The following is a 57,671-nucleotide window of genomic DNA, read 5'->3' on the forward strand; positions in this document are numbered from 1 at the left end:
CAGCTTCGATCATCTGGTCGTGACGCTGTTCGGTATTTTATCGCTGGCGATGGGCCTCGGTACGCTGATCTTCTCGGACGGCAGGCTTGCCAAGACGATTTCCGATCCGTACGAATCGCTTTATTATTACTGGAATATTTTATTTACCATTCCGAATGTTAAGGAAGAGAGCCTTAAATTTCTGCTGCTGAAGTCGGAAACGTATCTGTTCGATAAATATATCGGCAACAAGAAGGGAATCACGGAGAAGTTTACAGATCTGTTTGTGCTGTATTATTCGAAATATTTCAGCCAGGTAATCGGCAGAGAACGAATCAATGCCATTGATTTCATGCCGTTTCTGATGGATGATCTCCGCGATGAGTCCGGGAAAAGACACAACAAAATGATCATTTCCCATATTTTATGCGAGGAAGCGATGGGCTGGAGTCTGGCGGGCAGACAGGATGAAGCGGAATCCTTGTACGCGTTTGTCCAGGAGCATGGGGTTACGGAGCCGATCACCCGGCTTAAAGTCGAAACCGTCCTCAAACGATCCGTGGAGCTTGGCCGTGAGTATGCGGAACAGCGCAAAGCGCTTGTGCAGAACAACGTGTTTGATTATTACGAAGAAAAATGGTTGAAGGAACGCGGACTTCCCGGATTTAAGTAAGACCGGATAAAGCGAGTGACAGAGGCTGCCCGCAAGGGCAGTCTTTTTGTAGTTGCGGAGGGGCTGCCCCTCCCTTTTTTCGACATGTTTTTTATTGGGCAGAGTGGGTAAAAATAAAAAGAGTCTTTTTTTTAACCTGAATGAGGATAGGGGGAAATCAATGATGGCACTGACACCCGAGCAGCGAATCACCCTCCATGGCTTTAATAACCTTACAAAGTCATTGAGTTTTAATATGTACGATATTTGTTACACCCGTACCCGGGAAGAGCGGCAGGCGTATCTCGAATATATCGACGAGCAGTACAATGCGGAGAGGCTGACGAAAATTTTAAATACCGTGTCCGATATCATCGGCGCCCACGTCCTGAATATCGCCAAGCAGGATTACGAGCCGCAGGGCTCCAGCGTTACGATGCTCGTATCGGAAGGACCGGTCGATACCGCACCCACGGAATCGTTCGAGGAATCCCCGGGGCCCCTGCCGGAAGCCGTTGTGGCTCATCTCGATAAAAGCCACATCACGGTCCATACGTATCCGGAATATCACCCTGACGAAGGTATTTCCACGTTCCGTGCGGATATCGACGTCTCCACTTGCGGCGAAATTTCTCCGCTAAAGGCGCTGAACTATATGATCCATTCGTTCGACACGGATATCTTTACGATGGATTACCGGGTCCGCGGCTTTACGCGGGACATTAACGGCCATAAATTGTTTATCGATCACGAAATCAGCTCCATCCAGAACTATATTCCGCAGTCCATCAAGGATAAGTATCATATGATCGACGTGAACGTATACCAGGAAAATATTTTCCACACGAAATGTAAACTGCGTGAATTCGATCTTAACAACTATTTGTTCGGCTACACGAAGGACAAGCTGACTGCCGAGGAGCAGGAGGAAATAACGGAAAGCCTGACGCTGGAGATGGACGAAATCTTCTACGGCAAAAATATTTATTCCGCGACGCTTGAGGATGAAGAAGGGGCGAGTAAGTCTGACGCATGAGCCGAGAAAAGCGGGACACGGGGCAGCGGACGGGATGAAAAAGCAGGACAGGGGAAAACAGACGGGATGAGAAAAGCAGGACACGAGGGGATGAAAAGCAGACACGGGACACCGGACGTTCCGTGTCTTTGCTGTTAGGTTGTTGCCCGCGCGCAGAGCTCGCGGTTTTTGCTGCGCATGAAGGCGGTCAACCGCAGACGGGTGTTCTTCTCGCTGTGTCGGCCGGCATACAGCCAGGGTCATGCCGGAAGCGTCAGCCCGCCGGCCGCTGAACACCGTCCGCGAAACGCCACAAAGGCCGTCCGTTGCCGGACGGCCTTTTGCTGAGAAGCGGGAGAAGATTACTTATCCCGCGCGGGAGGCGTACACACGCCGTCGGCACAGGCTCCGTCAGCCGCGCCGCCTTCGTCGCCCAAAATCGTGAGAGGCTTGGATTCGCCGTACGCTTTCTCCAGAGCCTGCACGAAAACTTCAACGGGCTGGGCGCCCGAAATGCCGTATTTGCGGTCGATCACGAAGAACGGAACGCCGGTTATGCCCAGCTCGGCGCCTTCCTGCTCGTCGGCGCGCACTTCGTTTGCATACAGGTCGCCGGCCAGCATTTGCTCGGACGCGGCCTTGTCGAGCCCCACTTCCTCGGCAAGAGAAGCCAGTACGGCATGATCACCGAGATGAAGGGAATCCGTGAAGTAGGCTTTCAGCAGTCGTTCGGTCATCTCATGCATTTTGCCGTGGGCGTTCGCGAAATGAGCCAGACGGTGCGCGTCGAACGTGTTCGTCAGGACGATTGTGTCCATGTGGTAGGTGAGCCCGACGGATTCCGCCTGCGCGACCACATTGGCATTCATCGTTTTGGCCTGCTCGACGCTCATCCCGTATTTCTTGGAAAGCATCACATGGACGCCGTGGCTGATGTCCCGGGGAGAGTTAGGGTCCAACTCGAAACTGCGGTACACCACTTCAAGCTCGCTCTTGCGGGAAAATTGTTCAAGCGCCTGCTCGAACCGGCGTTTGCCGATATAACAGAACGGACACGCAAAATCAGACCAGATTTCAATTTTCATAGTAGGAAAACCTCCAACTTTTTATCTCGGACCGTTTGCACGAAGCAAACAGGGAGTTGTTTTTGTATATCTTGTAATCATTATAGTTACAGATTGTCCGGAAAGCAAGAGGGGTGAAAACAGGGATGAAAAGCAGCAAAGCCAAGCAAGCTATAAAAAATCCGCGAAGGGAAAAATAAGGTTCACTTTTTGCTAAATCCCAGAGAAACAGGCGGAATAGACCGAAAAAGAGGGACGGCTGCAAAAACAAGCGGGAAGAGGCCCCTTGACAACGATAACTGTTACCAATAGAATAACAGTCGTGACCGGAACTGACCATTCCTTGGCTTTCCGATTAACCTTCGGATGAATATATGTCCAAAAGAAATAGAGAACGCTAACCCTATAAAATTTGTTTGGATATAGAGGAGGAAAAACCAGATGAACAGCAAATTCACCCCTTTATTCGAGAGTTTCTCTCTCTCCAGCGGTGTGGAGCTGGATAATCGTATCGTGCTGGCTCCGATGACAAATTTTTCGTCCCACGAGGACGGAACCGTCTCGGATGCGGAGGTCGCCTACTATGAGCGCAGATCCAATGGAGCGGGTCTCGTCATTACGGCTTGCACGTACGTAACGCCTAACGGCAAAGGGTTTCCCGGAGAGTTCGCCGGAGACCGCGATGAGATGATCCCGAGCCTGGCCCGTCTCGCTTCGGCAATCAAGGGGCAGGGCGCCAAAGCCATCCTGCAAATTTTCCACGGCGGCCGGAGCTGTCCGCCGGAGCTGGTGCCGAACGGCGAGATCGTAAGCGCAAGCGCCGTGGCGGCAGAGAAGGAAGGCAGCGTCGTGCCCAGAGCGCTGACGGATGCCGAGATCGAAGGCATTATCCGCGACTTCGGGGAAGCGACCCGCCGCGCCATCGAAGCGGGCTACGACGGCGTGGAAATTCACGGAGCGAACGGCTATCTCATTCAGCAGTTCTTCTCCCCTCATTCCAACCGCCGCGACGACCGCTGGGGCGGAGACGTGAACAAGCGGATGACTTTCCCGCTTGCCGTCGTGGATGAAGTGAAGCGTGTCGCGGCGGAGCATGCGAAACAGCCGTTCGCCGTAGGCTACCGCTTCTCGCCGGAGGAATCCGAGACCCCCGGAATCTCCATGGACGATTCCATTCAGCTCGTAAATACGCTGGCCGACAAGGATTTGGATTATATCCACGTGTCCCTGATGGATTTCTGGTCGGCTCCGAGAACGCTGGACGATAACCGTCCGCGGATCGAGATCATCCTCGAAACCGTCGGCGGCAGAACGCCCGTGATGGGCGTAGGCTCTATCCATACGGCGGACGACGCTTTGAAGGCTTTGGAGTCCGGCGTGCCTCTGGTCGCTCTGGGCCGCGAGCTGATCGTGGAACCGGACTGGGTCGGCAAAGTCGCGGACGGACGCGAGTCGGAGATCAAGACGACGCTGACCAAAGACGATCAGGAGCGTCTGGTCATTCCCGATCCTTTGTGGAACGCGATTATAAACACACCGGGCTGGTTCCCTGTGGTATAAGCGACAGGGCCGGCTGAGATGTGGCTGGCGCGAGCGGTAAACATAGACATAAAAAAGAAGAAGCCATGCTATACGCGGGCTTCTTTTTTTTATGCTTTTAACGGCGGTAAAACAATAAAGTGAACGACCGCCGGGTTCCGGCGATTCCGTAAACGAAGAAAAGCAGCCGGAATTCCGGCTGCTTATAAAAGGAACCCATCCGTTGGCGTACGCATATTCCCGGGTTCTTCCTGTGCCCGCGGTTGCAGCTCAAGGCTGCCGGAGTCACACACTTAACGAGGGCAAGGCGAACATGCTAAGACCCTTGCAGTAGACCGCATTTACACATCGCTAAACAGCACTAAACAGCACTAAACAGCACTAAACAGCACTAGACAACAGCCGCAGCGCTAACGCCAGGAACCCGCTACCCGCTACCCGCGAAGCATCTTCAGATCGAACTCGGGCACCAGCCCTTCCTGCGCGGCCCGACCGAGCAGCGCTTCGATCGCTCCATAGCCGTCTTCGCCGAGATCCGCCGTGAACGAATTCACGTACAAGTCGATATGCGCCTTGGCGACCTCGGGAGACATTTCCTGCGCGTGCTGGAGCACATAAGCCTGAGACGCTTCCGGATGGGCCCAAGCGTACTCCACGGAAGAGCGGACCCATCCCGCCAACGCCTCCAGATCCATCGAACGCTTCGCGATGATGGCGCCGAGCGGAATCGGGAGTCCCGTGTCGGACTCCCACCAGCTGCCGAGATCGGCCAGCAGGCTGAGACCGTAGGACGGGTAAGTGAAGCGCGCCTCGTGAATGACGAGGCCCGCGTCGATCTTCCCGTCCCGCACGGCCGGCATGATCTCGTGGAAAGGCATCACGACGATCTCGCCGACGCCGCCCGGAACCTGCTGGGCGGCCCACAGCCGGAACAGCAGGTACGCGGTCGAGCGTTCGCTCGGGACGGCCACGCGCTTGCCGGAGAGGGACGCCGGATCGGCGGAGTCCCGGGACAGCACGAGCGGTCCGCAGCCTCTGCCGAGAGCGCCGCCGCAAGGGAGCAGGGCGTAGTCCGAGAGGACCCAGGGCAGGGCCGCGTAAGAGATTTTCATCACTTCCGGTCCGCCGGGCCTGGCGGCCAGACTGTTGGTAATATCGATGTCGGCATACAGGACATCGAGCTCGGGTGCGCCCGGGACGAGCCCGTGCACCCAGGCGTGAAAGACGAACGTGTCGTTCGGACACGGGGAAAACGCGATTTTCATAACAGCACCTCCGGTAAGACTGAACTGGCTTTCTCCAGCATGGCGAGCGCTTCGGGAATTCGCCATGCCGCTTTGTTGCGCGGCCCCACCGCGTTGGAGACCGAACGGAGCTCCAGGCACGGGATGCCGCGGGCGAGGGCGGCGCTTGCCGCGCCGAAGCCCTCCATGCCCTCGGCGGCGGCGCCTGGAACCCGCCCGGCAAGCTCCAGGGCATGCTCCGCCGTGCCGGTCACGGTGGAGACCGTAAGCACAGGGCCTGTGCTTACGGGCAGCCCGGCGGCCGCCAGAGCCTCGGCGACGCGGCCGGCAAGCGCCGCGTCGACGGGCACGCGGGCCGAGCCGAAGCCGAGCTCGTCCAGGCTGAGGAAACCCCCGGGCGTCTCGGCGCCCAGATCGGCCGCGAGAATCTCGCTTGCCACGACGAGCGAGCCGACCGCGGCCCGGCCCTCGAAGCCGCCGGCGATTCCGGCGGCTACGACGAGGTCGTACTCGGCGGCGGCGAGCGCCGTCGTGGTGGAGATAGCCGCGGCCACGGGCCCGACGCCCGCGAGCTCCACGCGGAAGCCGGGCGCTCCGGCCAGACCGCGGAGTACGGCGTCCCGCTCGGCTTCGACCGGGGTCATAATCAGGACACGCCTCATGGGAGGCGTTCCGACGGCTGGGGGCCGGGAAGAGGGAGAATAAAAATCAGGGCTCATTTGCAAGATCTCCTTTAAATGCTGATCCGTATAAGCTATATTATAAACCAATGCTTCGCGGTATAAAAACTTTAGCGCTAAACAAATTTTCTTCATGACCCAATTTATCCACATTCACGCACGGATCGGGAAGGACTGGAATGTGCTTTTTCCGAACTAATAGCTATTTGAATCCAATTCGTGCCTTTCTTGTCCCATGGCAGCCGCATTTGCCGCACATCATCCCCGAGCTTACTCTTCAACGCATAAAGGAGACACACATCTTGAATGAATTTATCATCGGCGCTGTTGTATGCATCCTTCTTCTGACCGTCCAAATCATTCTTATCCTTTACAAAAGAAATCTGGAAAAACGGAAACATCATGAAGAGCTTGTCAAAAAGTACGGCCTGCTATTGAAAATTATGCATACCGTGGATGTCGGCACCTGGTCGTACGATTACTCGTCCCAGCGCGTTCCTTTCACATCGGAAGCTCTGTTCAAAATTACCGGCTATCGGGCTGAATATTTCGCTACCCAGCAAGCATGGGAAAGAATTATCCATCCGGACGATTTTCAGCGGTACAGGGTAGCGTGCGATAACGTCAAACAGGGGATTTCCGATTTCAGCGAATACCGGATCGTTCACGCCTGCGGCGATATCCGGTGGGTACAGGTGCGGATGATTCCGACACTGGATGAAACGGGCGGCCGGATTGTCCGTCTGGACGGTGTGGTGCTGGATATTACGGCCCGCAAATCGGCGGAGGAAGCTCTGCTGAGAAGCGAGCAGCGCTACCGTTCTCTATTCGAACATCATTCGGATGTGATCGTGGAGCTGGATCTGCATGGGAAGGTTCTGGATATCAATTCGGCCGCTCTGGAAATTACGGGGAACGGGCACAATATCGCGAACCCGCTGTCGCTTATCGAATTGTTCGACGTGGACAGCCTGAAGCGGATGTCGATGTATTTCGAGCAGGTGGTGCAGGGGACGACCCAGACGTTTGAAATGATCTCTCACCATAAAGAAGGCCGCATGTACCACTGGGATATAAAAATGGTGCCCGTGTATGTAAACGGCGCGGTTACGGGAGTTTTTGTCCTGTGCCGGGACATCACTTCGAATAAACGGACGGAGCAGTCGTTAAAAGAGAGCGAGGCCATGTACCGTCTGATCGCGGAAAACATGACGGATCTTGTGGCCGTAGTTGGTACGGACGGAAAGTTCCGCTACACGTCTCCTTCTTATAAAGCCAGGCTCGGTTTGGACGAGGCTGCCGCGGCGGATTTGTCGCTGTTCGATATCATGCATCCCGAAGACGAGAAACTTGTCCGGCTTAAGCTGGAAGAAATACCGGAATCGGCTTGCGTATGGACGACGCGCTGCCGGCTTATTCACGCGAACGGCTCAGAGCTGCATTTCGACTGTGTGGCGAGCCCTATCCAGAGAGCCGGCGGGAAAGTGGAGAGCATCATCATCGTATCCCGGAACATCACGGAGAGAGTGCTCATCGAGCGGGAGCTGCTGGAGAGCGAAGAACGTTACAGGCATCTGATCGAGCTGCTTCCCCAGCCCTTGACGATGATCCGCGACGAGCGGTTTATCTACGCGAACCCCGCGGGGCTGGAGCTGTTCGGCGTGGCGCTGCCCCGCGATCTCATCGGCCGGAGCATCTACGAGTTCATGCATCCGGATTATGTCGAGCAGGCCTGCAGCCGTGCGCTTGCGATGGCGCACAAGAAGTATGCTCCGCCGCTGGAATACAAAATGGTCCGTTCCGACGGGAGCGTCATCGACGTGGAAGTGACGGGCATCTACGACGGGCTGTCTCTTTCCTCCCTTCATGTGCATACGGATATTACGGTGCGCAAGCAGATGGAGCAGGCGCTCCGGGACAGCGAAGAACGCTACCGCAGCCTTGTGGAGCTGTCCCCGGTTTCGATCGCGCTCTATAAAGACGGGCAGGTCATCTATGTGAATCCGGCTGCGGTCCGGGTACTGGGTGCGGGATGCCCGGAGGAGATTATAGGCACGACGCCGCAGGACTGGCTTCAGCCGGGTACGCTCTTCGAAGAAGAACATGCCATCCCGGAAAGCGGGGCCAGTGCCCCTATCGATCTGGCCATTACCCGGCGCGACGGCAACGTGGTGGATATGCTCGCGACCTCCATCTACGACGCCCGGTCGAAAGCATTCCTCGTTTTCTTCGAGGATATTACGGCGCGCAAGCAGGCCGAAACGGCCCTGGAGGAAAGCGAGCGGCTCAGCCGCAATCTGGTGGAGCTGTCGCCGATTCCGACGATTCTGACCCGAGACCACAAATTCGAATACGTGAATCCGGCGGGGCTGGATCTGTTCGGAGCGGGAACGAGCTGCAGCCTCATCGGCCGCTCGATTTACGATACCGTCCACCCGGATTACAGAGACAAGGTGCGGGCCCGCTTGCATATGGTTTACGAGAGCAAGGAGGCCACCCGCATCACGGAGAACAAAATGATCCGTCTGGACGGACGGATCATCGACGCCGAGGTGGTTTCCATTCCCATCCCGTATATCGGCAGAGATGTCGCCATGACGGTCATGCGGGATATAAGCGAACAGAAGAAGGCGGAAGTGGACCGGGAGTATGCGGAACAGATTGTCCGCGAGAGTAAGGACCGTTATTATATGCTGCAGACGAGCCTGGACCGCTTCTCAAGCGATTTATTCGGGCTTATGAACGTGCAGGAGCTGGACCGGAGGCTCATTCAGGAAGTGCGGGAAATGATCCGCACGGAGAAGATCAGTCTCGTTGAGGTGGACAAGCAGAACAAGATTACGGTCAAAAACGGCAGCCCGGACATTCCACAGCACGTCTGGGAGGAGTTAGTCGAGGGCTGTTCCGACCCGCTGCCCGTCTGCGAAATTATCGACACGCCGGACGGCCATTTGATCCGCATCGGTGAAATAAAAGGAAAAAGTTATCTGCTCTGCATCGGGGAAAAACCTCCTTCACTCGTGTTTCAATCCAAAAGGGTATGGATCAAAACGATTGCCCGCTACGCGAGTGTCCTGTACGACAATTTCAGAGTCATCGAAGATCTGACGCAGGAGCTTCGCGAGTTGGCGACCCGCCAAAAGACGCCTTCCTGGCTGATCCGGCTTTTGTTCAATTTGTCCGAGAATGAAAGCAAGCGTCTTTCCCAGGATCTGCACGACGGGGCTTTGCAGGAGCAGATCATCTGGTACCGCAAGCTGGACGAGATCTCGTCGGACGACGAGGTTCCGCCGGGCCTGCGCGAGAAGCTGGCTCAGATTACGCAGGGGCTGCTCGACGTTATTTACCAGATCCGCATCACGTGCAACGAACTGAGGCCGCCGATGCTCAAGGAAGAGGGGCTCGTGGCTTCTCTGGAGGCCCTGTTCGAATTTACTCAGCTGCGGAGCGACTATTCGATTGCTTTTGACTACACGGGTTTTCACGGTTCCCTGCACGACGACGATTTGTTGATCGGGTTGTATCGAATTGTACAGGAGCTTCTGGCCAACGCGACGAAACATTCTAACGCAGTGAAAGTTCAATTCAAGTTGTCGGCTCACTCCGACCGGATTCATTTGAGTTATGAGGATAACGGAGTCGGTATGGATGTTAGTGGAATGGTGGAGTCCTTTAACAGTATGGGAGTTTACGGCATTAAAGAAAGAGTTCGCAGTATGGATGGCGACGTTGAGTTTTACTCCTCCCCGAACAATGGGCTCGCCGTTTTCATTAACGTACCGGTGAAACAGAATCAGAAATTCGAAATCAGAAATTGGAGTGTTAGGGATAACGATGATTGAGATCTTATTGGTCGACGACCACCCTTCCGTCATGGAGGGGACGAAAATGCTGCTGGAGCAGGATACCAATATGAAAGTCTCCTTGGCTCATACGGCCAAAGAAGCGATGGAGCTGGCGGTTGCCCAGCATTTTGATGTGATGCTGATCGATCTGCACATGCCTACGATGAACGGGATCGATCTGGCCAAACAAATTCTCAACCTTATTCCGGACGCCGTCATCCTGATCTACACCGGCTTTGAATTCAACAATCATTTTAATCTGATGATTGAAGCCGGGATCGCCGGATTTGTCCTCAAAACGGCAAATAAGGAACAGCTCGTAACGGCTGTGCGCTGCGCTCTCAGGGGCGAAGCCGTGCTGCCTTTGTCTCTCGTGAAACAGCTCAGGCGGGCGACGGGCAGCCAGTTTGCGGAGTCGGCAAGCGGCAATCCGGAAACGCAGGCGGTCAACTCCAAGGAATACGAGATCTTGAAAGAGATCGCGAGAGGAAGAAGCAACAAGGAAATCGCCGCATCCGTCCTGATGAGCCAGCGCTCGCTGGAGTACTGCTTGACGAACCTGTTTCACAAGCTTAACGTGAAATCACGGATCGAAGCGGCCATGAAAGCGAAACAGCTGGGTCTGCTGTCCGATGATGATTTTCCGAAAATGGCCTGATAAAAAATTTATCAAGTTCGACATAAACCCAACCGTACACAGCCGTGTTACGGTTTTTTTGTCTATTTATTACCATTAATCCGACAGGGATTTACAAGTTTCCGCAATATTTTTGCGGGTTCCCGCAAAGTTTTTTCGGTTACCACCGCTCTTTTGCGGTTTATGATTGAAATATCTTCTAGGTCTTTTAACCTATGCCGGATTGCTCCGATTTTTAACGCTCCCGAAAAGGAGAATGCGAATTTGCGGGTAAATGCCTGCCTCTAACCGCGGGCGTTTCACAGCGAAGGTCCCGAGCTGAGATCATTTTATACACATAAAGGATGGTTGATTGAAGTGCAGAATCCAAACGGAGTTAAAGATTTGCTGAACAGCACCATCGCATCGATGAGCCAGGTTTTTCCCATCCCCATCGACACGAAGCCGCCCAGTATGCTGCAAAATGCGGTCATCCAGGGCGAGATCGGGGTGTTGATCGGGATTGTTGGCGATGTCGAAGGGAGACTGGTGATCGAAGGAGATATGCAAACGTTCGGTAAACTGGGACAATCCATGTTTGGCATGCCTCTTGAAGGTGAAATGCTCCATAGTTTTGTAGGTGAAATGGCGAATATGATTGCCGGAAATACATCGGCCATCATTTATCAGAAAGGGCACAAAATCGATATTACCCCGCCCACGGTCATGGTAGGTCAAATGCAGCTTTACGGATTCGAGAAGGGGATTTCAATAGCGGTTTCCCTCCAGGAAGTCGGAACCATCCAGATGATCCTTCTTCTGCAGAAAACCGAAGCCGCTTAAGGAAACATACACAACTAATCGAAAATAAAAGGTGGGGGAACATATGGAAAAAACGAGAGTTATACGAGCGCTGTGGGACAATTCCAGAAGAAGAACCGATTACAATCCAGAACGAAATGAGGGAGAATTAACGAGCGAAGAAATTGATGACATTCTGCACGATCTGGAGGCCGAGCTCCGAGTCATTGAAGGGCGCAAAGGCAGGAGGTACGGACAATGAAATGGTACCGCAATCTGAAAACCTCCGCAAAGCTGGTTTCGGCATTCGTGTTCATCGCGATTCTGCTTGTATTTACGGGTTTTTTCGGACTCGTTAATATGAGCAAACTTAACAACAGCCTGAGCAGCATGTATGAGGATAACCTGGTTCCGCTCCGGGTCGTTTCGGACGCTTCCTTTTATTATCAAGTGATAAGAACGGACCTCCGGGATATGAACGATTTGGCGGAAACTCCGGCTCAGAAAGACGAGTACAAGAAAAAAATCGACGAGAACGTGAAGAAAATCGGTGAAAAAATAGGAGCCTACGAGAAAACAGACATTACCCAGAGAGAAAAAGATTTGATTCAGGCTTTTCATCCCGTGTGGGAGAGCTACCAGAAGCAGCTGGAGGATGCCGTCAAAATCAGTTACGGCGATGACCGGGAAGCATTTAAAGCCCTGCTCGCGAACGGAAGCTTCAAAACCAAAGGCGATGAAGTCATGAAGTTTTTCGACGATATGTTCGAAATTAATGTGAAGCTGGCCGAAGAACGCAACGCCGAAGGCGCCGCTTTGTACAAAAGTTCCAGCAACGTGACCTTCGGGGTGATGATCGCGGCTTTCCTGATCTCCATCGGATTGGGGTATGCTATCGCGCGGATCATTTCCCGGCCGCTTAACCAGGTGGTCGGTCTGGTCGGTAAAGTATCCGCAGGCGATTTGACCGAAGTCACGGACATCGACACCCGCGACGAAATCGGGCAGTTGGCCAAATCCGTGAACGAAATGATTTACAGCCTGCGAAGCACCGTGGGCGGTATACTGACATCGGCTGAGAGCGTGTCCGCGGCAGCCGAGCAGATTTCGGCGAGCACGCAGGAAATCGCCAGCGGAAGTGTCAGTCAAGCGGGCGCCGCGCAAACCATCCATGAGCTGTTCAAGGAGCTGTCCACCGCGATTACATCGGTCGCGGCCAGCGCCGAACAAGCCTCGGAGGTATCTTCGGATGCGCTGAATATCGCCCAGCAGGGCGGCAAGATCGTGAACTCGTCCATCGAGAGCATGAACCAGGTCAATGAGCAGGTGTCCAGACTCGAAGAGGATTCCAACAAAATCGGAGAGATTATCGAAGTGATCGACGATATCGCCGAGCAGACCAATCTGCTTGCCCTGAATGCGGCCATCGAGGCGGCGCGCGCGGGGGACCAGGGACGCGGGTTCGCGGTCGTCGCGGATGAAGTCCGCAAGCTCGCCGAACGGAGCGGGGAAGCGACGAAGCAGATTACCGCGATTATCAAGGGCATGCAGGAGAATACGCGCCAGAGCGTCAAGGCGGTCGGCGACGGTGTGGTCCTGTCCCGCCAGACGGGCGAATCGTTCCATAACATTATCGGCATGGTGAACGAGTCGGCTAATAAGGTGATGGAGATTGCCGCGGCAAGCGAGCAGCAGGCGGCACAGTCCTCCGAGGTTATGTCGTCGATCGAGAGCATCTCCGCCGTAACCGAGCAGTCGGCGGCAAGCAGCGAAGAGACGGCCTCGACGGCCCAGTCGCTCGCCGGATTGGCGGAAGAGCTTAACCGGACGGTAGCGGTGTTTAAAATCAGCAAATCCGCCTAGCGAGGCAGGGACCCCAGTCAGCCTGATTGGGGTTATTCTTTCAACGGCGGGAGCCGGATTCCGTATGAACGGCAGGGAGGACCTTTTTATGCAGGGAAATGGGCAGGAGCAATATGTGGCGTTCGGAATCGACCGGGAGCAGTACGCCATCCGGATTTACGATATTCACGAGATTATTAAAATGCAGGCTGTTACGGCCATCCCTAATGTAAAGCCCTATGTCAAAGGGGTGATCAATCTGAGGGGGCGGATCGTCCCGGTCATCTCCCTTCGGACCTTGTTCGGAATGGAAGAAGCGGAGCCGACGAAGGCGTCCCGCATTGTTGTGGTTCATCATCTGGAGGATACCGTCGGGATTATGGTGGATTATGTGAGCAAAGTGACGACCTTCACGGACATTCAGCCTCCTCCGGAGCGGGTGGGCGGCGTGCAGGGCGGATTTTTTACGGGAATCGGTCTTGCGGACAGCGGCCTGGCCGGGATATTGAAACTGGACGAAGTTCTGCTTCACGAATAGGAGTTGACTGGTATGTTGTCCGAGTACAGGGAAATCTTTCTGGAGGAGCTGGAAGAACAGCTTCAGGTCATGGACGGGGAGATTCTGAAGCTGGAGCAGTCCGGTGAGTCCGGGACCGTCATTCAAAGCCTGTTCCGGGCCGCTCATACGATCAAAGGATCATCGGCGGCGATGGGCTTCGAGGAGATGAAGCAGTTAACCCACGAGATGGAACATTTGCTGGACCGGGTTAGAAGCGGGCAGCTTGCCGTGTCCGGTGCTTTGATCGATCTTCTGTTTACCGCGCTGGATATTCTCAAGCAGCTTAAGCGCGACATCGTGGGCGGGGAGCCGTCTTCCGCAGATATTTCGGACTGTGTCCGGGCGCTGAGGAGCTTCGGCGGTGAAGATCCGGGCCTGGACGGAGATAGGCCGGATGCGGGGGAAATGCCCGCTCATCGCGGTAAACCGTCTCTTTCGCTCGATTTGGGGTTAAGGGTGCAGGAGCGGATGGAACTCGGCCAAAAGCTGTTCTGGGTGGACATCCGGATTGCTTCCGAATGCCTGATCCGCGGAGCCCGGGCGTACGTTATCCATTCGGCGCTGAATGAGCACGGCGACGTGCTTCTGGCCGATCCGGAACCGGAAGGTCTGGACGAGGAGGGCCCCGGGGACCTGCTTTTCCTATATGCGGGAAATCAGTCCCGGGAGGAACTGCAGGCGTTCGCGGACGGCCTCATGGAGGTCGAGCGGGCCGTGGTGGAGCCGCTTGGGCAAGAGGAAGCCGCGGTAAGCGGAGCCGGGGCCGTGCGGGATGCGGCGGACAGCGTCGCGGGCGCCGGAGAAAGCGCGGCGGCCGCAGTGAACTCGGCGGATGCAGCAGACGCCGGGGGCCGAGCAGGCGGCGTCATGGCCGCAGAGGAATCCGCAGGCCCGGCGGGCAGCGCCGCGAACGCCGGCGGCGGTGTGCCGGCGGAGCCTGCTGGCACCGCACCGGGCACTGCGCGCAGCGCAGCGGCTCCGGCGGGCGCAGCAGGCGGCCCAGCAGCCGCTGCAGCCGCGCAGCCGCACGCCACGGCACCGGCCTCCCGGCCGTCGGCCGAGGATGCTTCCGCTCCGGCGAAGGCCAAGTCTCCGACGATCCGTGTGAGCGTCGAGCGGCTGGAGCACCTGATGAACCTGGTCGGAGAACTCGTGATCGACCAGACCCGCATTCATCAGGTGGAGCGGACGCAGCGGCGGCGTTTCGCCGACGAGACCGTCGACGAGCTGGGCGACATTGCCGATCATCTGTCGCGGATAATCGGCGATCTGCAGGAAAGCGTCATGAAGACGCGAATGCTGCCGATCGAACAGCTCTTCAACCGCTTCCCCCGCATGATCCGGGACCTTTCCCGCATGCTGGGCAAGGAGATCGAGCTCGTCCTCGAAGGAAAGGATACCGAGCTGGACCGGACGCTCATCGAGGAGATCGCCGACCCGCTTATCCATCTGATCCGCAATGCGGTGGATCACGGGATCGAGAAGCCGGAGGTTCGCACGCTTTCCGGCAAAAGCGCGGGAGGCGTCCTCACCATCCGGGCCGCCCACGAAGACAACCAGGTCGTCATCTACGTGCAGGACGACGGAGCGGGGATCGATCCCGTCCGGATGATCCGTTACGCGCTGGAGAAGGGGATCATCACCCGGGAAGAAGCCGGACAGCTGAGCGATCGGGAAGCCGTGGAGCTTATTTTCCGCCCGGGTTTTTCAACCGCAAGCACAGTAAGCGACGTGTCCGGCAGGGGTGTCGGAATGGATATCGTCCGCAGCCACATTGAGAAGCTGAACGGGCTGATCGACATCGAAACCCGCCTCGGACAAGGAACCTGCTTCAAAATCAAGCTTCCCCTGACACTGGCCATTATCGTGGGCCTTCAGGTCAAACTCGGCGGGCGGACCTTCATCGTCCCGATGAGCAACATCGCGGAGATCGTCCGCGTGAACCCGGATGAGATTCGCAGCATCCAGGGACAGTCGGTCATCGTGCTGCGAAATCAGGTCATTCCGGTTGCCCGGCTTCACGATTACCTCCAGATCCCGTACACGGCGTATACGGGCAGCCACATTCCGCTCGTTATCGTGGGATCGGCCGAGAAACGCCTCGCTCTGGTGGTCGACGAACTGATCGGCAACCAGGAGATCGTCATCAAGTCGCTGGGGCCTTTTATCGGAAAAGTCGACGGCATCGCCGGGGCGACCATTCTGGGCGACGGAAACGTGGCCCTTATCCTGGAGATCGCCTCCATCATCGGCAGGATAGGCGGCCAAAGTTTGTTGCCCTGATTAAACGGCTGATTATTGGAGTCGATGCAGCATGCCCCATACGTGATATCAATAAAACGGCGTACATAATTCTTACCTAACGTTGAAAAGTGAGGTATGGGCTTTTTACGAACTAAGTGGTCTTTGGGTACAAGCTCATCCACTCCCGCAATGATTATGTACGATATTATCGTATGTTAATGCGGTGAATAAGTGAAGAATTTTGCTAAAAAACTGCCGACAGTCTGGGACCGCTTTATGTTAAGCGGTTTTTTTTGTTTAGCAACATGAGAGCCATGTTCCCAGATCATAAAGGGTGTCGGTTCACTCCCATCAAATAACAACAACAAACGCAGAATATGTATTGTCGGGAATCCAACTTCCCGTTTGTCGACATAAATCTGTGAGAGGATAGTCCTATGTCCAAATATACCAGTATAAAGTACAATTAATCCAGATGTTCCAATAATAAGCAATTATTCTTTTTCGCGTACCAAATCCGCGTTTTATTGGAGGAACATCATTCCAAAAAATAGAAAAGAGGTTTGAAACAAATGAAGCTGTGCAAAGTCGTATCAGGAGTGGCGTTATCCTCTGCAATGGTGTTGACTCTTTCTTCCGGCGCATTTGCTCAACCATCGAGTCAGGTGACGAAGGAACCGTCCGATGTTTCTGTAACATTGGACGGACAGACAACTCACTTTTCCAGTTCAGAGATTAAAAGACTGGCGGAATTAAACAATGTCGATCCTAATGAATTAAGGAAAGCGATTGAAAGCGGACCGGATGACGAGGGAAGATTTTCTCCATTTTCAAAGCTTGCTCCCCTCAAAAATAAAGGAATTGCGAAAGAACAGTTAGATAAGTCCAATACGCAAAAGCTATCCTCTACGGGAGAACCTATCATTAGGTCTAAAGCTGAAAAGTCTGCGATAAGCCCTCTGGGTACTGTTACCAAATCAAACCAAGACTCCACGGCATATAATTGGACTGGGAATAAAACAGCGAATGGTAATTGGCCGGTGTTAGGGATTAGTGCCGTCCATAGGAAAAAAGATATCGGCGGCAGCGGCAACAGTCCCGTTATTCCCTTTGGTACAACTTTAGCTACAGACAAAGACATTTGGCTGCCTGACGGTGTCGGCTACAAAAGCTCATTTGATGTAGATGATACAGGCTCTGGTCCGAATAAAACAGATTATTGGATAGATATCTACTATTCTAAGGATACCAAATCAGCAATTAATTATGGCGTCATCAAACTTTCTTATACTTATTCGACGTAAAACTAACTTTACAACCTAGGTGATGAAACTTGTTAAAGAAGAGATACGTCGGCATAGGCTTTGTTATATTGATTGCGAGTGCGGTCTTTCTATTGTACGTTCTCAAGATCGGCCCATTCGGCGGTTCTGCCCACAAATCAGTGGAACAGGCTGCGACAATAACGAGCGAGAAGACCGACGAAAAAAATAGCTTAACCGCGATGGAAGCGCTGCGCCTTGGATATGAGGAGGCAAAGAAGCATACAGAAGAAGAACCTTTGCTTATTAGCTTGACAAGCACGGATAATACTACTGTGCCCCAGGAAAAAAACGATGGTGCGGACGGAAAAAGGAACGCGTGGAATCTTCAATTTGGCAGCAAGAAGGGTAATATTAGTATTACCATGTCGATCAATAATGGAAAAGCCAATGCTAATGTGAGAAAGGACGACAACAATTTACTTCAGAAAGGGCAGTATGCTATTTCCGATATTAAAATTGATTCTCCCGAGGCACTTAAAAAAGCTATTGAAGTACTGGGCATACGACCAGGGGATCCTGAAATAAAGGATGACTGGATCAAGGGATATCATTTTGTTATCAGGGGATTTATTACTGACCCAAACTCCTCCGAAACGCGTTTGCTTCTAAGAGTTACGGGCATCTCACCGAATTCTCCCAACAGTGAGAATGACAGCTTGAGGATGAACGTATTTTTTGATGTCAAAACAGGCGAAATGTTGAACGCATCCGAGATGACTGGTTACGACAAGGAGGGCCGTACTAGCTGGAGGGATATTGAGTCTAAAACATTGAAGACGCCAGGCAATAAGTGAGTAGTGGGAATAACGAAGCAAACGCCTCCTAATTAAATGACGGTATGATTGACGAAAACTTACCGTGCTGGACTCTTCTGAGTAGGCGCACGGTAAGTTTGTCTTGCGAAAAACCGGTTACATTGATAAAAGACGGGACTGGTCTACGTGGGACGTGGGTCACCGATAACGCTCCTTGAATTCGGCCATACAGGGAAGAGCTATGAATAAAGGAGAATGCCAAATTGAGCATTAGATACCCGCTAAATTTTATTTTGTTCATCGTTGTTTTCCTAATAGTTAACCAGTTGTCATTAAATAATGTTTTGAAAATCGCATTAGTCGCAATCATATTGGGTGGTATAGATTACCTATCGTTTAAAACGGGACTTATCGAAAAGAAGGTTCCTGTATATATAGGTGCTGGTTTCATGGTGTTAGTAATCGCAGTAATGCTTTCATTAGGGTAGTCATGTTCGGTAAGGGTTCAGGCAAAGACTTCCTTGCTTCAGGAATTATGGCTTACGCTGCTTATCTGCTGTGCTGCCTGAATGATCCGCAGGGTACATTCCGTTTCAGCCAAGGAGATCGGCTTTAATGCAGCCAAATGGGACTGTTCAATTTGTAACCATGACATCCGTGATTATTGTAACTGTAGTCATTACCCGTATACACATATGCTGTCCTTATTAGCTCCTCGTTTTCTCCCTGCCCTTCTTTTTCAATAGTCCTTTACCGGCAGCCTGCCGGTTGAAGGGCTATTTGTGTTTCCTTTTATCGTCCCCCTATAAAAACGTATACCTCCCCCGAGTAAAAATTTGTATAATAAAAGGATAGCTGTACCGGAAGAGCGTACGAAGGCAGGTTCCTTTGACGTTCTTTTCCTGCATCGGGGGCTGCCGGGGGACTTTGAAACGTGCCGGGACAGATGACGTATGAAACCGTGTTTCATTTTAACGAATTCAGGTATACTTACTTACTGCCGGATGAACAGAACAGAGGGAGGGAAGACCGTGAAGCTTTTTAACGGCTATTACATAAAAAAAGGCAGACAGTACATAAAAGAAGGAAATTTCGCGAAAGCGCTTGAGTATTACGAAAAAGCCGATTACGGCAAGCTGGACACCGCCGAAAAGATTCGAGTCGCGGAGGTTTATCACGAGTGCGGGCGTACGGAACACGCGCTGTCTCTCCTGGGAGATATTATCGGGAGGGTGAGTTCGGATCAGGCCCATGAGCGGCGCGCGCATATTTTGCAGGAAATCGGCCGGGAAGATGAGGCCATGCGGGATCTGGACGAGGCCATCCGGCTCAATCCCGAACCTTACATGTACTGGTATACGAGGGGGATATGGCGCAAGGATTTTCAGGATTACGAGGCAGCGGCCGCCGATCTGGAGGAATGCGTCAAGCGCGAGCCCGAAGATTCCGTCGTATCGAGCTACTACGAGCTGGGCATGTGCTACTGGCGGATGGAAGATTACGGGCGGGCCGAGCAAACCTTCCGTAAAGTGTTGTCGTATCCCGACCGGGACATTCCCATTTTCCATTACAGGCTTGGAAAAACGCTGGAGAATCTGGGTCGGCCGGAAGAAGCCGCCGCTTCTATGCGCAAAGCCGTCGATCAGGTGATCGAATGGGAATACATATCGGATAAGGGGCAGCGGCTTGTGCTCACCCGGACCGGCTACGGCGCGGGAGCTTTCCGGATTTTCATGGAAGAGGCGGAGCGCACCTGCGGATTCCGCAAGGATCTGGCGGGTCTGTACGCCGGGCTGAAACGGTACGGGGAAGCTTTGGAAGAAATCAACCGCGCTCTTGAAGCCTACCCGGACAACGACGGTTTGCATCTGCAGCGTGTGGCGGTCTACCGCAGTTCGGGGCGCTGGGAGGACGCGGAGCGCGAACTGGATGTTCTGGAGAAAGGGCGAGATGTGGAAGAGCGCGTCCTGTGGATGGAAAGAGTCCTTCTCTACCGGGCGCAGAACCGGGATTCCGAAGCGGTTCCCCTGCTTCACAAGCTCTACGAGCAGGATTCCGGGAATCCGATCGTCTGCTACTGGCTGGCGGACGCTTACCTGGATCTGGGCCAGACCGAGAAAGCGCTGGAATTCAACAAGCGCCTGCTGGAACTGGAGGACGACGATCCTCTTAACGAGCAGCAGCGGGGCTTGATTCTGGAAGAGACCGGCGCCTACGGGCAGGCGGCGTCCGCTTACGGCCGAGCGATCGCGATGCAGGACCGGGCGGATTTCCGCATGAAGCGCAGCTATGCTTATTTCATGGACTCCCGCTTTGACGAGGCCCTGATGGATCTGCATCATGCGGCGGAGCTGGAGCCCGGCATTTCCGAAGGTGCCGGCTACCATCATGCGATGGGCCGGGTGCTTGAGGAGATGGGCCATCTTGACATGGCCATCGCTTCGTTTACGAAAGCGATCGACATTCAGCCGGAGCATGCGGCGTATTACGAGAGCCGGGCGAAGTGCTACCTCACTCTGCGCGAGCTGGAGAAAGCGGAGCTGGACTGCATCGTCGGCTACGATAAGGATGCCTCCTACACGGATCTGATCAGTCTGCGGGGCAATGTGCTGTACTTGAAAAAAGAGTACGCCGAATCACGCAACCTCGCCAGCCAGTTTTCGAGACTTCATCCCGACAGTTCTTCGGCTTTTTTCAATCTGGGTATCGTCTGTTTCAAGCTGGAGGGGGAAGAGGATGCGGCACGCAACGCTTTCGACCAGGCTCTGGCTCTGGACCCGTCCTACGGCGCCTGTTATATTTACAAGGCTTATCTGGATTACGGCCGGCTGGATTTCCGGGAGGCAATCGAGAATCTGGCCAACTGGAGCCTGTTCACGTTCCCGGAGCTTTCGCTGGAGGAAAGGCTGGAGCATCTGGAGGAGCTAGACGGGCTGAACGAAACGGTGCTGGAAGGAGCGGCACGGCGCATTACCGAGTTGTATCAAGGACACGTGTATCTGTCTTAAATGCGTCTGTGTGTTTCAACTTGCGCGAGGCTTGTTATATAACGGAAAGAGGAAAAAATTAGGAGGGATTGTTTTTGCAGCCGGTTCATCAGCCTAATGATTTGATCATTTATCCGAGTATCAAAAAAACGATAGGGCTTGTTTTGGCCGCACTCGTTTTTGTTGTTCTGGGCGTCGTGTTTATAGGAGCGGGGCAGTCGGAGGAGGAGCGTTCCCTGGGGCTTGTAGGGATCGGGGGAGTCAGCGTCGTCTTTTTCGGGGCGTGTCTGGTGTATCTGGTTTACCGGCTCTTTAACCGGAAGCCTTCTCTTATCGTGAACGATGAGGGAATTGTGGACCATTCGTCGGCTATCGGCGGGGGCGAGCTGAGATGGGCGGATATCGAGGAGATTATGCTGTACGACTATATGGGCCAGCGGTTTATCGGCATCCGTCTTCACGACACGGAAACGTACCTGGCCCGGCAGAGCGGTTTCAAGAAAGCGCTCATGAAAGCGAATCAGGGGCTGGTGCAAGCTACGGTCAACATTACGCAGACCGCCGTGAAGATGCCTTTGGAGGAGCTGTACGGGCTGATGATGGAAAAATGGGAACGCGACCGCGCCAGTGCCTAAAAAAGACCGGCCGCACCCGTGACAATACATAGGGCACGGACGACGGCAGGCAGGCGCGCCGTACGCCCGGCAAACGCCGAAAGGGCGCTCTCCACGGAAAATGGAGAGCGCCCTTTGTCCGATCAGCCGCGCAGGAGCGACTCTGCGCCGTCGACGTAGATTTCCGTCCCCGTGACATGGGAGGACTCGTCGGAAGCAAGGAAGAGCACGAGATCGGCCACCTGCTCGGGCTTTCCGGGCGCGCCCTTGAGCGGGTGATCGCCTTCCGGGAATTCGACCGGAATTTGAACTTCCTTCAAATCGTCGGTCGGATACGTGTTATCGTCGATATTCGTGTCGATTGCGCCCGGACAGATGGCGTTTACCCGGATTTTGTACCGGGCAAGCTCCAGGGCCGCCATTTTCATAAAGGCTACCTGACCGGCCTTAGTCGTGGCATAAGTAGAAAAACCGATATTGGAAAAGACGCGGTTGCCGTTAATGGAGCTCGTGATAATTATGCTCCCGCCCTTTTCTTTCAGATGAGGAATCGCGTATTTGACGGTAGCGAACGTTCCGCGCAGATTGATGTGAATCGTCTGCTCCCATTCGTCGATTTGCAGCGTTTCGATCGGAGCTTTGGTTCCGTTGATACCCGCATTGGCGAACACAATATCGATGCCGCCGAATCGGCTGACCGCCTCTCCGAACCCCTGTTCGATCATCTCCGGTTTGGAAATGTCGCACTCGATCACAAGAGCCTCTCCGCCGGCGCTTTCGATGGCTTTTTTCGTTTTCTCCGCGTTATCGGGGGTGCGGTCCAGCATGACGATCCTAGCCCCCTGCTGGGCCAAACGGATGGCCGAAGCTTTGCCGATTCCGGAGCCGCCGCCCGAGACGACGGCCACTTTACCTTCCAAACGTTTATCCGGCATGTGTATGCCCTCCTTTTCAGCGTGAGTTCCGCCTGTTCGTAGATCCGAACGGGATAGTAGAATGAGATAAATCCTTTAAGGAATTACCCTCACGCCGGGCGGAGTGAACCAGTTAATGGTTCAGGGCCTCGCGGATGCCGTTCAGGTAGACGATGCCGAGGGCGCGGTCGTAAAGCCCGTAGCCGGGCTTTCCCGTTTCGCCCCAGATCATGCGGCCGTGGTCGGGCCGGAGAGGACCCTGGAAGCCGACTTCCTTGAGAGCCTTCATCACTTCCACCATGTCGACGGACCCGTGCTCGGAGAGATGGGATGTTTCGCAGAAGCTTTTGTCCCCGATCCGCTTGATGTTGCGGGCATGGACGAAGTGGATGCGCTTCTGGTGCCCGAAATGACGGAGCATGGCCGGGAAATCGTTGTCTTTATGGGCGCCCAGCGAACCGCTGCACATGCACAGGCCGTGATTCCGGCTGTCGTAGAGTCCGAGGAAACGGTCGAGATTCTCCCGGTTCGTAATGATACGGGGAAGCCCGAAGATCGGCCACGGCGGGTCGTCCGGGTGAATGGCCATTTTGATGCCTTCTTCGTCGGCGACCGGCATGATTTCCCGGATGAAATAAGCGAGGTTCGACCAGAGCTTCTCTTCGTCGACATTTTTATAATGGTCGAAAAGGGTTTTGAGCTGGTCGTCCGTATAGCTTGTATCCCAGCCGGGAAGTTTCAACTCGCCTGTAAGCGGATTCATTTTCTGCGCGACTTCTTCTTCGTAGATGAGGGCGTTGGAGCCGTCTTCCAGCTCATAGTTGAGTGAGGTGCGGGTCCAGTCGAAGATCGGCATAAAATTGTAGCAGACGGTATCGATGCCGGCTTTGGCCAGGTTGCGCAGCGTTGTTTTGTAGTTGTCGATATAAGCTTGGCGCGAAGGAAGGCCGAGCTTAATGTCCTCGTGAATGGGTACGCTTTCAATTACGTCCAGGCGGAGACCGTGATCTTCGATCGTCTGCTTCAAGCGGGTAATTTTGTCGAGCGGCCATGTTTCTCCGACGGGAACATCGTAGATAGCCGATACGATTCCGGTCACGCCGGGGATTTGACGGATGTTCGTTAAGGTTACGGGGTCGTTCTCGCCGAACCAGCGAAAGGTCATCTTCAAGGTGATCATCCTCCCATAAAGTTTCGAGGCCGGGGCCCCGGTGCTCGGTGCTGCGGGAATCTCCCGCTTTATCCTGCCGACGCTGCATGCTGTATACGGAATGCGGGCGCCTGCTCTTGCATGCTTAAGAGGTAAGGCATCCCGAATCCTGCCGCTTGCGTCCTCAGTCGGTGAAATAGTTGGGAAACTGCTCCCGGAGCTGCGGAATCTCATGATCGAGGCTGCCGAGATGCTGTTCCAGCAGCTGAACGGTACGCGCTTCGTCTCGCTTTTTCAGGCTGTCGAACAGCTCCAGGTGCTCTTCGACCAGTTTCCGGGTCAGCACCAGTTCTTTCATGACCAGGTATCTGAGACGGTTCAGATGGCCTCGCATATGGTAAACCACTTCCAGCAGGGTCGCGTTGCCGGTCAGCTCCAGGATGCACTTGTGAAAAGCCTCGTCCAACTGGAGGAACTGAATCACATCCTGATGCTCCGCCGCCTCGCTCTGCTCCCGGAGGATACGGCTGATCTGTCTCTCCGCCTGCACGAACTTCTCGGAACTGTCCCAGCTTCCGGCTGCGAGCTTGAAGGCGCTGCTTTCGAGGCTGAGCCGCACAAAGCTGCTTTCCTTCACTTTGGATTCCGAAATGCGGGCGATCTTCTTATGCCTTTGGGGCAGCACCTCGATCAGATGCTCCGTTACAAGAAGCTGGAACGCGTCGCGGATCGGAGTCCGGCTGATCTGGAACGTATCCGCGATTTCACTTTCGAAAATCGTTTGCCCGGGCTCCAGCTTTAACGTAATGATGGAGTCCCGCAAGGCTTCATACGCTTGTTCGCCCAGCGACTTGCCGCTCGTGATGAGGGGGATTTGCCGGGTAGACGCCATAGAACTCACCTCCTTTATATGAGAGTCGGATTAAAATAAGTATACGTGTATACACGTATACGCGTCAATGAAAAACGATCCAGATGCTGGAAGGTTACTGATTACTCGATCAGGCACTGATAAAGAGAAGGCCTTCACCGCTTGCGGGGATCGGCCTGCATGGCAGGAAGCGGTTCGGTCCGCCTGCCAATCTATGATCGGCCGGGAACCACATGGTCAGGGCCAGCCTTCCGGCGCGCGAATCACGAGCCAGCGTTCCTGCAAGGCATGGCGGCGCTCAAGCCTGGCGCTCCCGCAGCCCGGCGCCAGGCTCTGAAGCGGAACTGCCGAGTGTCTGGGCGTCTGCACCGCTTGCCGGGATCGGACCGGCTGCATCTGACCTGCCCCGGAGCCTCGCCCCATCCCGCATCCGCCACCCCAAAAAGCAGGTCCTCCGCTATCCGTCCGCATGCTCTGCCGACGGATAACGTGAGGGCCTGCTTCTAGGGCCGGGCTCGCGGTGCGGCTCTACTGCGCCTCGCGGGCCCACTCGGCCAGATATCTCCTGTGCTCCTGCTGCTGCCGCTCGCTGACTTCATGGCCGGAGAAAGGATGCACGTCGATGTGCTTATCCCCTTCGATCCGGTTGTAAGCGGCGAAGATGGCCTCCGGCCAGCACACCATATCCTTGAGCCCGACGGTCATCCGGACAGGCACGCGGATGCGGTGGGCCAGGTTCATCATATCGAAATGGGCGAGCGTTTCGAATACCGGTTCCAGCCGGTCCGGGTTCCGCTTGATAAAATCGGCGGCTTCCTTCAGGGAACCGACCGAGTTCAGCACGCCGAAATCCATGTGGCACATGTTCGGGATGTCCGCAACGATCAGCGACACTTTCTCGTGAAGCGCGCCCGCGATCAGCGAGAGGCCGCCGCCTTGGCTGCCGCCCACTACCGCGATTTTGGACGTCCGCACTTCCGGCCGTCCGGCGGCCCACTCGACCGCTTTGTACGCATCCAGCGTAACCGCCATGTAATAGCAGCGGTCCTTGTCGAGGATGTTCTGCGTCATCCAGCCGGTGCTGGTTCCTCCGTCGTAGTCGAGCCGGTTTCCGGTTTCGCCTCCCTGGCCCCTCACATCGACGGCAAAAACGGCAAAACCCTGCAGCAGCCACGCCGCATATCGTTCCGGCAGGCCTTTATCGGCCGTATATCCCGGGAACATAACGAGACAGGGGTAGCTCTTCTTTTGCAGAAAAGAGGGGACGAGAAACCAGCCGTGGATAGGGGTCTCGTCAAACCCTTCGTAGGTAACGTGATAAGTATCGACTCCGTTCATGAGCGAGTCTCTCCGCTCGACACGGGCGTTGAGGGGCTTGCTTTTGAAAAGGTCCAGCTTCTTGTCCCAGAAATGATCGGCTGCGGACGGGTCCAGCGTCAGCGCGGGCTTGTACTGATGAAGAGTATGAATTCTTTTCTCGACGGCATTCATTTCCTAATCCTCCAGCAACTATGAAGTTTTATTCCATTTATTATAAACTCGCCAAGTGGAAAACACACGATGTTTTTGTGTGCGGAAGGACAGGAAGAAGCGGGCGGATTTGTAAAATAAGGTTGTAACCGGAGTCAGCCGTAACTAAAATGATAGAAAAGCATAAATCCTATACCGCATTATGAAGGAGAACGCCTGCCATGACTACGGATTCGGTCAGCATCAGACCCGCAACGGCGGAAGATACCCGCCAGCTTCACGATCTCATGATCCAGTATATCGTCGATTTCTATAAAAGGCCCCGTCCGGATGAACGAGAACTGGTTAAGCTCATTGATCATCTCCGGGAGAATCCGTCCGCCGGTCTGCAGTTTGTAGCGGAAAAAGACGGTACGCTCGTCGGCTTCGCGACGCTGTATTTTTCGTTCAGCACGCTTCAAGTCAAGCGGACGGCCGTGCTGAACGACCTTTTCGTCGATGCTTCGGCCCGTGGACATAAAGTCGGAGAGCGGTTGTTCCGCTCGTGTCTGGCCTATATCCGGGAGCAGGGCTTTGCCTACATGACGTGGGAAACGGCCAAAGATAATACGGCCGCCCAGTCGTTGTACAACAAAATGGGCGGGCATGTCTCTACGGACTGGCTCGTGTACGAGATCGAGTAAAACGGACAGCAGCCCGTCCGTGATGGACAGGCTGCTTCAAGCGGCCGGTTAAGGCGCGCTTACCGCCGGCGTGTCGTACCGGATAGGCCGGAACGTGCCGGATGCTGCCGATTCACGGGCTTGGATGCACATCAAGGCGCTTAACAGGCCGTCGTCCATCGTAGCGACCGGTGAAGCGGCGCCCCGCATCAGCCCGGCGAAATTGGCCGCAAGGGCGGAGTCGCCGCCGAAATGATTGTCGCCAGCCCCGATCTCGTAAGTCTCCACACGGGGGGTGTGGTGCATGAACACTTTCACCTGGCTCGTGTAGAAATCGAACTCGACGGTACCTTTGTACCCGAGGAAACGAGCTCCTCTGGAGGCGGCCGCCCGGCGGGCGAAGAAATTTTGCGAATACGACACATGCATGCCCGATTCGTAGCGGATCAGCGCGCTGCCGGAATCCTCGTTGCCGGTATCTTCGGCGTATAAGCAGTATTCCCACGTCTCCGGGATATCCTTGGAGGGGAACGCCGTGCTGTCCGGGCAGGTCCGCTTCTCTTCGCAGTCGGCGCATTTCAGGCCCGCAGGTTTCGTCCCTTTGAAAATTTGCTTGGACGTCATGGCGGCCACATCCGTCGGAGCGAGGCGGAGAACCGAATTGATATAGTCGAAGTCGTGTGTCGCCTTCTGGAGGAAAAGTCCGCCTGTTTCGGCTTCGTCCCGGTACCAGTTCTGGTAATACACCGCCCCGTACGGCACGTTATTTACGGCCTGCACGTGCTCGACGGTGCCGATTTTACCGGAGTCGATGATTTCCCGGACGAAATTGACGATGGACGTGACCCGCAGGGGGAACGACACTACGACCGGTGAACGGGAGGCCTCGTAGCCCTGTTTCAGCCGGAGCAGATCCTCCATCGTTGTCGCGACAGGCTTTTCCAGATACAGCGGCAGATGGCGGGAAAGCACCTTGAGCGCCATGGGCGTATGCAGGGAACAGCGCGTTCCGATCAGAACGCCGTCCAGCCGCTCGTTACCCAGCATCTCGTCGGCGGATGCGTAGAAGGAGATATCCTCCCGTCCTTTTTCACGGAACTGTTCCCGAAGTTCCCCGAGACGGATATCCGTGATGGCGGTTATTTTGCAGTCCGGGTCCTCCTTCATGATCTCCGACGCAACGTGGCTGATGCGGTCGCCGCAGCCGATTATTCCCAGGTTCATAGAAGCTCCTCTTTTCTGAATCGCATTTGGTAAAGGAATAAAATCCATTACGTTCAGTATAAAAAGGGAAGCCTTCTTTTTCTTTGTCCGAAGGGCCGGATTTTTTGTCCCTTTTAGTTCAGAACGGTAAGGGAGGCGAGAGAGGTGGAGGAGAAAAAGAAGGAGCCGCGCGAAAAGCCCGGTGCCCGGGAAGTTCAGGCTGCCCTGGAAAAGCAGGGGAACCGTGGAACAAGTGAAAACCGGGAGCAGGAGAGCGAAGATCAGGAGGAGCAAGCCCGGGAAGCCCGGCTTAACCGGATGCAGAGGACGCACCTGGAGCAGGTGATCCGGATCGGCAGCATCATCACGATGTATTATTTCGAGCATGGGAAGGACTACGTGTTCCGGGGAGAGCGGCATAACTTCTGGGAGTTTCTGTACGTGGACAAGGGAGAGATCGAGGTTGTGACGGACGACGCCGGGCATGTCCTCAAGCAGGGCATGGCTATCTTCCACGAGCCGAACGAATTTCACAGCTTCCGGGCCGCTCCTGGCAGGGCGCCTAATGTTATCGTGCTGACCTTTGACTGCGATTCTCCGGCCATGAACGTTTTTGCGGGCGGGGTGCTGAGGCTGGAGGACGAAGAGAGGGATCTGCTGGCCCGGATTGTCCAAGAAGGGGAGAACGCGTTCGAATTTCCGTTCGAGTATCCGCTGAAGCGAAGAGAGAGGGCTCTGCCCGGTTCCGAGCAGCTGCTGCGCTGCTATCTGGAAGCGTTCCTGATCCGGCTGCTGCGTCAAGCGCCGTTTGACGAGAAAGCCTCTCCCGCCCAGCTGTCATCTCCGGCAAGACAGAAGAATCAGGAGGAGCTGGCGGCCAAAGTGATTGCGTTTATGGAAGCGAATGTGGAATCTCCCGTCACGCTGGATGAAATTTCGCGTCATTTTCATATCGGCAAAACGCTGCTCAAAGAGAGTTTCAAAGCGCAGACCGGCACAACCATTATGAAATATTGGAGCCGGATCAAGATCGGACAGGCCAAGCTCCTGATACGGGAAGAGACGTGCAATTTTACGGAAATCGCCGGCCGGCTCGGATTCGGGAGCGTGCATCATTTTTCCAAAACGTTCAAGAAAGCGTCCGGCATGAGTCCGTCCGAGTATGCCCGTTCCGTGAAAGCGAGAATGGGGACGGGGGACGGCCGGGCGTAAGAACGATTCAAACACAGCAGGGAGGCTCAGCGATGGGTACACAAGCCAAAACAAACGCTTGCCGGATGCTCGACAAGCTCGGTATCCTGTATACTCTTCACGAATACGAGTGGGACGAAGATCAACTTGATGCGGGAACCGTGGCGGGAAAAGTAGGGATCGGAATCGACAGCATGTATAAAACCCTGGTTTTGCGCGGGGACAAAACCGGGGTTCTGCTGGCCTGTATACCGGGAGACAAAGAGCTTCACCTGAAGGCGCTCGCTTCGGTAAGCGGCAACAAGAAGGTGGACATGATCCCGGTGAAGGAGCTGCAGGCGCTGACCGGCTACATACGGGGCGGGGTATCTCCGCTCGGTATGAAAAAGAACTACCCGCTGTATCTGGAGCGCGCGGCGCTTGCGACCGAGCCGGTCAGCATTTCGGCCGGACGCCGGGGGCTGCAGATTTTCCTCAGCGGGAAGGACCTTGCGGCGGCGGCGGACGCCATCCCGGCCGACATCACGCACTGAGGAGCGTGAAGAGCCCGGCGGGACAGGAGCTTCCCCGGAGATATTCTCGCGCGCCAAAAGGCCCGCCAGCTTGAATGCTGGCGGGCCTTTCCGGCCTGCACGCAAGGTGCGGGCCGGCCGGTTTCCGCTACCGGAGAGCGGCGGCCTGCGGCTGCTTACTTAATCGTTTTCGGCTCCGGATAGTCGACTCCGAGCGTATCCACCGTGACCTTCTTCATCGCCGGCGGAGTTTTGGGACGGTCGTTGGCTTCCGTAGGCTGGTTGACGATCTCGTCGACCGCCTCCATGCCTTCGGTTACTTTGCCGAAGGAAGCGTACTGTCCGTCGAGATGCGGAGAGTCCGCTACCATGACGAAGAACTGGGAGCCGGCGGAGTCCGGATCCTGGGCGCGGGCCATCGAGAGGACGCCGCGGGTGTGCTTCAGCTCGTTCTTGAAGCCGTTGGAGGTGAACTCGCCTTTGATGCCGTAGCCCGGGCCGCCGGCGCCGGTTCCGTCAGGGTCGCCGCCCTGGATCATGAAACCGGGGATGACCCGGTGAAAGATTTTGCCGTCGTAAAATCCTTTTTTGATGAGCGAAATGAAGTTGTTCACCGTATTTGGAGCCACCTCCGGATAAAGCTCCGCTTTGATGATTTTGCCGTTGTCCATTTCGATGGTCACGACCGGGTTTTTGCCGTCCGTCTTCGGCGGCTCCGAACCGCCCGCGGAACCGGCTGCCGTCGGGGACGGCGTCGGAGCCGGAGTTGCCGTGCCGCTTCCGTCCGTCTTCGCTTTACCGCATCCTGCGGCGATGACCAGAAGAGCCATCACGAGAAGCAGAAGACCTGTAAAACCTTTGCGCTTGCCTGTCATGTCATTCATTCCACCTTATCTGCATGTTCTCGTTTCTATCATACCGCTTTTGGATGCCGGATGGAAATTTTGGGAACCGAGAGACGTGCAGACCCAAGTTTTTGACTTGGTTTTTGGACTGTGCTACATTTGAAATGCACATAAATTGCGGACAATTTAATTTTTGTAAATCAAATAGGAGCCGGGTACCTGTACCACCGCCGGGCAGCCGCCCCTGTAGTGCGGGACCGCAAAAAAATGGAGGAATTTGACGATGAGCGTATACCCTTATTCGGCCAGAAACATTCGCGGAGCGGAAACGAAGCTTGAAGAGCATGAAGGCAAGGTGCTAGTGATCGTCAATACGGCGAGCCAATGCGGATTTACGTCGCAATATGCCGATCTGCAGAAGCTGTACGAGAAATACCGGGACCAGGGACTTGTCGTCCTCGGATTTCCGTGCAACCAGTTCGGCGGGCAGGAGCCGGGCACGAACGAGGAAGTCAACACCTTCTGCCAGCTCAACTACGGCGTTACGTTCCCGCTGTTCGAGAAGATCGACGTACGCGGTGAAGAGAAGCATCCGCTTTTCGCTTACTTGACCGAACAAGCGCCTTTCGAAGGTTTTGACCTGAACCATCCGAGCGGGAAAATGCTGAATGCGTTTCTGTCGGAAAAGCAGCCGCATCTGCTCCAGGGCAACGATGTGAAATGGAATTTCACCAAATTCCTCATCGACCGCGAGGGCAACGTCGTGAAGCGCTTCGAATCCGGTGTCGATCCTCTGGATATGCAGCCGGCTGTCGAAGCCGTCCTATAGCACCGGCGGACGCCGACAGCATCGCTGGCTGCCGGAAAGTCTCAGCCGGCCCACAAGAAAAGGAACCTACGTCGTAGGTTCCTTTTGTGCGAACAGGGCCAGCTTTTCGAACGGGTTGTTCGTGAAGCTGTCGCCGGTTTTGTACACGACCTCCGTCGTATACAGGGGAAGATCCCCGGCCTGATTCCGCTCCAGCACGAGCCGGTCGTGCAGATGGATGAACAGCTTAGCGGTATTCATCGCATCGTCCAGAGCCCGGTGATGGGAGCCGTCGAACGGGATATTCCAGTATTCGAGGGCGGTCTTGAGGCCCATCTGCTGCTGCTTCTCCTGCTGGACGAGTCCGGCCATAAGCTTTTGCAGGTTGTTGTGGTTGCAGATCCAGTCGGTTTTGACGCCGTGCATCCGGCAGTCGCTGCCGAGCTGGATCAGGTCGTCGGGGCCCCACGCGCACAGATAGTAGTCTCCGTCCCCGATCCATTCCAGCAGACGTTCCAGCACGAGCGGCCAAGGTTCCGCCGATTGCAGCTCGCTTTGCTTAATGCCCGTCAGGGCCTGGGTGGAAGCGGAAATAACCGGAGACCGGTCGGGTTTTACGAAGGACTGGAACGTGCCGGTAACGGCAGGTTTGCCATCCGCGAATTCAACGGCCGCCGCTCCGATTTCGATAATTTCTGAAACGTGGATCTTTTTGCGGGTTACGGTCATCTCCAGATCATACACAATTACTTTCAAAGAAAATCACCTCCTAGAGAGAAACCCTCATCATATCGTGTGCCAGCAACACGCCCGGTGTGCCGGTTTTTTTATATTGGGCTAATACCTCTTCGTAAGGCTCGTCATCCGTGAGATGAATCGCAATCACTTGAGGGATCCGGTCGACCGGATAGTAGGTCAGGATGCCTTCCAGGCTGGTATGGATGCTCATGTCACCCCGGGCCTGCGTCGCTTCGTGGATCAGTACGTCTATCCTTGGCTGGCTGCGTATCCACTCGCTCGGCGCCGTGTCCGCCGAATACACGAGCACCTTGTCCCCGTATGCGACCCGGATGCCCGATGTGGAGCCGGAATGCAGGCTCGTGAAGACGGAGACCGTCATATCGCCCTGCACGAACAAGGTTCCGGGCTCTGCGCAGTCGAACGGCTGCACCTTGATCTCGAAGCCGATGGGCCACTCGTCGGTTCGGTACGCGCGGAGAATATCGCCGAGCTGGTCCTGATGATCCTGCGGGCAGCAGATGATCAGCGGCTCTTTTCTTTTGCCGAGCCACATGCCCCAGAGCAAAGAAGGGAGACCGAAAATATGGTCGATGTGGAAATGAGTAAGAATGACCCCTTGGATGGTTTGCAGCGGGATCTCAGCCTGCTTCAGCTTGCCGAGCGGATTGCCGCCCACGTCTATCATCCAATTGCCTTCTTCATGCTGAAGAAGCAGGTAAGTGTTGTCCCTTTCCCTGCTTCCCGAAGCGCTGGCACTTCCTAATATAAGAACGTCCACGGTGTTTTCCTCCGATCTGTTTGTCCCAAGTACTTATAAATGTATCGGCAATCGGCGGAATGTGCAAGAAAATCCTTGTAGGGGCGCCGTTTTCGGCCGTTCGACCCTCATAATGGATTTTAAGGAAGATAAATTGCGGCTTTCTGCCGTCAGGTGTTTTGACGCTTCTTACAAAATGGTAAGCTTAGAACAAACGGAACCGCTAAGACGGAGGCTGCGTATGACCATTTATAACAAACTCGTTCGGGATAAAATACCGGCAATCATCCGGGAAAACGGAAGAACTGGAGGCTTTGCGCAGGCGGAAAGCGGACAAGCGCGGAGGGTTCCGGGACAGGATTTATCTGCTGGAAACGGAGAAATAGAAAGCCGTACAGCGATGTTTGTCGAATAAAATCGCGCTTTGTCATTTATTTTTTCGAATAGGCAGGAAATGTAAGTGTATTTGGCGAATTTTGTCATCTTAGGTACTCCGGCATAAGACTATCCTTTTCTATTTTTCTTCAGAGGTGCATACATAATGACCAAATCAAGAGCAACGGCGTTCCTGGCATTCGTGTTTACCGGGATTGTACTGCTTACTCTGTTGTTCGTGCCGGCCACGGCGCGGGGGCAATCTCCCTTGGATACGATTAAGATTACCGAATGGGCGTACAAATGGGACAGTCAGGGGACTGGCCCTGACGGGACACGGACTCCGGCCGGCACAAACGGATGGACGCCCGCTAATGAGAAGGGGGACATGCCGGTCAAGCCGGAGGGCGTTACCGCACTCTGGGTGAAAATCGAACTGCCTCAGCTGGAATGGGACGAGCCGGGCATGCTGATCGGCAAACTGTACGGTCACCACATCGAAGTTTTTACGGATGAACGCAAAATCTATAAAGCGGGACACACGTACGTGTACGACAAGAACCGGCTTCTGATCCCGCTCAGTGCCAAAGAATCCGGCAAAACGATTTATATTCATATCGAAACGGACAGCGACCGGATAGGGATCCAGAAAAACATTCAAATCGGGGATTATCAGGCGCTGCTTCCCGGTTATGTCAAATCGAATCTGACCGATGTTTTGCTGGGCTGCGCCTTCGTGTTCATTGCCCTCCTGATGTTGATCTGCACGGTATTTCTGAGCCGGGGGCAGCTTGCCAAATGGCTCTCGCTCAGTCTGGTCATTCTGGCTATCGGGATGCTCATGATCGGGTCTTCCCAGTTTACGTATACGTTTTTTGAAGATCAGGGCAAGTGGATCGAAAGTTTGTTTGATCTGGCGCTGCTTGTGTTTTTGCCGACCCTGACGGTGTATTTCGAACAAATATTGGGTCACGGGGCCTGGTCGATGCTGACGAAGTACCGCTGGTTCCAGATCGGCTTCTCGGTTCTCTGCGTTCTGTTCCAACTGGTGAACCACCTGGCCTCCTACCGGTACGACAAAGCTTATTATTTCATGACGGTGACGATGCTGGGGCTTACGATGCTGATCCAATTCGCGCTGCTCATCGGAATGGCTATCACGCATGCGGTCAAGGGCAGCAAGGACGGGATAACCTTAACGACGGGAATCGGTCTTTTCGCGGCATCCGGAGTCGTCGATCTGCTCGTATTCTATGTCAAAAACGAACAGTACGAGTTTATTTACTGGAAGTTTGGAATCGTATGCTTCGTGACCTCGCTGATCATAATTCTCGGCAGGGGATTTGCCCGCGATCACGAGAAAATCGTGAGGTATTCCAAGGAACTGGTGATGTACAACAATGAGCTGCAGCGAGCGGAAAAAATGGAGATCATAAGCGACCTCGCCGCCTCCGTGGCTCATGAGGTGCGCAACCCTCTGCAGGTGACGAGAGGTTTCCTTCAATTGGCGGCAGAGAAGCTGGGCCAGAAGGAAAAAGGGTACATGAACATGGCGATCGAGGAACTCGACCGGGCTTCCAACATCATTACGGACTTCCTTACGTTCGCGAAGCCGCAATTGGAACATATCACGTCACTGAACATCTGCCAGGAATTGAAGCAAATCGAAGGCATTTTGGTTCCGCTGGCTAATCTTCAAGGCGGTGAAATTACGCTGGAGGTGCCGGAGGATCTGTACATCGAGGGCAATTCTTCGAAATTCAAACAGGCGTTTATTAACATCATTAAGAATAGTATCGAGGCATTGGACGGGCAGGGGCAGATCCAGATCTGGGCGTACAAAGAGAAGAATGAAGTGTGGATTCATATCCGGGATAACGGGGAGGGAATGGAAACAAAAGAGCTCTCCAAACTTGGAGAGCCGTACTTTTCAACGAAAACCAAGGGGACTGGCCTGGGTCTTATGGTCACCTTCCGGATCATCGAGGTCATGCATGGCCGTCTGGAATTTAAGAGCGAGAAAGGTGTCGGCACTGAAGCGATCGTCCGGTTTCCTTCGATACCCGGCTAGCCGTTGTGTAGGGGATTACCAGACGCTGTTCGCGTCGGATTTGGCGCTGAGTACTTCAGCCGGATTCGGAGGAAGCAGGAGAAAGTACTGGCCCGGAGCTTCATCCAGAACTTTTACATCCGCCGATTCCGGCAGCTCGATGTCAAAGGCTTGCTTTAAGGCTCCTCTAGGGTCGTTCATCAACGCTTTCTTGAATTCGGGGTCCGCCCAAGCTTTCTCAATGATTTGATTTTTCAAAATCTCTTCTGCTGACACAAGGCTCATCCTTTCAAAGTAAAGGGATCATATTCCGCCCTGAGTATAGCATGGGTATAGGTCTAATGTCATCAAGATTTGTTTCTTTTTGACAGTAAGTAGGCAAATCCTCCTAGTTCCAAAAGTCCCCTTTCTTTGTCAATCCGCGAAGCTTCCGCCAAGAGGTCATCCAACAGGGATTGATGAAAGGCGTCCATATGCGGGGCATGGAACAAGCCGGTCCAGGCACCGGCGGAGGCCGATGCGGCCTCGGCATAATCGCGCAGGCAGCCGTGAATGAACACGGCTTGTTTGACGTTGTCTTCCGTAAGCGGCTCCTCCGGCTGCAAGCCTCTTCGCGTCCGGATCAGAGAGAGGAGGCAGTTGTAGCTGCCCGTCTCCAGGTCTTCCCGCCAGTCGGCCCAGTCATCGGCCATTTGCAGGGCCAGCAGCGTATGATCCGTCTGCCGCGAGAACGGCCCGATCAGCTCCTCCTGACCGCTTAACAGCAGGGCGCCCGTACTTGCCAGTTTAACGGGAGCGGCTTTATACGCGATGCGGACCGGGTCTTTGCGGAAATAATCCGCTTCGTTCTCTTTGGCGACGCATTCCGCCCACTGCCGCAGGTAGGTGTCCGCGTATGCCCAGAACGGGGAATCCGCAGGAAAACACTCCCGGTAGAGGCGGGAATATTCCGCTTGAAACAGATTCGAGAGGGGCAGCATCAGCCGGCGCTCGCCCGCTTCCGTATCCGTGTCCATGAAATCGTCCTGGACGAAAAAATGAAGCATGACGAACACATTGGCTAATGAAAGCGTTCTGTACATATCGGAAGGGAGCTTGGTCTGTTCCTTCAGCCAGAACGGCAGCAGATAGCAGATGTAGTTTTTCGTGCTGTCTTTTTTCAGGGGATGAAACTTGTCCAGATAGTCCAGACCGGCCGTGTGCAGCGGGGCGGGAAATGCGGCAACCCTGCGCACCGCCTCTTCGAAAACAAGCTCCAGTTCTTCTTTATAGTCCGTAAACCACTTCATGGGGCACCTGCCTTTTTTTGTTCTTTTTCAAGTATAGGTCACAGGTACTAGACCGGCAAGATAAGCAGGCTTCTCTTTTGTGCAAAAAATGAACTCAACTCTTTCCCGGTTTTCTCCGATAAATAATAAGCTGACATACATAACAGGAGGAAAAGCAGATGAACCAGGTGTGGAAGAAAATGAAGCTGAAAAATTCCCTGAAAACAAAGCTGATCGCCGCTTTTCTGCTGCTTTCGCTTGTGCCGCTGGTCGTGACATCCGTCGTTCTTCTGAATATGGCGAAAACCAACACGGAGAATGAGATTGCCCACAACATGAAAAACCTGGCGAAGTCCAATGCCGATAGCGTAGATTACTGGGTGCGACAGAGAATATCAATGGTCGAAGAGATGATAAAGAAGCATCCCGAGATGGCTAAAGGGGAAAAGACCCAAATTTTGAGTATGCTCAAGACGGTTGGGGAAATCGATAAAGAATTCGAGTACTTTGCCTACGTGGAGAAGGACAGTACTAGTACAAACACCGAGGGCCTCGTGTCGAAAGTCGGGGAACGCGAGTTTTTCAAGAAAATGGTCGAAACGAAAAAAACGGTCGTCAGCGACATGATTATCAATTCCAAAACGGGAAAACCGATCATTGTCATCGCCGTTCCGATCATAGAGGGAGGCGAGTTCCTCGGCGCCATTCATGCGGTCATTAACCCCGACATTCTTCAAAAGCTTATAGAAGGAGTCAAAGTGGGCGAGAGCGGTTTCGGTTACCTGATCTCCGGTGAGGGCACCTATATGACTCATCCGGATAAAGCACGGATCGGGAAGAAGCTTGATGAGGTGATGCAGCCGAACGAGCTGAAAAAATTCAAAGAACAGGTACTGGTGGGCAATGATGGCGAAGTCGATTACAAGTCGGATGAAAATATAGACCGGACAGCCTCCTATTATACCGTATCGGCTACCGGCTGGAAGATGATTGTCTTGACCAATGACGCGGAGATTCTGGGGACACTCCAGAAGTTCGTTCGGACGACTACCCTCATCATTCTGGTCGTGAGCATCCTGGTTCTACTCATTTCCTGGCAGATCGGCAGGGTGGCCGTTGCGCCTATGCTGTATCTTTCGGAAGTGCTGAAGAAGGTTGCGGGAGGAGACCTGACCCCCCGCTTGCAGGTAACTTCGAAAGACGAGATCGGGGATATCGCCCAAAATACGAACAAGATGCTCGAATCGATGAGCGCGATCATCGGGGACGTGAGCCTCATGGCGGAGCAGGTTGCCGCTTCCTCGGAAGAGCTGACGGCTTCGTCGGCCGAATCGGTCGAAGCGTCCAAGCACGTGGGCCAGTCGATCGAGGAAATCGTTCGCGGCTCGGAAACGCAGGTGCAGAGCGCCGAGCAGAGCTCGAAGGCGATGGAGGAGATGGCAGGAGGCATCCAGCGGATCGCGGAGTCTTCGTCGACGGTTGCCGATACGACTAACCGGACGGCCGCCGAGGCGAAGCAGGGGAACAACGCCATCCAGATGGCGGTCCGGCAGATGGATTCTATCCGCGATTCCGTAACCGTCACCTCCGGGGAGCTTAAAACGCTCGGCGAGCATTCGCGGCAAATCGGCGACATTGTCGACGCCATCACGCAAATTGCGAGCCAGACCCAGATGCTCTCGCTCAACGCCTCCATTGAGGCGGCCAGAGCGGGTGAGCATGGGCGCGGTTTTGCCGTCGTAGCGGGCGAGGTGAAGAAGCTCGCGGAGCAGTCCGCGAAATCGGCCGCGCATATTACGGAGCTGATCGCGCACATCCGCACGTCCACGGATAATGCCATCACGACGATGGACCGGGGCGTTGCGGAAGTCGGCAAGGGTGCGGAAATCATCCATATTGCCGGGATTGTTTTCCAAGATATCTACACAGCCGTTCAGAACGTATCGGATCAGATCCGCGAGGTTTCCGCGGCAACGGAACAAATGTCTGCCGGCTCCGAGGAAGTGAGCGCTTCGATGATGGAAATGCTGCAAATCTCCCAGGGCTCGTCAGACAGTGCCCAGATGATTTCCGCGGCATCCGAGCAGCAGCTTGCTTCTATGGAGGAAGTTTCCTCCGCGAGCGAATCTTTGAGCCGGATGGCCCAAAGTTTGCAGGAGAACCTCTCCAAATTTAAAATCTGACCTCATACAGAATGAGACCTGCTTCCTCCTCCGGAGGAGCGGGTCTTTTCCTTTTGGAGAGAGCCAAATTAACCGGATCCGATGGATTTGGTTACATAACTGTGTTAATTTTAAATAGAGATTATTGACGAGAGGATACACATTCATGTTCGGTCTTGAACACCTTCAGTTGGACACCTCTTTCCTTGCTTTGGAGGGGGAATGCCCGGTATCGCAAGCCAAGGCTCTGCTGGAACAGGTCCGTTTTGTGATCGTGGAGACGGTCCCTGCTGCGGCTTATATCATTTCCTATCAGGAAGCGAAATTTCTGGATGCTTTTCATCCGGATATGACTATAGATGAGTGGGTCCGCCGTACAGGCTGGCCCTGCTCGGCCGCTTGTCCGAAGTCCAGGCTGGGCGAGCTCCAGACCGACTGGCAGAAGCCTGTTCTGGTTCTCGGCGAGGATTCGGGGAAGCTGGGCATCGTTACGGCCGAAGCCATGATGAACTGTCTGCAGCAGGAGAAAAGGCAGTTGGTCTCCTATCTGGATACCCTCGTGGAAACCGTCAACGACGCGGTGACGGCGGTAGACCGGGAGGGCCGCGTTATTTACTGGAACCGGACGGCGGAGCAAGTGTACGGGATCGGCAAGCAGGACATTATCGGACGGACGATCGGCGAGCATTTTGAGAAAGAATCGATCATGCTTCATCAAATATTGGACGAAGGCCGGACCATCCGCCAAGTCTATCACCAGCCCGCCCCGGACACCCACGTCCTGATCAGCGCTTCTCCAATCGTGGAGAACAATCAGATTATCGGCGGGATTGCCACGGAACAGGATATCACGCGGATCGTGCGTCTAAACGAAGAACTGTATTCGGCCATTCCGCTACGGATCGAGCAGGACAAGCCTTTCTCGTCCATTATCGGAATGGGCCACGATATTAAACGCTCCCTGGAAGTTGCCCGCAAATTCGCCCGTTTCAGCACCCCCGTACTGCTTGTCGGGGAACCGGGCTCGGGCAAGGAGATGCTTGCCCAGGCCATTCATTACAGCAGCGAGCGCAAAGACGCCGCTTTCGTTTCTCTGCACTGCGGAGCCATTCCGGGTGGTCTGCTCGAAACGGAGCTTTTCGGCTACCAGGGAGGCGCTTTTACAAGCGGCGAAGACCAGGGCAAGGAAGGGAAGCTGGAGTTTGCCGACGGCGGCACTTTATTTCTGGAGGAAGTGGGCGAGATGCCCCTGGATATCCAGCTCAAGCTTTCCCAGTATTTAAGGGACAAGTCGTTCCATCGTGCAGGCGGGGAAGAAAGTATCCGTACGGATGCGAGAATTATCGCCACGACGCATACTTCTCTGCAGCCGCTTATGGAGCAGGGGCTTTTTCTGGAGGATTTGTTTTATCAGCTCAACGTGATGAGCATCGAAATCCCGCCCCTGCGTGAGCGGAGAGAAGATATTCCCGAGCTGGTGCAGGCTTTTATCCGGGAATTTACGGAGCATTATCACAAGCCCGTTCCCAAGGTTGATCCGGACGTGCTGAACGTACTTATGAATCATGACTGGCCCGGCAATATCCGGGAGCTGCGGAATGTCATGGAGCGCGCCGTCATTCTTTGTGAGGGAGATACGATTACGGGTGTTCACCTGCCTCCGGGTCTTTCCTCCAAAATGCAGCATGCCGTTTTTTTCGCGGACAGAGAGGAAACGGGAGCGGCGAAGCCTCATTCGGCTTTTCAACCAGAAGACCATCTGATCGAAGAAGCTTTGCGGAGGGCATACGGCAACAAAAGCGCGGCCGCCAAGCTGCTCGGCATTTCTCGCGGGACCCTCTATAAGAAAATGAGGGAGTACGATATCCACACGGAGTAGCGGCAGATCTTCGCGTAACAAGGATAGCAAGTACAATTTATGCGCACCTTTGGACAAGAAATTGTTCAGAGGTGTTTTTTTATTGGCTGAAAATAGAAGAAAGTGTATACAAGTGATGAACATTATTGTATTATTGGACATATATTAAACATATGTGTTCATTGATGTGAACACAATATTCAATAATTTGGAATATGGAGGCATCTTTATGGAAGCCATCATGAGAAATATGTTCCAAGCGCTGGGCAAAAGCCATTCGGCGAACAAAATGGCCAAAAAGTTCGGTCTCCGGTTTGGAGCCGCCCGTTTTGTGGCGGGGGAATCCATTCAGCAGGCAATTGAAGCTGTCCGCGGGCTGAACAGCGACGGCCGTTTCGCCACGCTGGATCATTTGGGCGAATTTGTGTTCAGCGAGGAAGAGGCCAACGAATCGGCCGAGATGTGTATCAAGACTTTGGAAGCGATTGCAGCGTCCGGTGTCAACTCGAACCTTTCGCTTAAGATGACTTCGCTGGGTCTGGATATCAGCAAGGATCTGTGCCTGCAGAACATGCGCCGGATTCTGGACTGCGCCAAGAAGCACGGGAATTTCGTCCGCATCGATATGGAGGATTACGAGCACTGCCAGATCACGCTCGATATTCTGCACGAGCTGCGCGACGAATACGATAATGTCGGCACCGTTATTCAGGCATACTTGTACCGCTCGGAGCAGGATATCCGCGATTTGAACAGCATTCACGCGAATCTGCGTCTAGTCAAAGGCGCCTACAAGGAATCGCCGAAGGTTGCTTTTCCCGAGAAGAAAGACGTGGATGACAATTATAAAAAAATCATTAAACAGCACTTATTAAACGGCAATTATGCCGCAATCGCCAGTCACGACGAAGCGGTCATTAACGAGATGAAAGCTTTTATCCGAGATATGAAGATTTCGGGGGATCAGTTCGAGTTCCAGATGCTTTACGGAATCCGCGAGGATCTTCAAAAGCAGTTGGTCGCGGAAGGATACCGGGTGCGCGCTTACGTACCTTACGGAATCGACTGGTTCGGGTATTTTATGAGGCGGCTTGCCGAGCGCCCGGCCAACGTCTGGTTTGTTTTGAAGAACTTTTTTAAATAAACATACATTTTCATTTAGGGAGAGGTGCCATTATGACTACGAACCAAACGACAATTGCCCCGTTCAAAAACGAGCCGTTTACGGATTTCACGCAAGAGGATAACAAAAAAGCGATGCAGGAGGCTCTGGCTAAAGTTAAGCAGGAGCTCGGCAAGGAATATCCCCTTCATATCGGGGCGGATAAAGTAACGACCGAGGACAAAATTGTCTCGATCAATCCCGGGAACATCGACCAAGTAGTCGGCCGCGTCAGCAAGGCCACACAAGAGCTCGCAGAGCGCGCCATGCAGACGGCTTTGTCTACCTTCGAGACATGGAAAAAGGTGCCTGCGCGCGAACGCGCCGAGTATTTGCTGAAAGCGGCGGAGCTGATGAGACAGCGCAAGCATGAATTTTCGGCCTGGATGATCCTGGAGTCCGGAAAGAACTGGGCGGAAGCCGATGCGGATACGGCGGAAGCGATCGACTTCATGGAATTTTATGCGAGGGAAGCGATCCGTCTCAGCGAGACGAATACGCATCAGCCGCTTACGAAGCTCGACGGCGAAGATAACCGCCTGACTTACATCCCGCTGGGAGTAGGCGTGGTGATTCCGCCGTGGAACTTCCCGCTGGCGATTTGCGCCGGTATGGCTACTGCGGCAGTCGTTTCGGGCAACACGGTGCTTGTGAAGCCGGCGTCCACTACGCCCGTCATCGCTCACAAGTTCGTGGCTCTTATGGAAGAAGTCGGTTTGCCGGCCGGCGTAATCAATTACATTCCGGGCAGCGGCGCCGAAGTCGGCGATTACTTGACTACGCATCCGAAAACCCGTTTCGTCAGCTTCACCGGTTCCAAAGAAGTCGGCCTCCGCATTAACCGTCTGGCTGCCGAAACGGCGGAAGGCCAGATCTGGATTAAGCGCGTTATCGCCGAAATGGGCGGCAAAGACGGTATCGTCGTCGATGAAACCGCAGATCTTGATGCGGCAGCGGCAGCCATTACCGCTTCGGCATTCGGCTTCCAGGGACAGAAATGCTCGGCCGGTTCCCGGGCCGTTGTTGTGGAATCCGTCTACGACGAGATTGTGGAGAAGGTTGCGGAGCTGACCAAAAAGCTGGAGATCGGCCTCCAGGATGAAAACTACGCCGCAGGTCCCGTGATCGACGAGAACTCGTACAATAAAATCCTTGAATATATTGAAATCGGCAAAAAAGAAGGCCGTCTCGTTACGGGCGGCGGCAAGGCCGAAGGAAACGGCTACTACATTCAGCCGACTGTATTTGCCGATGTGGACGGCAAGGCACGCGTCATGCAGGAGGAAATTTTCGGTCCCGTCCTGGCCATCGCGAAAGCGAAAGACTGGAAAGAAGCGATCGCCATGTACAACGATACTGAATTCGGCTTGACCGGCGCTTTCTTCTCCAAAGACGAAAGCCGCATCGAAACGGCTCTCGAAGACATGCATTGCGGCAATCTTTACATTAACCGCAAATGTACGGGCGCGTTAGTCGGCGTTCATCCTTTCGGAGGCTTTAACATGTCCGGTACGGATTCCAAAGCGGGCGGCTACGATTATCTGCTTCTGTTCACGCAGGCTAAGCTGACTTCCAGAAAACTGTAAGGTTGTCACGAAAAGCTTACGCGCACCGGAAAGCACCGCGGAGAACGCGGGACTCTTCAGAGAAGGCTGCTTTAACGGTAAAGGGCGGAAAGGAACGAAAGTTCCTTTCCGTCTTTTTGTTATTCATCGGGTGAATTAAATCTTTCCCCTTTGGGTTAAACATCATATGATTGCTGTAACGACTATCTTGTTTTCACAGGAAGCGAGGATCTAATCATGCTTACTTCACTAAAAGCGATCGAAGCATACCGTCGGGGCGCAGAACCTCCGGTTCCTGCTTATACCTGGCTCCGTTTTCTCGTTTCGGCGGAAGAGCGGATCGTCAATCTGGAAAGAATCCGTTCCATTCATGAGTTGGCGGATGCGAACCCCGTACTGGATTATGTGGAAAGGACGCTGCGCATTCTGGACGGGTTGAAGCTTTCTTTCTGGGTGAAAGAAATTTTGGAAACCGTGCTCGTCTGGTCCGAAACGGCCAAAGGCGGAACGGTCCGTCAACGGATGCAGTGGCAAGCCGACAGGATCAATTTGTTCGTTCATAATATAGGGTCCGCGCAGCTTTTTGACTGTTTTAACGAAATGGGCGAGACGGGTACGGATAAGCTTCTCGTGATCCGTACCTTGATCGAAACGCACGGCTTGATCGGCCAGTATATACGGGGCGAAGTCCCCTTTGAAGGAAATGAACCTTTGACGGAGATCGTCAAGCGGGGGCTTCTGACTCCCGAAGAGCTTCAAAGCCTGCTGCTTCCTTTGAATCACAGCATCATCGGCGCTGTTTCGCCCGAACTGTGGAACACGGTGCGAAGCGAAGTGGAGGAGCTGGCGTCGCATATCTCCAGCGGAGAGCAACCCGGAGCATGGTCGGTCCGTGAGCGGCTGCGTAAACTGAGAAGCGGCTCCATCCGCCAGGGGGAGAACTTCGAAGCCGAATACGAGAAAGTAGCGGAGGGGCTGGAGGCGATTGAACGCGCCCGAGTGGACGAAGCGGGACAAACCGCACGGACCGAGCAAGCCGAGCAGATTGCTCAAGCCCGATACCCCGGACTTGCCCTCGAAAGAGCGCTGCAACCTCTAGCGGGAAAAACGCTGTGGTATGTGGAATCCGCGCTTCAGGAATTCAGCCTGGAGGAAGTCGTAAAGGTGTTTATGCTCGCTTTGCAAACGGGAGCAAACACCGTCTCGGCTGCGACTATGACGGATGAACCCGTCCATCATATCAGCTTCGAGCGGCTGATGAATGCCATGTATTACGATTACAAGGGCGTGAAGAAAATCAATGTGTACAAAAAACGCATCATCGAAAAGTTTCTTCGCGAGCTTGCTTTCGAACATGTAGGGTCGAGCAGGGCGCCCGTGAACCCGCACCTGGCCTATAAGGTAGAACGCAGCCCGTCGGCTGCGGACACGGTGTTCTTCACCTTCGAATTTTCCGCTGCCGCCGAAAAACTCATTGAGTTTTGTATGGAAGCGGAGAAATCGCCTCTTTATGAGAAGGCGGTATTGCTCCTGTTCGACCTTTTCGAACTGAGACGTGACGCCTACGACCGGTTTCATAACGAGGAAGAGTATTTGGAGACGATGAACCGGACTGCGGACTACAAGAGCGTGATGCTGGAGTTTATTACGGGGGAAAAGGTGCTTGATATCGGGCCGGGCGGCGGAATTATGCTGGATCTGATCGAGCAAAGGCTGCCGGATAAGCAGCCGGTCGGAATAGACATCTCCACGAATGTCATTGAGGCGTTAAATCGCAAGAAGCAGCTTGAAGGACACCGCTGGGAGGTTCTGAAGGGTGACGCGCTCAACTTGAAAGATTACGTGCATCCTGGCACTGTCGGAACCGTCATTTTCTCATCCATCCTGCATGAACTATACTCTTACATCGAATGGAACGGTTCAAGGTTCAACCGGGACACGGTGGCAGCCGCTCTGCGCAGTGCTTTCGATGTACTGGCCGTAGGAGGGAGAATCATTATCCGTGACGGCATTATGACGGAACCTGCAGAGATGAAACGGCGCATTCGTTTTCTGGCCCAAGAGGACAAAGAGTGGCTGATGCGGTATACGGGTGATTTTGCCGGCAGGCAGATACAGGTCGAGGATGCGGAAAACGGCGATGTGGTGATGCCGGTGAACGATGCCATGGAGTTTCTCTACACGTACACGTGGGGAGAGGAAGCTTACGTTCACGAAGTGCAGGAGCAGTTCGGGTACTTTACGCCCTCTGACTATGCCGATTTCATCGGAAAGGTGCTGGGACCGGAAGCCGTTATTGTGGAATTCCGGCACTTCCTGCAAGAAGGTTATACAGACGCGCTTGCGGGCAAAGTCGTTTTTATGGACGAGAAGGGTGCACCCGTTCCGCTTCCGGACAGCACTTGTTTGATTGTTATAGAAAAAAGAGGAGAAACACACCTTGACAATTAATTTTAATATGTCATAATGATAATATCAAATCGACGATGTATATTTCTTTTCTCTAAGAAACGGCAGGTGCAAACATGAACCCGAATTTGGAGGACGAGAACTACTCGGCGGGCAAATACAGAACCCCGGACGGCGCTCCCGCGGATATCGTGATTTTTACGATTACTTCGACCGAGCGCGGCACGGCCAAAAAATCTTTGCCCCGCCGGGAGCTGCAGGTTTTGCTCATCCAGCGCAAAGGCTGGCCGTTCGCAGGCCAATGGGCACTTCCCGGAGGCTTCTGCAAGGAGACGGAGACCGTTTACGATTGCGCAAAGCGCGAGCTGAGAGAAGAAACCGGAGTCCAGGAAGTACACATTGAATACTTCAATGTGTACAGCACGCCTGGCCGAGATCCGCGAGGCTGGATCATCTCGCATGCTTTCTTCGCGCTGGTGCATGAACAGTATTTGGCGGGGCGTCAGGCAGCGGATGATGCAGCCGATGTTAAGCTTTTCTCCGTGGAAGAGGCGCTCGGGATGGAGTTGGCCTTCGATCACAAGCAGATTCTTCAAGACGCTTTGGATCAAGTCCGCAGGCAGATGCTGACGACGATTATCGCCAAGGAATTTCTTCCCGAAGAATTCACGATCAGCGAGCTCTATCAAGTTATCCGGACGCTGGTCCCGGAATTTGAGGAGAAAAATTTTATCCGCAAAATCACCTCCACTCAAAGCCGCAAAGGAATTATAGAGGAAGCGAGGGATTCCCGGGGCGAGCGCAAATTTTCCAACCGCTATTCACAGCGTGCGGCTCAGCTATACCGGTTTTCCGGAGATGTGCCTCAGCTGTCATTGTACAGCTAGGCTTTTCTTTTAGGTTTTGATATTGTCGTTATAATATTATTAAATTAATTATTTGGAGGGGATCAAATGAAAAAAACGGGAACCATGCTTGTGCTGCTTGCCGCGATGCTGACGGTTGCTTGGTTGACTTCTTCGTCGGCTTTTGAAATCGCAGCTACAACGACAGGATTGCTGTGCGTCTGGCTGACAGCCAGAGAAAACATATGGTCGTGGCCGATTTCACTGGTTAATGTGGCCTGTTTCTTCTATATGTTCTGGGAGGTAAAGCTCTACGCGGATATGGCGCTTCAAGTTTTCTTTTTCCTGTTGAGCATCTACGGCTGGATCGTCTGGCTCACAAAAAGGGGAGGAGCCGACGTGCGTCCGACGAGAAAAATAGCGCCGTGGCTGATCCTTCCTCTGGTTCTGTTCCTGATTGGCGCGACGGCGGGCTGGGGATATGTTCTGCACAAGTATACCGACGCCTCCATCCCTTATGCGGATGCGTTTATCGCTACGCTTAGCATCATTGCCCAGCTGCTCTTATCGGCTAAGATTCTGGAAAATTGGACGGTCTGGATTGCGGTGGATGTGCTGTCGATCGGCATGTACGCCTACAAGGGGTTGGATGCGATTGCGTTCTTGTATCTGATCTACCTGGTCATCGCGATAGCCGGACTGATTACGTGGAAAAGAAACTATACCGGCGCGGGTCAGGAAGGGTTTCGTCTTACACCGGAGCCTGCGGGAAATCCTCACAGCACGGAAAGAGGTGCATGAAAATGAATACGGAATCGAAAACTACCGGACTCACTCTTGGGAAATTCGCTCCACTTCATAAGGGGCACCAATTGATGATTGAGACGGCGATAGAGGAAAACGACGATGTGATCGTACTCATCTATGACAGCCCGGATGTCACGGATGTTCCGCTCCCGGTACGGGCCAAATGGATACGGACGCTGTATCCCGGCGTTGAAGTGATTGAAGCCTGGGACGGACCGGCAGAGAACGGGTATACGCCCGAGATTCAAAGGATGCACGAGGAGCACATTCTCGCCATGCTCGGCGGCAGAAAGATTACGCGTTTCTATTCCAGCGAAAAATACGGAGACCATGTAAGTGCCGCGCTGGGTGCGCATAACAGGCAGGTAGATCCCGGCCGTCTGACGGTACCTGTCTCCGGTACACGGGTTCGTCACGAACCGTACGGTCAGCGCCGTTATGTAGATCCTGCCGTCTATCGGGATTTGATCACGAAGGTTGTGTTTCTGGGGGCTCCATCGACCGGAAAAACAACGCTCGCCGGTTACTTGGCGAATCTTCACGGAACGGATTGGATGCCCGAATACGGGAGGGAATATTGGGCGGAGCACCAGATCGGCCGCCGTTTGTCAAAAGAGCAGCTCCTGGAAATCGCGGAGGGTCACCTGCGGAGGGAGGAGAAGCTGACGGAGGAAGCCAACAAGTATGTATTCGTCGATACCGACGCCCGTACAACGCTGTTGTTCTCGATGTATTATCACGGCGGGGCGCTGCCGAAGCTTCATGAATTGGCGGAAGCTGCCGCTGCACGATACGATTTGGTATTCGTATGCGACACCGATATTCCTTACGATGACACGTGGGACCGGTCGGGCGATGCCCAGCGGAATCTGTTCCAGAAACAGATTCTGGCGGATCTGAACATGCGCCGTATCCCTTATTTTGTGCTCAGCGGCACGCTGGAGGAACGAGCTGCCCGGGTTAATGCCGTATTGGCCAAATACCGGAAATACCGCAGCCTAGCCGAAGTGCTGGCATAATCCGCAGCCATGGAAGAGGGGGAGTCCTGCCGGGACTCTCTTTTTTGTCCGCCAAGCAAAACAAAACAAAGGCGGGCAACCCGCTAAACGTCGGGAGCAACCACTTCGACCTTGATCCGGTCCGGGTCTTCAAAATAAACGGCATAATGCCGGGGGCCGCCCGCATGCGGATGCTGTTCCCGGTACAAGACACGGACTCCTTTTGCCGTTAAGGCCTCCGTCAACCCGTCTACCTGCTCTCTGGATTTCGCGTGAAAGGCGAGATGGTTCAAACCGGTACGCCGCCTGTGGTAAGGAAGGTCAAGGAAACGTTCTTCGGTCTGAACAAAAACCAGATACGTATCCCCGCACTTCCAACTGATTCCTTTCTCCCAGCGCTGGAACGTCTCGTAACCCAGTTGGCTCAGTAGCCATTCCCAGAACGGGGCCGATTCATTCAAATCGGACACATTGATTTCGACGTGATGAAGCATAAAAACCTCCTGGAATCTCTTGTAAACAGTATAAATAGGAACGCTTGTTCTTGTCAATTTTTTTTAAGAGAGATCAACTGAATAGAATGCAAAAAACGACCGTTTTACCAAAAAAAGATATTGATAACGATTCTCATTGTTGATATACTCGTTTTGGGAATTTGTGATGAACGGACATGAAAAACCATGCTTTATCATCCTGTTTTCAGCCAAAAGAACTTGAGGAGTTGTCTTTATGAAGATTCGTTATGTCGCGCTTTTTGCAGCCTGCACGGTGCTTTTTACGGGATGTGGTTCCAAAAACAATGAAAACGCGGGTGCTTCCGCAACTCCGGATGCCAAAGCGACACCGGCAGCGGCAACACCGGCTTCGGCAGGCGATGAATCGTGGAAACCGATTCTCGACGCTTACCGCACGTATGCCACGGAACAATCCGATCTGTTCGTCAAAGAAACGGAGAAGTTCGTAAAGGCCGTTAAATCCGGAAATGTTGAAGAAGCCAAAAAACTGTACGCGCCGACCCGGATGTATTATGAAAGAATCGAACCGATCGCCGAAGCTCTCGGTGACTTGGACCCGAATATCGATGCCCGCGAGAACGATGTCGAAGAAAAAGACTGGCGCGGATTTCACCGCATCGAACAGGCTCTTTGGCAGAAAAACACGACGAAGGGCCAGGAAGAGCATGCGGACCGTCTTTTGAACGATGCGAAGCAGCTTCGTGCCCTGATCGAAACGGTCGAGGTGGATTCGAGTCTGCTTGTAACGGGTGCGGTTGAACTTTTGAACGAAGTATCCGCCTCCAAAGTGACGGGGGAAGAGGAGCGTTATTCGCATACCGATCTGTATGATTTCGTGGCGAATGTCGAGGGGGCGAAGAAGATTTACACCCTCCTGCAGCCTAAACTCAAGAGCAAGGACGCAGCGCTCGAAGAAACGATCGGAGCGAAGTTCAAAGATCTGGAACAGGCGCTTGCTGCCTACAAAGAAGGGGACGGGTATGTCTCTTACGAGAAATTGAAGCAGGATGATACGAAAAAATTGAGCCGCCTGCTGGATGCGCTGGCCGAGCCCCTTTCTCAAATGGGAACGATTTTGGGAGCGGCTGCGAAATGAGCGGGAACGATAACGATCAGAAAAAAGGATTTTTCGATAAACCGCTCAGCCGCAGAGATATTCTGAAGCTGGCCGGAGTTGGCGGCGCCGGGCTATTGCTTGGCGCTGGCGGCGTTGGAGGAATCGTTGCGGCGCAGGCGTCCAAAACGGAAAAGGCGTTTTCCGCCTCCGGAGCCGAAACGGATCCCCAGGGCACGGTGCCTTTCTACGGCGGTCACCAGGCGGGGATCGTTACGCCCGTCCAGGATTTCATCTGCTTTGCGGCATTCGATGTGACGGCTTCTTCCCTCGCGGAAGTACGCAAGCTCTTCCAGGCATGGACGGCCGCAGCGGCTAACATGGCTCAGGGCAAAATGGTCGGCCAGGACGACGGCAACGAGCTGCTTCCTCCCTCCGATACGGGTGAAGCGGCGGGACTCACACCGTCCCGGACGACGATAACCTTCGGGGCCGGGCCGTCGTTCTTCGACGGCCGCTTCGGTCTCGCGGGCAAGAAGCCCGAGGCCCTCCAGGATCTGCCGGCTTTCGGCGGCGACGAGCTGCGGCCGGAATGGTGCGGCGGCGATCTGTGCGTGCAGGTGTGCGCCAACGATATGCAGATCGCGTTCCACGCGATCCGCAATCTGGCACGCATCGCACGGGGCAAGGCCGTCCTCCGCTGGACGCAGGAAGGCTTCCAGCGGACGGGATATTCGGACCCGGCCAAAGCGACACCGCGCAACCTGATGGGCTTCAAGGACGGCACCGGCAATCCGGATGTGAAGGATGAGCAAGAGATGAAGAAGGTCGTGTGGGCGGACAGCGCGGACGGAAGCGGCTGGATGCACGGCGGAAGCTATATGGTCGTCCGCCGGATCCGGATGCGGATCGAGGTCTGGGACCGGTCGACGCTGGCGGATCAGGAGGCCACCTTCGGCCGCCACAGGAACAGCGGCGCTCCGCTCGGCGCATCGGGCGAGTTCGATTCGCCTGATATGGAGAAGAAGGATGCCTCCGGCAAGCCGGTCATTCCGAATACTTCCCATTTGAAGTTGGCCCGCGGGGACGGCTCCGTCAAAATTCTGCGCAGATCTTACTCCTATTCAACCGGAATAGACCACAAAACAGGCCAGCTGGATGCAGGTCTCTTGTTCGTTTGCTACCAGCGCGATCCGCGCAAACAGTTTGTTCCCATTCAGAAAGCGCTGGGCAAGAGCGATAAGCTCAACGAATATATCGTGCATATCGGCAGTGCGGTTTTTGCCTGCTTTCCCGGCGTGAAGGAGGGCGGATATATTGGCGACACCCTTTTTTAAACGGAAAAAACGCAGCCTTTCTTTGGCCGCAGGCCGGAGCGTTTTCAAAATCGGTCTGGCAGCGCTTCTGATGCTGATCAGCGTAACGGCGGCCGGGACCGGATACTCTCCCGTTTTTGCGGCCGGCGACAGTAAGGCGTCGGGCGCGGACGGAATGCTTCCCGTTGTCGGAGGAGCGCTCGTTGAAGCCGGGCAGGGAAGCTGGGCGAAAGCCGCCGAGCATCTGGCGGAGGCCGATAAGCTTTGGCAGGCTGAGGCCGCCAAATCCTCCGCTGCGGCAGCGGACGTTAACTCGGCCTTGGCGCATGCGAAGAAAACGGTCGCTGAGGGGGATAAGGACCCCAAGGCCGCAACCGCGGCTCTGTCCGAACTGGCCAAGGCCGTGAACAAGTATGCGAAGGAAGGCCGGCAGGACGCGAAAGCGGGCCAGTCCGGGCAGGACACGGCGGCAAGTCTGCTCCCCGTCATGACCAAGCTGGCTGCGAGCATCCAGTCGGGCGACTTAACTCAGGCGTATAACGACTATAAAACGTTGAACAACGGATGGCTCAAAGTCGAGCAGGCTATCCGAAGCGATAATTTTACCGTATACAGCGGAATGGAGACGCAAATGAGCATGATCCGCGTGGCTCTGCAGGCCGAGCCCAAACAGCCGCAGCAGGCGGCAGGCGAAACCGCGGCTCTCATTCAGCTCGTGAACGACTATACGGCCGGCAAGATCGTATCCAAAGCCCCGGAACCCGCAGACATGTCCGTTGCGGAGCTTATCGGGATTCTCGACCAGGCTTCTTCGGACATTGCGGCCGGACATCATACGGAAGCGGCGGGGCAGATGCAGGCTTTTATCCAAAAGTGGCCTTCGGCCGAAGGCCAGGTCAGAATCCGTTCCGCGGCCGTCTATACGCAGATCGAAAACCAGATGACGGAAGCTTCGCGTTATCTGATGTCGGTTCCGCCTGCGGGCGATAAGGCGAAGGAAGTCATCGCGGCCATGCGGGAACAGCTGCAGCCGATGACAGGCGAGAAGCGGTATACGGCCGTGGACGCCGGGCTTATTCTGCTGCGCGAGGGCCTCGAAGCAATTCTCGTCATCTCGGCGCTGCTCGCTTATTTGAAACGCACCGGAAACGGGAATAAGCGCAGGTGGATCTGGTCGGGCGTCGGAAGCGGGCTGCTTCTGAGCGCGGCAATGGCGTTCCTGCTTTCCTATATGATTTCCCAGGCTGCCTCGGGCAGTACACGGGAGTTCATTGAAGGAGGAACGGGGCTCCTTTCCGTCGTTCTTATGCTGACCGTGGGCAACTGGCTGCACGCCAAATCCAATGTGAAAGCGTGGAACAGCTACATTGACCGGCAGATGGGCAGCGCCCTGGCCGGCGGAAGCTTGTGGTCGCTGTTCGCGGTCTCTCTTCTCGCCATTTTGCGCGAAGGGGCGGAAACGACGATCTTTTACGTGGGTATGGCGCCTTCGATTGCGCCGTCTCAGCTGTTTCTCGGTATCGGAGTGACGCTCCTGCTGCTGATCGGCATTGGTTTTGCCATTATCCGGCTGAGTGCCAAACTGCCGATCCGGCCCTTTTTTATGACGGCGTCGGCGCTTATCTACTACCTCGTTTTCCGCTTCCTCGGGGAAAGTATCCATTCCCTGCAAGTCGCGTCGGTTGTACCTGCTCATTCCGCATCCGGACTTCCGTCCGTGGGCTGGCTGGGAATTTATCCGACCTGGGAAACGCTGCTCCCTCAGTTGGCGCTGCTCGCTTACATAGCGGCGAAGCTGCTTAGAAGCAGCTCCGGTAAGGCGCCTTCTGAGCCTGCTCTGACCGAACGTTAACCTTTCGTAAAGAACCTTGCTCCGTTTTTAATGGGGAAGGTTCTTTTTTTTTCGGCGTTTAGAGCTGCTGAAGGCACGAAGGATTTGGTCCAAAAGAAAACCGCCCCAAAAGAAGGCGGTCAATTCACATTAGTTCAAGTCCATGAAATAGGTTTTACGTTAAAACATTAAAAAGTTCGGATTTTTCTTGGCCTACAGCTTATCCGCGTACTTCACCAGATCATCCAGCATCAGGTTGGCGGCTTTGATTCCGCCTGAAGTATTCCAGATGATTTCATCGATTTGGAAAGCTTTGTTGGTTTTGGCCGCGTTAAGATTTTTGTAGAGCGGGTCCGACATCCATTCCTGCTGGGTTTTCGTTCCGCCTTTGGAATCATCGTAGTCGGAATTGAAGTAGAAGAGGATATCTCCGTCCATATCGACCATACGCTCCTTCGTAATGACCTCCATGAAGGCGTTCTTATCCTGAGCCGCCGGACGGGCGAAGCCCAAATCCTTAAGGATGACGCCGGAGAACGTATCGTTCTGATAAATACGGACGGCTCCCGGGAGGAAGCGGACGATAGATACTTTGGACGATGTCTTGGAGCCGAATTTCGCTTTCACATCCGCCACATGTTTGTCGTAAGCGGCTAGGGCTTTTTCACCCTCGGTTTTTTTATTTAAGGCTTCGGCATAGAGCTTGAAGTTTCCTTTCCACTGTCCGGTTAACGTTTCGGCAAAAACCGTCGGGGCGATCTTCTGCAACTGGCCGTATATTTTCTCGTGCCGGACTTTGTTTCCGATAATGAGATCGGGCTTGAGAGTGACGATCAGTTCCAGGTTCGGCTGGACTTCCTCTCCCAGATCCGTGACGCCCTGCATCGCATCTTTGATGTGCGGGTACCACGTTTTGCCGACACCGGATTTAACGGCTCCGACGGGTTTGACGCCAAGCTCCAGAAGAGCCTCGGTTCCTTCGTTGGTCAGAATCACGACGCGCTGCGGAGTGCCTTTGATTTCGGTCTCTCCCATCGCATGTTTCACTTTACGAGCGGTATCGGCTTCGGATGGCGCCGGTGATGCCGTGTTCGGAGCCGTTGAAGCGGCGGGAGTCGTGCCTGGTTTGCCGCACCCGGATACAGCCAAGGCGAAAATCGTAAAAATTAAAAGAGCCAGTGTAGACAAGGACCGTTTAGGACGGTTCATTTCATAGTTCCCCCTTAAGGATTATGTAGGAATAGAGAATGGGTTATTTATTTAAAATTGATTATGATAATCATTCTCATTCGTTATTAAATAGTATTTTCCGCTTGCTGTCAATACTTTCCTCAGGAATTGCCGGTTATAGCCGTTTATAAATGAGGCGCGTTTTAACACAACCTTAATGCCTTCCGTGATTTCCCCTAATATTCCGTCTTCATAATAAAGATAGAAGCTTATTCGGGTAAAACCGGGAGGACCTTAACGATGAAACTGTTCAAAAGCTTTAGCGTACTGCTGATCGCCGCAAGTTTTTACAGTCAGGCTGCCTGGGCTTCGGTCGAGGAAGGTTATGAACCGCTGAGGGATATGCTGGAGCAGGCAGGAGCCCGTGTGACGTGGAATCAGAGCACGCTGACGGCTGATTTTGCTCTGCAGAGCGGTCTGGAAGGTTCGGTCACCATCGGGAATGACGGATATAAGCTAAACGGAACGGACGGAAAATTGAACGGACATGTGAAACTGATCGGAGATAAAACGTATGTGCCGCCAGGCTTCGTCGAGCTGGTTCTCAGCAAGCTGCGCAGCGGCGGCGGGGAGCAGACGGCTGTTGGGGAGGCGCTTGCCCGGGTAACGGCGGACGGTGAAACGGAAGCGGTCGATACAGGGGAAGATGCGGCCGATGACCCTGCCATCTGGGTACATCCGGATGACCCGGCCAAGAGCAAGCTGATTGCGACCAACAAGGGCGGCGGCATTCTGGTCTATGACCTGGACGGCAAGCAGGTCCAGTCCTACAAGCTCGGCAAAATGAACAACATCGACGTGCGCTACGGATACGAGCTTAACGGTAAGAGGATGGACATCGCCGCGGCGACGAACCGGACGAGTAATACGGTCGACGTTTTCTCCATCAACCCGGAAACGGGGGCGCTGACCGATATTGCGGCCAAGCCGATTAAGTCGGACATGGGCGAAGTGTACGGCTTCAGCCTTTATCACAGCCTTAAAACCGGCAAGTACTATGCGCTTGTGCTCGGCAAAGAAGGGGAATTCGAGCAGATCGAACTGATACCCGGATCGGCCGGTGTGGAAGGCAAGCTTGTACGCCACTTCAAACTGGCGTCCCAAGCGGAAGGAATTGTCGCGGACGACGAGTACGGAACGATTTACATTGCGGAAGAGGATGCGGCCATATGGAAGATCGGCGCCGAGCCGGACAGTGGTCTGAAGCCTTACGCCAAGGTGGATGAGGTCGGCAAAGGGCATTTAACCGCGGATATCGAAGGATTAGCGCTGTATTACGGGGCGGACGGCAAAGGCTACCTGATGGCTTCCAGCCAGGGAAGCAGCACCTACGCGGTTTACAACCGCCAGGGGACAAACCGGTACTTGGGCAGCTTCGCCGTCAAGGACGGTCTGATCGACGGGACAACGGAGACGGACGGAATCGATGTCGTCGGATTCGGCCTGGGACCCGCTTATCCTAACGGGATTTTCGTGGCGCAGGACGATGAAAATTCGGATAACGGAAAGAAACGCAATCAGAACTTCAAAATCGTGTCGTGGGACAAGCTGGCGAAGTCGTTCCACGCCCCTCTTCGTATCGACAACGGTATCGATCCCCGCAAGCTCAGCCCGCGTAAAGACGGTTGACGTTCTAGGCTGGCAGACAGGTTCGGAAGGCGCAGACAAGCATGGGCCGACCGGAGCTGTCTGTTTTTTTTACGGCCGGCATTTGTCCGCCCGGATCATCCTGACTTTCTCTCACCTTCTCCTTTTCGTCCAGGTACTCAAAAAAGCCAATCATAAACGATCACCGGTATCGTTCCCAGAAGGCCGCGAAAAGCCTGGTTCCTGTCAGGCCAACCGTCTGTTTTTAAATGGGAACAAACGTTCCTTTTAGGTAGTATAATCCAGAACGGCAAAGGTTTCAACCCCTGATTTTGAAAAGGCGGTCTTTGCTTTCTGGCGGTTAATCTTTTATCATGAAAACTAATTTAGTTTACTGTTCTGTTCCCGTATGCGCGGGCGCGGTTATATAAAAGGAGTGTATAGGAATGTATTTGCCGTCTTTTCAGCTGGAAGGTAAAACGGCTCTGGTGACCGGAGCGGGGAGAGGCATCGGCAGAGCGCTGGCCATCGGTCTTGCGGAAGCGGGAGCGGATGTCGTGCTTCTTTCGCGGACGCAGAGCGATCTGGACGCCGTAGCGGCGGAAATTGCCGAAGCGACCGGGCGCAAAGCCTACGCCATTGCGGCCGATGCCGGAACGCGTGAAGGCGTGACGGAGGCTGTTGGCCGTGCCGTACGCGAAGCGGGGCGCCTCGATATTCTCGTCAATAACGCGGGCATGAACATCCGTACGCCTGCGCTCGAAGTAACGGATGAAGAGTGGGACGCGATCGTGCAGACAAATCTCAAGTCGGCTTTTCTGATGTCGCAGACGGTCGGGCGCCACATGAAAGAGCATGGGGGAGGACGGATCGTGAATGTCGCCTCCGTTGCGGGCCATATGGCGCTTCGCACGGGAGTCGTGTACGGCTCGACCAAGGCGGCGCTCATTCAAATGACCAAGATTCTGGCGTTGGAATGGGCGCAATACGGCATCCTCGTCAACGCGATCGGGCCCTGGTATTTCCCGACGCCGCTTACGGAGAAGCTGCTGGCCGACGAGTCCTTCGTGGCCGAAGTGACGGGCTGCACGCCGCTGAAGCGTGTGGGCCGGCTGGAGGAGCTGGTCGGACCGGTCGTCTTCCTCTCGTCTGATGCGGCGAGTTATGTGACGGGACAGACGCTTTATGTGGACGGCGGTATGACCATTTACGGATTCTGACGACAGACGCGAAGGAGGAAGACCAATGAAACCGTTGCCGCTGCGTCTCAGCGTGCTGGATCTCGTACCGGTCATGCAAAAAGCGGATTCCCATACAGCGCTGGGACAAGCTGTCACGCTGGCGCGGACAGCCGAGAAGCTCGGCTATACGCGCTACTGGGTGTCCGAGCACCACGACATGAAACAGCTCGCCTCCGCGTGCCCGGAAGTGCTCCTGGCCCATATCGGAGCCCATACGGAGCATATTCGGATCGGATCGGGCGCCGTTCTGCTGCCGCATTACCAGCCGGTTAAAGTCGCGGAGGCGTTTCACCTCCTGGCGACGCTGCATCCCGGGCGCATCGACCTGGGCATCGGCCGGGCTCCCGGCGGTTCCGCGCATGTCACGCTTGCCCTGAGCGGAAATTTCCTGGAAAATGTGCGGAAGATGCCGGACAAAATCCGCGATCTGACCGCGCTGATCGAAGGCGAATTTACCGTGGAAGGGGAGCGGGTCACGGCCCGCCCGGTTCCGCCCGATTCGCCGGAGCTGTG

51 protein-coding genes (2 of these 51 only partly in view) are annotated in these 57,671 nt (G+C 54.4%); 35 read left to right on the forward strand and 16 right to left on the reverse strand.

Annotated elements, in window-relative coordinates; genetic code table 11:
• Both AC2TF6_RS05075 and speD read left to right on the forward strand, forming a co-directional pair.
• Nucleotides 1-652: the 3' portion of a site-2 protease family protein gene (locus AC2TF6_RS05075; RefSeq protein WP_491310182.1), read on the forward strand. Its footprint begins 407 nt before the window's first position; 652 of the gene's 1,059 nt are visible here — the last part of the coding sequence; its start codon lies off the left edge, out of view; its stop codon occupies nucleotides 650-652.
• Between the two features lie 163 nt (nucleotides 653-815).
• Nucleotides 816-1,667, forward strand: a complete 852-nt coding sequence (speD, locus tag AC2TF6_RS05080; RefSeq protein ID WP_491311593.1) for an adenosylmethionine decarboxylase — start codon at nucleotides 816-818, stop codon at nucleotides 1,665-1,667.
• A gap of 341 nt (nucleotides 1,668-2,008) precedes the next feature.
• Here speD and AC2TF6_RS05085 read toward each other — a convergent pair whose 3' ends face one another.
• Entirely contained in the window at nucleotides 2,009-2,731 is a 723-nt protein-coding gene (locus tag AC2TF6_RS05085; protein WP_491310183.1) for a DsbA family oxidoreductase, read from the reverse strand.
• Between the two features lie 420 nt (nucleotides 2,732-3,151).
• On the opposite strand from AC2TF6_RS05085, the gene AC2TF6_RS05090 reads away from it, so the two are divergent.
• On the forward strand, nucleotides 3,152-4,270 hold the full coding sequence (locus AC2TF6_RS05090; protein ID WP_491310184.1) for an NADH-dependent flavin oxidoreductase: 1,119 nt from the start codon (nucleotides 3,152-3,154) through the stop codon (nucleotides 4,268-4,270).
• A gap of 413 nt (nucleotides 4,271-4,683) precedes the next feature.
• Here the strand turns inward: AC2TF6_RS05090 and AC2TF6_RS05095 are convergent, their stop codons facing one another.
• Together AC2TF6_RS05095 and AC2TF6_RS05100 are read right to left on the reverse strand one after the other, a co-directional pair.
• Nucleotides 4,684-5,514, reverse strand: a complete 831-nt coding sequence (locus tag AC2TF6_RS05095) for a 1,4-dihydroxy-6-naphtoate synthase (RefSeq protein ID WP_491310185.1) — start codon at nucleotides 5,512-5,514, stop codon at nucleotides 4,684-4,686.
• Nucleotides 5,511-6,155: a futalosine hydrolase gene (locus AC2TF6_RS05100; RefSeq protein ID WP_491311594.1), complete on the reverse strand. Its 645-nt coding sequence runs from the start codon at nucleotides 6,153-6,155 to the stop codon at nucleotides 5,511-5,513. Before AC2TF6_RS05100 ends, AC2TF6_RS05095 begins: the two co-directional genes overlap by 4 nt.
• Before the next feature lie 320 nt (nucleotides 6,156-6,475).
• Here AC2TF6_RS05100 and AC2TF6_RS05105 point away from each other — a divergent pair, with 320 nt between their 5' ends.
• The 12 genes from AC2TF6_RS05105 to AC2TF6_RS05160 all read left to right on the forward strand — a co-directional run bounded on the left by AC2TF6_RS05105 (nucleotide 6,476) and on the right by AC2TF6_RS05160 (nucleotide 21,782).
• On the forward strand, nucleotides 6,476-10,015 hold the full coding sequence (locus AC2TF6_RS05105; RefSeq protein ID WP_491310186.1) for a PAS domain S-box protein: 3,540 nt from the start codon (nucleotides 6,476-6,478) through the stop codon (nucleotides 10,013-10,015).
• Nucleotides 10,008-10,676, forward strand: a complete 669-nt coding sequence (locus AC2TF6_RS05110) for a response regulator transcription factor (protein ID WP_491310187.1) — start codon at nucleotides 10,008-10,010, stop codon at nucleotides 10,674-10,676. Before AC2TF6_RS05105 ends, AC2TF6_RS05110 begins: the two co-directional genes overlap by 8 nt.
• Before the next feature lie 336 nt (nucleotides 10,677-11,012).
• Complete coding sequence (locus AC2TF6_RS05115; protein ID WP_009675094.1) at nucleotides 11,013-11,477, forward strand: chemotaxis protein CheX; 465 nt, start codon at nucleotides 11,013-11,015, stop codon at nucleotides 11,475-11,477.
• A gap of 43 nt (nucleotides 11,478-11,520) precedes the next feature.
• Nucleotides 11,521-11,697 carry a hypothetical protein gene (locus AC2TF6_RS05120; RefSeq protein WP_009675115.1) on the forward strand — a complete coding sequence of 59 codons (177 nt, stop codon included), beginning with the start codon at nucleotides 11,521-11,523 and terminating at the stop codon, nucleotides 11,695-11,697.
• Complete coding sequence (locus AC2TF6_RS05125) at nucleotides 11,694-13,298, forward strand: methyl-accepting chemotaxis protein (RefSeq protein WP_491310188.1); 1,605 nt, start codon at nucleotides 11,694-11,696, stop codon at nucleotides 13,296-13,298. The genes AC2TF6_RS05120 and AC2TF6_RS05125 overlap by 4 nt, the downstream gene beginning before the upstream one ends.
• Nucleotides 13,299-13,386: 88 nt before the next feature.
• Nucleotides 13,387-13,815: a chemotaxis protein CheW gene (locus AC2TF6_RS05130; RefSeq protein WP_370001435.1), complete on the forward strand. Its 429-nt coding sequence runs from the start codon at nucleotides 13,387-13,389 to the stop codon at nucleotides 13,813-13,815.
• 12 nt (nucleotides 13,816-13,827) lie between these two features.
• The gene (locus AC2TF6_RS05135; RefSeq protein ID WP_491310189.1) at nucleotides 13,828-16,119 is read left to right on the forward strand and encodes a chemotaxis protein CheW; all 2,292 of its coding nucleotides are present in this window, start codon (nucleotides 13,828-13,830) and stop codon (nucleotides 16,117-16,119) included.
• A 533-nt stretch (nucleotides 16,120-16,652) separates the two neighbouring features.
• On the forward strand, nucleotides 16,653-17,384 hold the full coding sequence (locus AC2TF6_RS05140; protein ID WP_491310190.1) for a DUF8837 domain-containing protein: 732 nt from the start codon (nucleotides 16,653-16,655) through the stop codon (nucleotides 17,382-17,384).
• A gap of 29 nt (nucleotides 17,385-17,413) precedes the next feature.
• Nucleotides 17,414-18,199, forward strand: a complete 786-nt coding sequence (locus AC2TF6_RS05145) for a hypothetical protein (protein ID WP_491310191.1) — start codon at nucleotides 17,414-17,416, stop codon at nucleotides 18,197-18,199.
• Nucleotides 18,200-18,695: 496 nt separating this feature from the next.
• Nucleotides 18,696-18,776, forward strand: a complete 81-nt coding sequence (locus tag AC2TF6_RS05150) for a hypothetical protein (RefSeq protein ID WP_491311595.1) — start codon at nucleotides 18,696-18,698, stop codon at nucleotides 18,774-18,776.
• Between the two features lie 415 nt (nucleotides 18,777-19,191).
• Entirely contained in the window at nucleotides 19,192-21,168 is a 1,977-nt protein-coding gene (locus tag AC2TF6_RS05155; RefSeq protein WP_491310192.1) for a tetratricopeptide repeat protein, read from the forward strand.
• A 74-nt stretch (nucleotides 21,169-21,242) separates the two neighbouring features.
• Nucleotides 21,243-21,782, forward strand: a complete 540-nt coding sequence (locus tag AC2TF6_RS05160) for an STM3941 family protein (RefSeq protein ID WP_491310193.1) — start codon at nucleotides 21,243-21,245, stop codon at nucleotides 21,780-21,782.
• Between the two features lie 122 nt (nucleotides 21,783-21,904).
• On the opposite strand, the gene AC2TF6_RS05165 is transcribed toward AC2TF6_RS05160, so the two are convergent.
• The 5 genes from AC2TF6_RS05165 to AC2TF6_RS05185 all read right to left on the reverse strand — a co-directional run bounded on the left by AC2TF6_RS05165 (nucleotide 21,905) and on the right by AC2TF6_RS05185 (nucleotide 26,187).
• Nucleotides 21,905-22,696: an SDR family oxidoreductase gene (locus tag AC2TF6_RS05165; RefSeq protein WP_491310194.1), complete on the reverse strand. Its 792-nt coding sequence runs from the start codon at nucleotides 22,694-22,696 to the stop codon at nucleotides 21,905-21,907.
• Between the two features lie 112 nt (nucleotides 22,697-22,808).
• Nucleotides 22,809-23,846 carry a mannonate dehydratase gene (gene uxuA, locus AC2TF6_RS05170; protein WP_491310195.1) on the reverse strand — a complete coding sequence of 346 codons (1,038 nt, stop codon included), beginning with the start codon at nucleotides 23,844-23,846 and terminating at the stop codon, nucleotides 22,809-22,811.
• A gap of 163 nt (nucleotides 23,847-24,009) precedes the next feature.
• Nucleotides 24,010-24,717, reverse strand: a complete 708-nt coding sequence (locus AC2TF6_RS05175) for a GntR family transcriptional regulator (RefSeq protein WP_491310196.1) — start codon at nucleotides 24,715-24,717, stop codon at nucleotides 24,010-24,012.
• 277 nt (nucleotides 24,718-24,994) lie between these two features.
• Complete coding sequence (locus tag AC2TF6_RS05180) at nucleotides 24,995-25,138, reverse strand: hypothetical protein (protein WP_491310197.1); 144 nt, start codon at nucleotides 25,136-25,138, stop codon at nucleotides 24,995-24,997.
• A gap of 86 nt (nucleotides 25,139-25,224) precedes the next feature.
• Nucleotides 25,225-26,187: an acetylxylan esterase gene (locus tag AC2TF6_RS05185; protein ID WP_491310198.1), complete on the reverse strand. Its 963-nt coding sequence runs from the start codon at nucleotides 26,185-26,187 to the stop codon at nucleotides 25,225-25,227.
• 200 nt (nucleotides 26,188-26,387) lie between these two features.
• On the opposite strand from AC2TF6_RS05185, the gene AC2TF6_RS05190 reads away from it, so the two are divergent.
• Nucleotides 26,388-26,849: a GNAT family N-acetyltransferase gene (locus AC2TF6_RS05190; protein ID WP_491310199.1), complete on the forward strand. Its 462-nt coding sequence runs from the start codon at nucleotides 26,388-26,390 to the stop codon at nucleotides 26,847-26,849.
• Between the two features lie 48 nt (nucleotides 26,850-26,897).
• Here the strand turns inward: AC2TF6_RS05190 and AC2TF6_RS05195 are convergent, their stop codons facing one another.
• Nucleotides 26,898-28,052 (reverse strand): Gfo/Idh/MocA family protein, encoded by a 1,155-nt coding sequence (locus tag AC2TF6_RS05195; RefSeq protein ID WP_491310200.1) that lies wholly within the window; start codon nucleotides 28,050-28,052, stop codon nucleotides 26,898-26,900.
• A 144-nt stretch (nucleotides 28,053-28,196) separates the two neighbouring features.
• Here AC2TF6_RS05195 and AC2TF6_RS05200 point away from each other — a divergent pair, with 144 nt between their 5' ends.
• A complete protein-coding gene (locus tag AC2TF6_RS05200) occupies nucleotides 28,197-29,243 on the forward strand; it encodes an AraC family transcriptional regulator (RefSeq protein ID WP_491310201.1) in 1,047 nt (348 codons plus the stop codon).
• Between the two features lie 32 nt (nucleotides 29,244-29,275).
• Nucleotides 29,276-29,755, forward strand: a complete 480-nt coding sequence (gene ybaK, locus AC2TF6_RS05205) for a Cys-tRNA(Pro) deacylase (protein ID WP_491310202.1) — start codon at nucleotides 29,276-29,278, stop codon at nucleotides 29,753-29,755.
• A 155-nt stretch (nucleotides 29,756-29,910) separates the two neighbouring features.
• Here the strand turns inward: ybaK and AC2TF6_RS05210 are convergent, their stop codons facing one another.
• Nucleotides 29,911-30,609 (reverse strand): peptidylprolyl isomerase, encoded by a 699-nt coding sequence (locus AC2TF6_RS05210; RefSeq protein ID WP_491310203.1) that lies wholly within the window; start codon nucleotides 30,607-30,609, stop codon nucleotides 29,911-29,913.
• 253 nt (nucleotides 30,610-30,862) lie between these two features.
• Here AC2TF6_RS05210 and AC2TF6_RS05215 point away from each other — a divergent pair, with 253 nt between their 5' ends.
• Nucleotides 30,863-31,408, forward strand: a complete 546-nt coding sequence (locus tag AC2TF6_RS05215; RefSeq protein WP_491310204.1) for a glutathione peroxidase — start codon at nucleotides 30,863-30,865, stop codon at nucleotides 31,406-31,408.
• A gap of 66 nt (nucleotides 31,409-31,474) precedes the next feature.
• On the opposite strand, the gene AC2TF6_RS05220 is transcribed toward AC2TF6_RS05215, so the two are convergent.
• Both AC2TF6_RS05220 and AC2TF6_RS05225 read right to left on the reverse strand, forming a co-directional pair.
• Nucleotides 31,475-32,143, reverse strand: coding sequence for a 3'-5' exonuclease (locus AC2TF6_RS05220; RefSeq protein WP_491310205.1), 669 nt, complete (start codon nucleotides 32,141-32,143; stop codon nucleotides 31,475-31,477).
• A gap of 13 nt (nucleotides 32,144-32,156) precedes the next feature.
• A complete protein-coding gene (locus AC2TF6_RS05225) occupies nucleotides 32,157-32,906 on the reverse strand; it encodes an MBL fold metallo-hydrolase (protein ID WP_491310206.1) in 750 nt (249 codons plus the stop codon).
• A 220-nt stretch (nucleotides 32,907-33,126) separates the two neighbouring features.
• Between AC2TF6_RS05225 and AC2TF6_RS05230 the strand changes: the two genes are divergently transcribed.
• Nucleotides 33,127-33,300: a hypothetical protein gene (locus AC2TF6_RS05230; RefSeq protein WP_491310207.1), complete on the forward strand. Its 174-nt coding sequence runs from the start codon at nucleotides 33,127-33,129 to the stop codon at nucleotides 33,298-33,300.
• Between the two features lie 126 nt (nucleotides 33,301-33,426).
• Complete coding sequence (locus AC2TF6_RS05235) at nucleotides 33,427-35,331, forward strand: ATP-binding protein (RefSeq protein ID WP_491310208.1); 1,905 nt, start codon at nucleotides 33,427-33,429, stop codon at nucleotides 35,329-35,331.
• Between the two features lie 15 nt (nucleotides 35,332-35,346).
• Here AC2TF6_RS05235 and AC2TF6_RS05240 read toward each other — a convergent pair whose 3' ends face one another.
• Together AC2TF6_RS05240 and AC2TF6_RS05245 are read right to left on the reverse strand one after the other, a co-directional pair.
• A complete protein-coding gene (locus AC2TF6_RS05240) occupies nucleotides 35,347-35,586 on the reverse strand; it encodes an NHLP leader peptide family RiPP precursor (protein ID WP_491310209.1) in 240 nt (79 codons plus the stop codon).
• Between the two features lie 71 nt (nucleotides 35,587-35,657).
• The gene (locus AC2TF6_RS05245; protein ID WP_491310210.1) at nucleotides 35,658-36,599 is read right to left on the reverse strand and encodes a hypothetical protein; all 942 of its coding nucleotides are present in this window, start codon (nucleotides 36,597-36,599) and stop codon (nucleotides 35,658-35,660) included.
• 158 nt (nucleotides 36,600-36,757) lie between these two features.
• Here AC2TF6_RS05245 and AC2TF6_RS05250 point away from each other — a divergent pair, with 158 nt between their 5' ends.
• The 8 genes from AC2TF6_RS05250 to AC2TF6_RS05285 all read left to right on the forward strand — a co-directional run bounded on the left by AC2TF6_RS05250 (nucleotide 36,758) and on the right by AC2TF6_RS05285 (nucleotide 48,405).
• Complete coding sequence (locus AC2TF6_RS05250; protein WP_491310211.1) at nucleotides 36,758-38,761, forward strand: methyl-accepting chemotaxis protein; 2,004 nt, start codon at nucleotides 36,758-36,760, stop codon at nucleotides 38,759-38,761.
• A 145-nt stretch (nucleotides 38,762-38,906) separates the two neighbouring features.
• The gene (locus AC2TF6_RS05255) at nucleotides 38,907-40,619 is read left to right on the forward strand and encodes a sigma-54 interaction domain-containing protein (protein WP_491310212.1); all 1,713 of its coding nucleotides are present in this window, start codon (nucleotides 38,907-38,909) and stop codon (nucleotides 40,617-40,619) included.
• A 208-nt stretch (nucleotides 40,620-40,827) separates the two neighbouring features.
• A complete protein-coding gene (locus AC2TF6_RS05260) occupies nucleotides 40,828-41,742 on the forward strand; it encodes a proline dehydrogenase family protein (protein WP_491310213.1) in 915 nt (304 codons plus the stop codon).
• A 32-nt stretch (nucleotides 41,743-41,774) separates the two neighbouring features.
• The gene (gene pruA / locus AC2TF6_RS05265) at nucleotides 41,775-43,346 is read left to right on the forward strand and encodes an L-glutamate gamma-semialdehyde dehydrogenase (protein WP_491310214.1); all 1,572 of its coding nucleotides are present in this window, start codon (nucleotides 41,775-41,777) and stop codon (nucleotides 43,344-43,346) included.
• A 216-nt stretch (nucleotides 43,347-43,562) separates the two neighbouring features.
• Nucleotides 43,563-45,776 carry a class I SAM-dependent methyltransferase gene (locus AC2TF6_RS05270; protein ID WP_491310215.1) on the forward strand — a complete coding sequence of 738 codons (2,214 nt, stop codon included), beginning with the start codon at nucleotides 43,563-43,565 and terminating at the stop codon, nucleotides 45,774-45,776.
• Between the two features lie 74 nt (nucleotides 45,777-45,850).
• On the forward strand, nucleotides 45,851-46,621 hold the full coding sequence (locus tag AC2TF6_RS05275) for an NUDIX domain-containing protein (protein WP_491310216.1): 771 nt from the start codon (nucleotides 45,851-45,853) through the stop codon (nucleotides 46,619-46,621).
• 66 nt (nucleotides 46,622-46,687) lie between these two features.
• Nucleotides 46,688-47,380: a nicotinamide riboside transporter PnuC gene (gene pnuC / locus AC2TF6_RS05280; RefSeq protein WP_491310217.1), complete on the forward strand. Its 693-nt coding sequence runs from the start codon at nucleotides 46,688-46,690 to the stop codon at nucleotides 47,378-47,380.
• 2 nt (nucleotides 47,381-47,382) lie between these two features.
• Complete coding sequence (locus AC2TF6_RS05285) at nucleotides 47,383-48,405, forward strand: AAA family ATPase (RefSeq protein WP_491310218.1); 1,023 nt, start codon at nucleotides 47,383-47,385, stop codon at nucleotides 48,403-48,405.
• A gap of 83 nt (nucleotides 48,406-48,488) precedes the next feature.
• Here the strand turns inward: AC2TF6_RS05285 and AC2TF6_RS05290 are convergent, their stop codons facing one another.
• Nucleotides 48,489-48,878, reverse strand: coding sequence for a VOC family protein (locus AC2TF6_RS05290; protein WP_491310219.1), 390 nt, complete (start codon nucleotides 48,876-48,878; stop codon nucleotides 48,489-48,491).
• Nucleotides 48,879-49,113: 235 nt separating this feature from the next.
• Here AC2TF6_RS05290 and efeO point away from each other — a divergent pair, with 235 nt between their 5' ends.
• The 3 genes from efeO to AC2TF6_RS05305 are packed head-to-tail and all read left to right on the forward strand — an operon-like array spanning nucleotide 49,114 to nucleotide 53,121.
• On the forward strand, nucleotides 49,114-49,995 hold the full coding sequence (gene efeO, locus AC2TF6_RS05295) for an iron uptake system protein EfeO (protein WP_491310220.1): 882 nt from the start codon (nucleotides 49,114-49,116) through the stop codon (nucleotides 49,993-49,995).
• On the forward strand, nucleotides 49,992-51,290 hold the full coding sequence (gene efeB / locus AC2TF6_RS05300; protein WP_491310221.1) for an iron uptake transporter deferrochelatase/peroxidase subunit: 1,299 nt from the start codon (nucleotides 49,992-49,994) through the stop codon (nucleotides 51,288-51,290). The genes efeO and efeB overlap by 4 nt, the downstream gene beginning before the upstream one ends.
• Entirely contained in the window at nucleotides 51,271-53,121 is a 1,851-nt protein-coding gene (locus AC2TF6_RS05305) for an FTR1 family iron permease (protein WP_491310222.1), read from the forward strand. Before efeB ends, AC2TF6_RS05305 begins: the two co-directional genes overlap by 20 nt.
• Before the next feature lie 192 nt (nucleotides 53,122-53,313).
• Here the strand turns inward: AC2TF6_RS05305 and AC2TF6_RS05310 are convergent, their stop codons facing one another.
• A complete protein-coding gene (locus AC2TF6_RS05310; RefSeq protein ID WP_491310223.1) occupies nucleotides 53,314-54,309 on the reverse strand; it encodes an ABC transporter substrate-binding protein in 996 nt (331 codons plus the stop codon).
• 261 nt (nucleotides 54,310-54,570) lie between these two features.
• On the opposite strand from AC2TF6_RS05310, the gene AC2TF6_RS05315 reads away from it, so the two are divergent.
• The 3 genes from AC2TF6_RS05315 to AC2TF6_RS05325 form a co-directional block, all read left to right on the forward strand.
• Nucleotides 54,571-55,959, forward strand: a complete 1,389-nt coding sequence (locus AC2TF6_RS05315) for a phytase (RefSeq protein WP_491310224.1) — start codon at nucleotides 54,571-54,573, stop codon at nucleotides 55,957-55,959.
• 404 nt (nucleotides 55,960-56,363) lie between these two features.
• Nucleotides 56,364-57,137, forward strand: a complete 774-nt coding sequence (locus AC2TF6_RS05320; protein ID WP_491310225.1) for an SDR family NAD(P)-dependent oxidoreductase — start codon at nucleotides 56,364-56,366, stop codon at nucleotides 57,135-57,137.
• 25 nt (nucleotides 57,138-57,162) lie between these two features.
• Nucleotides 57,163-57,671: the beginning of an LLM class flavin-dependent oxidoreductase gene (locus tag AC2TF6_RS05325; protein ID WP_491310226.1), read on the forward strand. Its footprint extends 547 nt past the window's final position; only the first 509 of its 1,056 coding nucleotides appear in the window; it begins with the start codon at nucleotides 57,163-57,165; its stop codon lies off the right edge, out of view.

The sequence above is a fragment of the Paenibacillus sp. JNUCC 35 genome, from assembly GCF_058269095.1.

Excerpts from the sequence above, each read along its gene's own strand:
- speD (WP_491311593.1), top strand. The coding sequence starts at position 816 with ATGGCACTGACACCCGAGCAGCGAATCACCCTCCATGGCTTTAATAAC.
- AC2TF6_RS05085 (WP_491310183.1), bottom strand. The coding sequence starts at position 2,731 with ATGAAAATTGAAATCTGGTCTGATTTTGCGTGTCCGTTCTGTTATATC.
- AC2TF6_RS05090 (WP_491310184.1), top strand. The coding sequence starts at position 3,152 with ATGAACAGCAAATTCACCCCTTTATTCGAGAGTTTCTCTCTCTCCAGC.
- AC2TF6_RS05095 (WP_491310185.1), bottom strand. The coding sequence starts at position 5,514 with ATGAAAATCGCGTTTTCCCCGTGTCCGAACGACACGTTCGTCTTTCAC.
- AC2TF6_RS05100 (WP_491311594.1), bottom strand. The coding sequence starts at position 6,155 with ATGAGGCGTGTCCTGATTATGACCCCGGTCGAAGCCGAGCGGGACGCC.
- AC2TF6_RS05110 (WP_491310187.1), top strand. The coding sequence starts at position 10,008 with ATGATTGAGATCTTATTGGTCGACGACCACCCTTCCGTCATGGAGGGG.
- AC2TF6_RS05120 (WP_009675115.1), top strand. The coding sequence starts at position 11,521 with ATGGAAAAAACGAGAGTTATACGAGCGCTGTGGGACAATTCCAGAAGA.
- AC2TF6_RS05125 (WP_491310188.1), top strand. The coding sequence starts at position 11,694 with ATGAAATGGTACCGCAATCTGAAAACCTCCGCAAAGCTGGTTTCGGCA.
- AC2TF6_RS05130 (WP_370001435.1), top strand. The coding sequence starts at position 13,387 with ATGCAGGGAAATGGGCAGGAGCAATATGTGGCGTTCGGAATCGACCGG.
- AC2TF6_RS05135 (WP_491310189.1), top strand. The coding sequence starts at position 13,828 with ATGTTGTCCGAGTACAGGGAAATCTTTCTGGAGGAGCTGGAAGAACAG.
- AC2TF6_RS05140 (WP_491310190.1), top strand. The coding sequence starts at position 16,653 with ATGAAGCTGTGCAAAGTCGTATCAGGAGTGGCGTTATCCTCTGCAATG.
- AC2TF6_RS05150 (WP_491311595.1), top strand. The coding sequence starts at position 18,696 with ATGGCTTACGCTGCTTATCTGCTGTGCTGCCTGAATGATCCGCAGGGT.
- AC2TF6_RS05165 (WP_491310194.1), bottom strand. The coding sequence starts at position 22,696 with ATGCCGGATAAACGTTTGGAAGGTAAAGTGGCCGTCGTCTCGGGCGGC.
- AC2TF6_RS05175 (WP_491310196.1), bottom strand. The coding sequence starts at position 24,717 with ATGGCGTCTACCCGGCAAATCCCCCTCATCACGAGCGGCAAGTCGCTG.
- AC2TF6_RS05185 (WP_491310198.1), bottom strand. The coding sequence starts at position 26,187 with ATGAATGCCGTCGAGAAAAGAATTCATACTCTTCATCAGTACAAGCCC.
- AC2TF6_RS05190 (WP_491310199.1), top strand. The coding sequence starts at position 26,388 with ATGACTACGGATTCGGTCAGCATCAGACCCGCAACGGCGGAAGATACC.
- AC2TF6_RS05195 (WP_491310200.1), bottom strand. The coding sequence starts at position 28,052 with ATGAACCTGGGAATAATCGGCTGCGGCGACCGCATCAGCCACGTTGCG.
- ybaK (WP_491310202.1), top strand. The coding sequence starts at position 29,276 with ATGGGTACACAAGCCAAAACAAACGCTTGCCGGATGCTCGACAAGCTC.
- AC2TF6_RS05210 (WP_491310203.1), bottom strand. The coding sequence starts at position 30,609 with ATGACAGGCAAGCGCAAAGGTTTTACAGGTCTTCTGCTTCTCGTGATG.
- AC2TF6_RS05215 (WP_491310204.1), top strand. The coding sequence starts at position 30,863 with ATGAGCGTATACCCTTATTCGGCCAGAAACATTCGCGGAGCGGAAACG.
- AC2TF6_RS05230 (WP_491310207.1), top strand. The coding sequence starts at position 33,127 with ATGACCATTTATAACAAACTCGTTCGGGATAAAATACCGGCAATCATC.
- AC2TF6_RS05235 (WP_491310208.1), top strand. The coding sequence starts at position 33,427 with ATGACCAAATCAAGAGCAACGGCGTTCCTGGCATTCGTGTTTACCGGG.
- AC2TF6_RS05245 (WP_491310210.1), bottom strand. The coding sequence starts at position 36,599 with ATGAAGTGGTTTACGGACTATAAAGAAGAACTGGAGCTTGTTTTCGAA.
- AC2TF6_RS05250 (WP_491310211.1), top strand. The coding sequence starts at position 36,758 with ATGAACCAGGTGTGGAAGAAAATGAAGCTGAAAAATTCCCTGAAAACA.
- AC2TF6_RS05255 (WP_491310212.1), top strand. The coding sequence starts at position 38,907 with ATGTTCGGTCTTGAACACCTTCAGTTGGACACCTCTTTCCTTGCTTTG.
- AC2TF6_RS05260 (WP_491310213.1), top strand. The coding sequence starts at position 40,828 with ATGGAAGCCATCATGAGAAATATGTTCCAAGCGCTGGGCAAAAGCCAT.
- pruA (WP_491310214.1), top strand. The coding sequence starts at position 41,775 with ATGACTACGAACCAAACGACAATTGCCCCGTTCAAAAACGAGCCGTTT.
- AC2TF6_RS05270 (WP_491310215.1), top strand. The coding sequence starts at position 43,563 with ATGCTTACTTCACTAAAAGCGATCGAAGCATACCGTCGGGGCGCAGAA.
- AC2TF6_RS05275 (WP_491310216.1), top strand. The coding sequence starts at position 45,851 with ATGAACCCGAATTTGGAGGACGAGAACTACTCGGCGGGCAAATACAGA.
- pnuC (WP_491310217.1), top strand. The coding sequence starts at position 46,688 with ATGAAAAAAACGGGAACCATGCTTGTGCTGCTTGCCGCGATGCTGACG.
- AC2TF6_RS05285 (WP_491310218.1), top strand. The coding sequence starts at position 47,383 with ATGAATACGGAATCGAAAACTACCGGACTCACTCTTGGGAAATTCGCT.
- AC2TF6_RS05290 (WP_491310219.1), bottom strand. The coding sequence starts at position 48,878 with ATGCTTCATCACGTCGAAATCAATGTGTCCGATTTGAATGAATCGGCC.
- efeO (WP_491310220.1), top strand. The coding sequence starts at position 49,114 with ATGAAGATTCGTTATGTCGCGCTTTTTGCAGCCTGCACGGTGCTTTTT.
- efeB (WP_491310221.1), top strand. The coding sequence starts at position 49,992 with ATGAGCGGGAACGATAACGATCAGAAAAAAGGATTTTTCGATAAACCG.
- AC2TF6_RS05310 (WP_491310223.1), bottom strand. The coding sequence starts at position 54,309 with ATGAACCGTCCTAAACGGTCCTTGTCTACACTGGCTCTTTTAATTTTT.
- AC2TF6_RS05315 (WP_491310224.1), top strand. The coding sequence starts at position 54,571 with ATGAAACTGTTCAAAAGCTTTAGCGTACTGCTGATCGCCGCAAGTTTT.
- AC2TF6_RS05320 (WP_491310225.1), top strand. The coding sequence starts at position 56,364 with ATGTATTTGCCGTCTTTTCAGCTGGAAGGTAAAACGGCTCTGGTGACC.